The sequence below is a fragment of the Halalkalibacter okhensis genome, from assembly GCF_000787375.1.
Lineage (GTDB): Bacteria > Bacillota > Bacilli > Bacillales > Bacillaceae_D > Halalkalibacter > Halalkalibacter okhensis.
Map to the genome: position 1 here is coordinate 115,344 of NZ_JRJU01000005.1, position 50,771 is coordinate 166,114.

47 protein-coding genes and 2 other annotated features (1 of these 49 only partly in view) are annotated in these 50,771 nt (G+C 39.5%); of the genes, 5 read left to right on the plus strand and 42 right to left on the minus strand.

The window, feature by feature from the left end; translation table 11 throughout:
* From LQ50_RS05980 to LQ50_RS06010, 7 genes are all read right to left on the minus strand, one after another.
* On the minus strand, window positions 1–714 hold the start of the coding sequence (locus tag LQ50_RS05980; protein ID WP_034627077.1) for an endonuclease MutS2. It extends 1,647 nt beyond the left edge of the window; the window shows 714 of its 2,361 coding nt (coding positions 1–714); the start codon lies at window positions 712–714; its stop codon lies beyond the left edge, outside the window.
* Between the two features lie 95 nt (window positions 715–809).
* The gene (gene polX, locus LQ50_RS05985) at window positions 810–2,525 is read right to left on the minus strand and encodes a DNA polymerase/3'-5' exonuclease PolX (protein WP_034627078.1); all 1,716 of its coding nucleotides are present in this window, start codon (window positions 2,523–2,525) and stop codon (window positions 810–812) included.
* A 400-nt stretch (window positions 2,526–2,925) separates the two neighbouring features.
* Window positions 2,926–3,465: a CvpA family protein gene (locus tag LQ50_RS05990; protein WP_034627079.1), complete on the minus strand. Its 540-nt coding sequence runs from the start codon at window positions 3,463–3,465 to the stop codon at window positions 2,926–2,928.
* Between the two features lies 1 nt (window position 3,466).
* The gene (gene zapA / locus LQ50_RS05995) at window positions 3,467–3,742 is read right to left on the minus strand and encodes a cell division protein ZapA (RefSeq protein ID WP_034627082.1); all 276 of its coding nucleotides are present in this window, start codon (window positions 3,740–3,742) and stop codon (window positions 3,467–3,469) included.
* 239 nt (window positions 3,743–3,981) lie between these two features.
* A complete protein-coding gene (gene pheT / locus LQ50_RS06000; protein ID WP_034627084.1) occupies window positions 3,982–6,408 on the minus strand; it encodes a phenylalanine--tRNA ligase subunit beta in 2,427 nt (808 codons plus the stop codon).
* Window positions 6,409–6,420: 12 nt separating this feature from the next.
* Window positions 6,421–7,455, minus strand: coding sequence for a phenylalanine--tRNA ligase subunit alpha (pheS, locus tag LQ50_RS06005; RefSeq protein WP_034627086.1), 1,035 nt, complete (start codon window positions 7,453–7,455; stop codon window positions 6,421–6,423).
* Between the two features lie 87 nt (window positions 7,456–7,542).
* Window positions 7,543–7,773 (minus strand) — a binding site (T-box leader).
* 62 nt (window positions 7,774–7,835) lie between these two features.
* The gene (locus tag LQ50_RS06010; protein WP_034627089.1) at window positions 7,836–8,591 is read right to left on the minus strand and encodes a TrmH family RNA methyltransferase; all 756 of its coding nucleotides are present in this window, start codon (window positions 8,589–8,591) and stop codon (window positions 7,836–7,838) included.
* 127 nt (window positions 8,592–8,718) lie between these two features.
* Here LQ50_RS06010 and sspI point away from each other — a divergent pair, with 127 nt between their 5' ends.
* The gene (sspI, locus tag LQ50_RS06015; RefSeq protein ID WP_034627091.1) at window positions 8,719–8,925 is read left to right on the plus strand and encodes a small acid-soluble spore protein SspI; all 207 of its coding nucleotides are present in this window, start codon (window positions 8,719–8,721) and stop codon (window positions 8,923–8,925) included.
* Window positions 8,926–8,988: 63 nt separating this feature from the next.
* Here sspI and LQ50_RS06020 read toward each other — a convergent pair whose 3' ends face one another.
* Together LQ50_RS06020 and LQ50_RS06025 are read right to left on the minus strand one after the other, a co-directional pair.
* Window positions 8,989–10,074 carry a M42 family metallopeptidase gene (locus LQ50_RS06020; RefSeq protein ID WP_034627094.1) on the minus strand — a complete coding sequence of 362 codons (1,086 nt, stop codon included), beginning with the start codon at window positions 10,072–10,074 and terminating at the stop codon, window positions 8,989–8,991.
* A 103-nt stretch (window positions 10,075–10,177) separates the two neighbouring features.
* A complete protein-coding gene (locus LQ50_RS06025) occupies window positions 10,178–10,666 on the minus strand; it encodes a dUTP diphosphatase (protein ID WP_034627097.1) in 489 nt (162 codons plus the stop codon).
* Window positions 10,667–10,829: 163 nt separating this feature from the next.
* Here LQ50_RS06025 and LQ50_RS06030 point away from each other — a divergent pair, with 163 nt between their 5' ends.
* The gene (locus LQ50_RS06030; RefSeq protein WP_034627098.1) at window positions 10,830–11,210 is read left to right on the plus strand and encodes a hypothetical protein; all 381 of its coding nucleotides are present in this window, start codon (window positions 10,830–10,832) and stop codon (window positions 11,208–11,210) included.
* Window positions 11,211–11,635: 425 nt separating this feature from the next.
* Here the strand turns inward: LQ50_RS06030 and LQ50_RS06035 are convergent, their stop codons facing one another.
* The 33 genes from LQ50_RS06035 to dnaE all read right to left on the minus strand — a co-directional run bounded on the left by LQ50_RS06035 (window position 11,636) and on the right by dnaE (window position 49,197).
* Window positions 11,636–12,211 (minus strand): TVP38/TMEM64 family protein, encoded by a 576-nt coding sequence (locus LQ50_RS06035; protein ID WP_034627101.1) that lies wholly within the window; start codon window positions 12,209–12,211, stop codon window positions 11,636–11,638.
* Window positions 12,212–12,233: 22 nt separating this feature from the next.
* On the minus strand, window positions 12,234–12,503 hold the full coding sequence (locus tag LQ50_RS06040; protein ID WP_034627104.1) for a DUF1294 domain-containing protein: 270 nt from the start codon (window positions 12,501–12,503) through the stop codon (window positions 12,234–12,236).
* A 123-nt stretch (window positions 12,504–12,626) separates the two neighbouring features.
* A complete protein-coding gene (gene rplT, locus LQ50_RS06045; RefSeq protein WP_034627110.1) occupies window positions 12,627–12,986 on the minus strand; it encodes a 50S ribosomal protein L20 in 360 nt (119 codons plus the stop codon).
* Between the two features lie 35 nt (window positions 12,987–13,021).
* Window positions 13,022–13,222 carry a 50S ribosomal protein L35 gene (gene rpmI / locus LQ50_RS06050; RefSeq protein ID WP_034627113.1) on the minus strand — a complete coding sequence of 67 codons (201 nt, stop codon included), beginning with the start codon at window positions 13,220–13,222 and terminating at the stop codon, window positions 13,022–13,024.
* Window positions 13,223–13,258: 36 nt separating this feature from the next.
* Window positions 13,259–13,762, minus strand: a complete 504-nt coding sequence (infC, locus tag LQ50_RS06055) for a translation initiation factor IF-3 (RefSeq protein WP_034627116.1) — start codon at window positions 13,760–13,762, stop codon at window positions 13,259–13,261.
* Between the two features lie 90 nt (window positions 13,763–13,852).
* Window positions 13,853–13,975 (minus strand) — a sequence feature (ribosomal protein L20 leader region).
* 292 nt (window positions 13,976–14,267) lie between these two features.
* Window positions 14,268–16,199, minus strand: coding sequence for a threonine--tRNA ligase (thrS, locus tag LQ50_RS06060; RefSeq protein WP_034627121.1), 1,932 nt, complete (start codon window positions 16,197–16,199; stop codon window positions 14,268–14,270).
* A gap of 393 nt (window positions 16,200–16,592) precedes the next feature.
* Window positions 16,593–17,453: a putative sporulation protein YtxC gene (gene ytxC / locus LQ50_RS06065; protein ID WP_034627124.1), complete on the minus strand. Its 861-nt coding sequence runs from the start codon at window positions 17,451–17,453 to the stop codon at window positions 16,593–16,595.
* Between the two features lie 239 nt (window positions 17,454–17,692).
* Entirely contained in the window at window positions 17,693–18,805 is a 1,113-nt protein-coding gene (gene mqnC, locus LQ50_RS06070) for a cyclic dehypoxanthinyl futalosine synthase (RefSeq protein WP_034627125.1), read from the minus strand.
* Window positions 18,806–18,906: 101 nt separating this feature from the next.
* Window positions 18,907–19,833 carry a primosomal protein DnaI gene (dnaI, locus tag LQ50_RS06075; RefSeq protein ID WP_034627126.1) on the minus strand — a complete coding sequence of 309 codons (927 nt, stop codon included), beginning with the start codon at window positions 19,831–19,833 and terminating at the stop codon, window positions 18,907–18,909.
* Window positions 19,834–19,836: 3 nt separating this feature from the next.
* Window positions 19,837–21,297, minus strand: coding sequence for a replication initiation and membrane attachment family protein (locus LQ50_RS06080; protein WP_034627127.1), 1,461 nt, complete (start codon window positions 21,295–21,297; stop codon window positions 19,837–19,839).
* 73 nt (window positions 21,298–21,370) lie between these two features.
* Window positions 21,371–21,829: a transcriptional regulator NrdR gene (gene nrdR, locus LQ50_RS06085; protein ID WP_034627128.1), complete on the minus strand. Its 459-nt coding sequence runs from the start codon at window positions 21,827–21,829 to the stop codon at window positions 21,371–21,373.
* Between the two features lie 244 nt (window positions 21,830–22,073).
* Window positions 22,074–22,454 carry an adenosylmethionine decarboxylase gene (gene speD / locus LQ50_RS06090; protein ID WP_034627132.1) on the minus strand — a complete coding sequence of 127 codons (381 nt, stop codon included), beginning with the start codon at window positions 22,452–22,454 and terminating at the stop codon, window positions 22,074–22,076.
* A 216-nt stretch (window positions 22,455–22,670) separates the two neighbouring features.
* A complete protein-coding gene (locus LQ50_RS06095) occupies window positions 22,671–23,705 on the minus strand; it encodes a glyceraldehyde-3-phosphate dehydrogenase (RefSeq protein ID WP_034627133.1) in 1,035 nt (344 codons plus the stop codon).
* 149 nt (window positions 23,706–23,854) lie between these two features.
* Entirely contained in the window at window positions 23,855–24,451 is a 597-nt protein-coding gene (coaE, locus tag LQ50_RS06100; RefSeq protein ID WP_034627134.1) for a dephospho-CoA kinase, read from the minus strand.
* A 78-nt stretch (window positions 24,452–24,529) separates the two neighbouring features.
* On the minus strand, window positions 24,530–25,165 hold the full coding sequence (ytaF, locus tag LQ50_RS06105) for a sporulation membrane protein YtaF (RefSeq protein WP_034627135.1): 636 nt from the start codon (window positions 25,163–25,165) through the stop codon (window positions 24,530–24,532).
* Window positions 25,166–25,229: 64 nt separating this feature from the next.
* Window positions 25,230–26,054 carry a DNA-formamidopyrimidine glycosylase gene (gene mutM, locus LQ50_RS06110; protein WP_034627136.1) on the minus strand — a complete coding sequence of 275 codons (825 nt, stop codon included), beginning with the start codon at window positions 26,052–26,054 and terminating at the stop codon, window positions 25,230–25,232.
* 14 nt (window positions 26,055–26,068) lie between these two features.
* Window positions 26,069–28,693, minus strand: a complete 2,625-nt coding sequence (polA, locus tag LQ50_RS06115) for a DNA polymerase I (protein ID WP_034627137.1) — start codon at window positions 28,691–28,693, stop codon at window positions 26,069–26,071.
* A 108-nt stretch (window positions 28,694–28,801) separates the two neighbouring features.
* Complete coding sequence (gene hflC / locus LQ50_RS06120; protein WP_034627141.1) at window positions 28,802–29,737, minus strand: protease modulator HflC; 936 nt, start codon at window positions 29,735–29,737, stop codon at window positions 28,802–28,804.
* On the minus strand, window positions 29,737–30,687 hold the full coding sequence (gene hflK / locus LQ50_RS06125) for an FtsH protease activity modulator HflK (RefSeq protein WP_034627142.1): 951 nt from the start codon (window positions 30,685–30,687) through the stop codon (window positions 29,737–29,739). Before hflK ends, hflC begins: the two co-directional genes overlap by 1 nt.
* Before the next feature lie 447 nt (window positions 30,688–31,134).
* On the minus strand, window positions 31,135–32,904 hold the full coding sequence (gene pnpS, locus LQ50_RS06130; RefSeq protein ID WP_034627144.1) for a two-component system histidine kinase PnpS: 1,770 nt from the start codon (window positions 32,902–32,904) through the stop codon (window positions 31,135–31,137).
* Window positions 32,897–33,619: a response regulator transcription factor gene (locus tag LQ50_RS06135; protein WP_034627146.1), complete on the minus strand. Its 723-nt coding sequence runs from the start codon at window positions 33,617–33,619 to the stop codon at window positions 32,897–32,899. The genes pnpS and LQ50_RS06135 overlap by 8 nt, the downstream gene beginning before the upstream one ends.
* A 193-nt stretch (window positions 33,620–33,812) precedes the next feature.
* Window positions 33,813–34,757: a malate dehydrogenase gene (gene mdh / locus LQ50_RS06140; protein ID WP_034627148.1), complete on the minus strand. Its 945-nt coding sequence runs from the start codon at window positions 34,755–34,757 to the stop codon at window positions 33,813–33,815.
* A 240-nt stretch (window positions 34,758–34,997) separates the two neighbouring features.
* Window positions 34,998–36,266, minus strand: a complete 1,269-nt coding sequence (gene icd, locus LQ50_RS06145; RefSeq protein WP_034627151.1) for an NADP-dependent isocitrate dehydrogenase — start codon at window positions 36,264–36,266, stop codon at window positions 34,998–35,000.
* Between the two features lie 116 nt (window positions 36,267–36,382).
* Window positions 36,383–37,498: a citrate synthase gene (gene citZ, locus LQ50_RS06150; protein WP_034627153.1), complete on the minus strand. Its 1,116-nt coding sequence runs from the start codon at window positions 37,496–37,498 to the stop codon at window positions 36,383–36,385.
* 217 nt (window positions 37,499–37,715) lie between these two features.
* Window positions 37,716–38,189 (minus strand): DUF441 domain-containing protein, encoded by a 474-nt coding sequence (locus tag LQ50_RS06155; protein WP_034627156.1) that lies wholly within the window; start codon window positions 38,187–38,189, stop codon window positions 37,716–37,718.
* A 127-nt stretch (window positions 38,190–38,316) separates the two neighbouring features.
* Complete coding sequence (locus LQ50_RS06160; RefSeq protein WP_034627157.1) at window positions 38,317–38,712, minus strand: FxsA family protein; 396 nt, start codon at window positions 38,710–38,712, stop codon at window positions 38,317–38,319.
* A gap of 79 nt (window positions 38,713–38,791) precedes the next feature.
* Entirely contained in the window at window positions 38,792–40,546 is a 1,755-nt protein-coding gene (gene pyk, locus LQ50_RS06165) for a pyruvate kinase (RefSeq protein WP_034627159.1), read from the minus strand.
* Window positions 40,547–40,671: 125 nt separating this feature from the next.
* A complete protein-coding gene (pfkA, locus tag LQ50_RS06170; RefSeq protein ID WP_034627162.1) occupies window positions 40,672–41,631 on the minus strand; it encodes a 6-phosphofructokinase in 960 nt (319 codons plus the stop codon).
* 237 nt (window positions 41,632–41,868) lie between these two features.
* Window positions 41,869–42,852, minus strand: coding sequence for an acetyl-CoA carboxylase carboxyl transferase subunit alpha (gene accA / locus LQ50_RS06175; protein WP_034627170.1), 984 nt, complete (start codon window positions 42,850–42,852; stop codon window positions 41,869–41,871).
* A 15-nt stretch (window positions 42,853–42,867) separates the two neighbouring features.
* Window positions 42,868–43,713 carry an acetyl-CoA carboxylase, carboxyltransferase subunit beta gene (accD, locus tag LQ50_RS06180; protein WP_034627172.1) on the minus strand — a complete coding sequence of 282 codons (846 nt, stop codon included), beginning with the start codon at window positions 43,711–43,713 and terminating at the stop codon, window positions 42,868–42,870.
* A gap of 69 nt (window positions 43,714–43,782) precedes the next feature.
* Entirely contained in the window at window positions 43,783–44,448 is a 666-nt protein-coding gene (locus LQ50_RS06185) for a FadR/GntR family transcriptional regulator (protein WP_034627174.1), read from the minus strand.
* Between the two features lie 33 nt (window positions 44,449–44,481).
* Window positions 44,482–45,693 (minus strand): NADP-dependent malic enzyme, encoded by a 1,212-nt coding sequence (ystJ, locus tag LQ50_RS06190; RefSeq protein WP_152608170.1) that lies wholly within the window; start codon window positions 45,691–45,693, stop codon window positions 44,482–44,484.
* Between the two features lie 153 nt (window positions 45,694–45,846).
* On the minus strand, window positions 45,847–49,197 hold the full coding sequence (gene dnaE / locus LQ50_RS06195) for a DNA polymerase III subunit alpha (RefSeq protein WP_034627178.1): 3,351 nt from the start codon (window positions 49,195–49,197) through the stop codon (window positions 45,847–45,849).
* Window positions 49,198–49,377: 180 nt separating this feature from the next.
* On the opposite strand from dnaE, the gene ytrH reads away from it, so the two are divergent.
* From ytrH to LQ50_RS06210, 3 genes are all read left to right on the plus strand, one after another.
* Window positions 49,378–49,716: a sporulation membrane protein YtrH gene (gene ytrH, locus LQ50_RS06200; protein ID WP_052144608.1), complete on the plus strand. Its 339-nt coding sequence runs from the start codon at window positions 49,378–49,380 to the stop codon at window positions 49,714–49,716.
* Complete coding sequence (gene ytrI, locus LQ50_RS06205) at window positions 49,713–50,219, plus strand: sporulation membrane protein YtrI (RefSeq protein ID WP_034627180.1); 507 nt, start codon at window positions 49,713–49,715, stop codon at window positions 50,217–50,219. The genes ytrH and ytrI overlap by 4 nt, the downstream gene beginning before the upstream one ends.
* 105 nt (window positions 50,220–50,324) lie before the next feature.
* Window positions 50,325–50,531 carry a YtzJ family protein gene (locus tag LQ50_RS06210; protein WP_052144609.1) on the plus strand — a complete coding sequence of 69 codons (207 nt, stop codon included), beginning with the start codon at window positions 50,325–50,327 and terminating at the stop codon, window positions 50,529–50,531.
* Window positions 50,532–50,771: the final 240 nt, after the last annotated feature.

The window sequence follows — 50,771 nt, forward strand, 5'->3', positions numbered from 1 at the left end:
TCGCAATTGATTATTTAACGTAACGATCGCTTGCGGTTCTATAAATAACGTCGCTCCAGATCCTGATTGATCGTGAACGATTCCTCCAAACGAACTTCTGTATTCCTGTTTCACAGGAATGACAAATCGATCATTTCGAATCGTAACAATAGCATCTGATAACATCTTTTGTGTACTAGAAGACCTTGTAATGCTTTCTAGTTTGGAGCGAACAGCTGATTCATAGCTGCGCACTTGCTGCCTAATCGTTCTTAGTTCATGACTTGCTGAATCAAGAACATTGCCATTATCATCAATACATTGCTTAATTTCACGTTCAACATCAGTTAATGGTTCAATTTGTAATGCGTATTCATACAACAATGGTAGCTCAATTTCCTCTTCTTCCACCATTGTTGTAATAAACTTTTTGAGCCTCCGCCCTCCGTAGATCGTACTAGCAATAGCTATTAATTCATGAGCTGCTAGAGACCCTCCGATTTTTGCTCGTTTCGCGTTTGCAGCAACATCGGTAATTCCACCTAATGGAGCTTGTCCCTTTAACCTTAGAACTTTTGCTCCTTCTGCTGTTTCATGCTGCCACACTCGGACTTCTTCCATTTCCGTTGATGGCTCTAGTTGCTCAATTTTTTGTCTTCCTAACGAAGACGAGACATGATCAAGCAACTGCCTCTTCATTTTTTCAAACTCTAATACCCGTAACACTCGTTCCATTGACGTAACTCCTTCTTAGTCATCAGGATGGTTATTCCATCCTATTTACTTTAATTTAAGAGTCCCTTTTTACAAGAGTCAGGAAGTTGTACTTTTTACCTGTTAAGAAAACCTTGCAGTTTGTTTAATGACCATGTATTGATAACAGATTCTGGCTTTAGCATGGCTTTTCTTGCCACTGCCGTACCGTAAGACATCAGATCAAGCGATTCTTTATTATGAGCATCTGTATTAATAGCTATCGTGACCCCTGCTTCTTCTGCCTTCTTTAACCACTGAGCTGATAAATCTAGTCTATGTGGATTCGCATTTAACTCTAGAGCTGTGTTCGTTTCTTTTGCTAGTTGTATGAGCATTTCGACATCAACATCATAGCCATCACGTCTACCGAGTAAGCGCCCTGTTGGGTGGGCAATTAAATCAACATGCTTACTCTCAAGTGCTGTCTTTAAACGCTTCATAATCAGCTCTCTGTCCTGCTGGAATGATGAATGAATGGCAGCAATAACAAAATCAACTTCAGTTAAGATCTCATCTTCATAATCAAGTGTCCCATCAGGTAAAATATCCATTTCAATTCCTGTTAAAATTGTAAAATCATCGTACTCTTCATTTAATTTTTTAATTTTTGCATGTTGTTCTTTTAATCGTTCGACCGAAAGTCCATTCGCAACACGTAAGTATTTAGAGTGGTCAGTTATCGCAATATAGTCATATCCTTTTGCTCTAGCCACCCTCACCATATCTTCAATTGAGTGAGCACCATCACTCCATGTCGTATGCATATGCAGATCACTTTTTATTTGATCATCAGTAATATAGGGAGCGTCTGCCCTTTCAAGCTCTGCTTTTTCTACTTCACCGTGGTCTTCCCTTGCTTCAGGTGGGATAAATTCAAGTTGAAAATGGTTGAAAAACTCTTCCTCTGTGTCAAATGTTTGAATTTCTCCAGTCTCAAGGTTTTCGACCCCGTATTCACTAATTCTCTCTCCACGTTGCTTAGCAAGTTGACGCATCTTCACATTATGATTTTTGGATCCTGTAAAATGATGAAGAGTCGTAGCAAACTCCTCTGGCAAAACCAATCTAAAATCAATGGAGATTGGAAATTCATCTGTAATTTCAACGGATACCTTCGTATCACCACTTGCAATCGTCTTACTAATTCCATCAAGACTTAAGAGACTTGCCTTTACTTTCTCTGGTTCCGTAGTCGCGATAATGAAATCAAGGTCCTTCACCGTCTCACTTAGCCTGCGTAAACTTCCAGCACGAGAGAAGCGTAACACCCCATCCATTTTTGCTAGAGCTCGTTCAACTGCTTGTGCAATCGGTAATACTATAGGAAGTGCCAAACGTTCCGGACGGGTACTTGCCTCTTCAATAGCAAGTAAAATCTTTTCTTCTGTTTTCTTTCCAAATCCAGCAAGCTGTTGAACTTTTTTCTCTTCACATACTTGCTTCAATGTATCAATACAAACAACATTGAGTTCCTTGTACAATTTTCCGACCTTTTTTCCGCCTAACCCAGGAAGCTTCAGTAGTGGCAACAAACCAGAAGGAACCTCTTCTTGTAATTGTTTTAGCAAGGAACATTCCCCTGTGTTTTTTAATTCAGTAATCACTTCAGCTGTCCCTTTTCCAATGCCATTAAGAGAGGCTGGATTGTCTATTTCATCTAACGTGCGCTCATCCGATTCTAAGGCAAGCGCCGCTTTTTTGTAAGCTGATATTTTAAAGGGGTTATCTCCTTTAATTTCTAAATAAGTCGCAATGGTCTCTAAGTAGCCAATGACATCTTTTTTGTTCATCTACATCTACCCTTTCTTCTATCCTCCATCATACCGATAATGAGCATAGAAAATCAACGCATGTACTCAAGAAAAGGACACTTACGCGGCTTTCGTCTGTTATCTTTTAAAAAAGGCTGTTACCGTAAAGGTTGTTGCCGTAAAGATAAATTTTTCTCTTAGTAAATTGGAGCGGAAGTCACTCGACACCTGCGGGATGTAGAGTAAGGGAGAGACCCCACAGCCGAGGAGGCTCGGCACCGCCTTGATAGAGCTCAGATGGAACGAACATGTGAGGAACACTTCACCCATAAAAACAACACAGTATGCGAAAACAGCCTTTAAAAAAGAGGACACTAGCAAGGGCTGTTTCACCTTTTTTAGTGTCCTCTAACAACGATTTTTTGCAAAATCCCTATCCTTATAGTTGATTATTAATCCAAAGTTCTTTTAACCAATCTGAAAGAAAAGGAGTATGATTAAGCATAAGTTGAACAACAATAGAACGTTGTATGATGTCCTGAACCACTTCAATTGGTAATAATGCGACAACAAATAAAACAACAAACAAAATAAGATACGTCTCTATGAAACAAAGGATTCCTCCCAATAACTGATTAATAGAACGTAAAATCGGTAAATGCGCAAGAAAATCTAACATCGATCCTAACAAATGCAGGACAATCTTTGTACCAAAGAATAAAATGGCAAAAGCAATCCCCGAATAATAAACACTCTCCGCATCAAACGTATTAATAATCATTCCTACAGTACTATCAGATGAAAACTGTGGATATGGAACCCATAACCGAATGTACGTCGCAAACTCTCCAAAATATGTATAGGCGACAACAATAGCTACGACAAAGCTAATTAAATGTATGATTTGGAGAATGAAACCTCTTCTTCTACCAATAAAGAAACTACAAAATAAGATAAATAGAATGAGAAAGCTAATCATGTTAATCGTCTCCTGTCGATCTTTCTTCGTTGACTTTTTCGTTTAACATTTCATTTTCCTTTTTTAATTTCATGTAATCATCAACAATATTTACAGCTGTTAATACTGCTAAACGAGTTGTATCAAGATATGGATTACGTTTTTTTATTTCTCTCATTTTCTGATCCACTATATGGGCGACATCTTTTACATATGTCGGAGGCTCTTCACCGACGACTGTGTACTGTTGACCATATATTGAAACAGTTATCCGTTGCTTTTTCTTTTGCTCTGCCACGGAAAAGCCTCCTATCTATCAGTAAAATGCAATGTTGAAATTTAGCCATAAAAATACCATCTTCTATCATAACATGAAGGTCCTTTTAAGGAAATACAGTGTTGCAAAAAATATGATGATTTTAGTCATTTTTCGCTCTATTATCCTAAAAGTATACATATTACAAACAGAACTAAGTTATTCCTTCCATTACGTATATGAAAAGGCTGTTGAGCATCATATACTCAACAGCCTCAATTTTAAGCCCGTAATGTAGCTCCTACATGTTCTTCAAGCATTTTTAATACTTCTGTATGAGCTTTCGTTACTTCTTCATCTGTTAATGTTCTCTCAGGGTCAAGATATGTTAATGAGAAAGCTAGTGACTTTTTCCCTTCTTCCATATGCTCACCTTCATATAAATCAAAGAGTCGAACATCATGTAACAACTCTGTGCCAGCCCAACGAATGACCGCTTCTACTTCTCCAGCTGAACGATGCGTATCTACCACAAGGGCGATATCACGCACCATTGCTGGGAAACGCGGCAATGATTTGTAAACAACTGACGATGTTTGAGTCATTAGCAACGCTTCAAGTTCAAGTTCATAGACATACGTTTCTTTTAACCCTAATTCCTTTTGCAAGGCTGGATGTACTTGGCCTACAAAACCAATCTGTTTTCCGTTCAATTTAACAATCGCCGTACGCCCTGGATGCAAGTCAGAAAGTTTTGCTTGTTCAAAGACAACTTCCTCTGAAACACCTAACTGGTCAAACATACTTTCCAGAATGCCTTTTACGACAAAGAAATCTACTGCTTTCTTTTCGCCTTGCCAGCTATGTTCATGCCAAAGTCCCGTTAACGCACCTGCTACCATTTCACGTTCAGTTGGTTGTTTCGTTAACACCTCTTCATTCGTTAAAAAGATTGAACCAATTTCAAAGACATGGACATCGTGATTCTTCCGGTTTACGTTATAACTTAGAACATCAAATAAGTGTGGAATCAGACTCGTACGCATTGTACTACGATCCTCACTCATCGGCATGGCTAATCGTACTGGAGATGTTTGAGTCGTTTCAAAAGCAAACCCTTTTGCCTTTTCAGGACTGGTTAATGAATACGTTATTACTTGAGATAATCCCGAACGCTCTAGTACGCGACGAACATGGCGTCTCTTCTTCTGATAGTCTGTAAGAGCTCCTTGAGTGGTCGCACCAATTGGAAGTGTTGTCGGGATATGATCATATCCATATAACCTTGCAACTTCCTCCATTAAGTCTTCTTCAATTTGAATATCAGCACGACGCGAAGGAATCGTCACATGTAAGACGTTGCCATCTTGTTCGTACGTAAATCCTAATCGAGTCATAAACGAAGCAGCTTCCTCTATCGTAACATTCATTCCTAAACGATTGTTCACTCTCTCTAGGTCTAATCGAACTGTTGCCATATCATATGAAAGAAGGTCTTTTTCAACGACACCTGATACAATTGTTCCTCCCGTTAGCTCTGCAATAAGAGATGCTGCTCTTCTGCCGGCTGCGAGGACTCGGTCTTGATCCACACCCTTTTCATACCTTGTACTTGCATCACTTCTTAAGCCTAAATCTCTTGATGCTTTACGGATGGTTGCACCTTTAAAATAAGCAGCCTCTAACAGAACGGTGGTCGTACCCTCATGAACCTCAGAGGTTGCCCCGCCCATCACACCAGCAATCGCAACAGGCTCCTTGCCATTTGTGATAACAAGATGATCGCTTGTCAGCGTCCTTTCTTGATCATCTAATGTGACGATTTTTTCTCCATCATGTGCCAGACGAACTAGGACTTCTTTGGACCCAAAGCGGTCATAGTCAAATGCATGCAATGGTTGACCGTATTCAAGCAACACATAGTTCGTTACATCAACAACATTACTAATCGGGCGAATCCCAGCTGCCATTAGACGATTTTGCAGCCAAAGTGGAGAAGTTCCGACTTTTACATCTTTAATCAATATTGCTCCGTAATATGGGTTATCTTCTGTAGCTTCAACTTTTACATCAATATAATCAGTAGCCGATTCGTCATTTGTGACCACGTCAATCGTTGGAAGCGTTACTTCACGCTCGTATAGTGCTCCAACTTCATAAGCAACGCCTAGCATATTTAAGCAATCTGAACGATTTGGAGTTAAATCTAATTCTAATACTGTATCGTCCAAATTAAGGGCAGCAAGAGCATCACTACCAACTTCAACTTGATCTTGGAAAACATAGATTCCTTCAGAGTATTCCTTTTGAACAAGCTTCCCATCGATGCCTAGCTCTTGCAAGGAACAAATCATTCCTTGTGATACTTCTCCACGTAGTTTTGCTTTTTTAATTTTAAAATTACCTGGAAGAACCGCTCCTACCTTTGCAACAGCAACATGCTGACCAGCTCCGACATTTTTTGCGCCACATACAATTTGGACAAGCTCCTCTTCCCCAATGTCAACTTGACAAACATTCAATTTATCAGCGTTTGGATGTTGTTCACATTCCTTTACATAGCCAACCACTACACCCGAAATCCCTTTATTTAACTCGTGAACGAAATCAATTTCAATTCCACCACGCGTCATTTTTTCTGCAATCTCATTCGCCGAAAGATCTTTCACATCTATATAATCTTGTAACCATTTATAAGAGACTAACATATTTTTTCCTCCTTACACCCGTTTGAACTGCGCTAGAAAACGTATATCGTTCGTATAAAAATGACGAATGTCATCAATGTCATATTTAAGCATGGCTAAGCGTTCAACACCCATTCCAAAGGCAAATCCGCTATATTTGGTTGAGTCAAATCCACTCATTTCTAACACGCGTGGATGAACCATTCCCGCTCCTAGTACTTCAATCCAACCAGATTGCTTACAAACACGGCAACCTTTTCCGCCGCACATTCCACAAGAAACATCTACTTCTACAGAAGGCTCTGTGAATGGGAAGAAACTTGGACGTAAACGGATTTGTCGATCTTCTCCAAAGAAAGATTTGGCAAATTGTTCTAATACCCCTTTTAAATCACTCATGCGTACATTTTCATCAACAAACAATCCTTCAATTTGCATAAATTGATGTGAATGAGTCGCATCATCATCATCGCGGCGGAATACTTTTCCTGGACAGATGACTTTTACAGGGCCTTTTCCTTTATGTAATTCCATTGTTCTCGCTTGTACAGGAGACGTATGTGTTCTCAGCAACAACTCTTCAGTAAAATAAAAGGAGTCTTGCATATCTCGTGCTGGATGGTCTTTTGGTAAGTTTAATGCTTCGAAATTATAGTAATCGACTTCGACTTCTGGACCTTCTGCAACTGAGAAGCCAAGCCCTAAAAACGCCTCTTCTACTTCCTCAACGACTTGAGTTAATGGATGCGTAGAACCACCTTGAACTGGACGTCCAGGTAACGTCACATCAATACTCTCGTTCGCAAGTTGTTTTTCAATAGCAGCTGCTTCTAGTTCCTTTTCTTTCAGCTCCACTTGCACTTTAATCGCATCTCGTACATCATTAGCCATTTGACCAATAACCGGACGCTCTTCGGCAGAAAGTTTGCCCATTCCACGTAAAACCTCAGTAATTGGACCTTTTTTCCCTAAATAAGCCACTCTCACATCTTGCAATGCTTTTACATCCTTGGCAACAGCGACCTTTGCCAACGCCTCATCACGCAAGGCTTCTAAACGTTCACGCATAATTTTTCCTCCTTAAGATAGCCATATAACGTATGGGGCAACCTCCATTACGAAATATTGCCCAAAATAAAAAGCCTTCGCTCCCGCAAAAGGGACGAAGACTCGTGGTACCACCCTTATTAATGAAGGGATTTCTCCCTCCATTATCTTCATTGCTCTAACGGTCGAAACCGGGATCACCTTCACAAGAAAGACTTGTGGTCCAGTGCCTGCTCCAGAGCGAATTCGGCTTTTCCTTCCATAAAGATGCTTTCAGTCTAAGGCACCTTCTCCCTGAATGGTGGTTAAAAACGTACTACTCTCTTTCTTAGCATTTCAAAAAATATTATTGATTTATTTATTATAGTGAATATAGTTTCTTCATGCAACCATCTTTGCCATTATCCCCTTAAATAATACAGCAAGATTCCTGCTGCCACAGAGACATTTAGTGATTCGGCTTGTCCATGAATCGGAATGTAAATGTTCTGATCGGCTTTTTCTAATAATGCTTGCGATACACCTTCTCCTTCATTTCCCATGATAAGAGCAAAGTGAGATTGTGGTTCAATAGCCGAATAGGAGCTTGCATCACTTAAGGATGTTCCAAAAACGGGGATAGAAGAATCTTTAAGCGCGTCAACCCATGTTTCTAAATTCCCTTTAATAACTGGAAGGTGAAAGATCGATCCTTGGGTTGCACGGATCACTTTGCTGTTAAAAACATCCACACTTCCCTCGCCAAGAATTACTCCCGTCAACCCCGCAGCATCCGCCGTTCGAATCATGGTTCCAAGATTACCCGGGTCTTGTATACGATCTAATAATAAATATTGCCCCGATAACTTGTCCACCTTAGGTTCAGTTGGAATCACACAAACAGCGGCAATCCCTTGTGGCGTTTCTGTTTCTGATAGTTCTTTCATTACAGGATCACTTACAATGATGACATCCTGGTCCTGCATGGATAACGATGAAGGTAAAACGGCATCCTCTGTCATTAAAATGTATTCTACAGCCATTTCAGCTTTTACCGCTTCCCAGACAAGATGGTATCCTTCTACGAGAAAACGACCGGCTGTCTCTCTTCCTTTTTTTGTATGTAGTTTCTTCCAACGTTTTACATGGTCATTTTTTACTGAATCAATTCGCTTCATGCTCTACTCCTTTAAAACTTCTTTCTCATTTCATCCATCATACCCATTTTTTTCGTTATAATCCAGTCCATGCTGATACATACTACAAATAGATTTAACCATACTTACTAAAAAAGGAGTGCTAAAGATGAGCTTTAACTTACGTGGTGCTATCATGGCAAACATTCAAGGAAATTCACAAGATGAGGTAGAAGCAGTCATTGTCGACGCTGTTCAACGCGGCGAAGAAAAAATGCTTCCAGGTTTAGGTGTAATGATGGAAGTATTTTGGAAAAACGCAAGCGAGCAACAAAAAGACGACGTATGTCAACAAATTAGCCAAGGATTACAATAGAGATAAAGAGGTTGCTCATGCTTTTAGCTTGAGCAACCTCTTTTCAATTACTGTAACGATTGTTTAAGAAAACGTAATTTTGTCAACCGTGTCTTTATCAAGCTTTTTAATCACTTCAACAATAAGTTTCACTGCATTCTCATAATCATCACGATGGAGGATAGCAGCATGGGTATGAATATAACGTGTCGCTACTGTAATGGACAAAGCAGGAACTCCGTTTGCCGTTAAGTGAATCGCACCTGAATCGGTTCCACCGCCAGCCATTGCATCAAATTGATAAGGAATGTTGTGTTCATCCGCTGTATCTGTCACAAAGTCACGTAAGCCTTTGTGAGAAATCATTGATGCATCGTACAAGACGATTTGAGGGCCTTCACCCATCTTGGCTAGTGCTTCTTTCTCTGTTACACCCGGTGTATCTCCAGCTATCCCTACATCGACACCAAAGCCGATATCAGGCTGGATTAAATGAGCGGATGTACGAGCACCACGAAGACCAACTTCTTCTTGCACGGTCCCTACTCCATAAACGACATTCGGGTGGTTTTCCCCTTGTAAACCGCGAAGTACATCAATTGCAATCGCACAACCAATTCGGTTATCCCACGCTTTAGCCATTAAAAGCTTTTCATTTTTCATGACCGTAAATTCACAAACAGGAACGACTGAATCGCCTGGGCGCACACCAAATTCCATTGCTTCTTCTTTGCTTGTTGCACCAATATCAATAAACATGTCTTTTTTATCAACTGGTTTCTTTCTTGCTTCAGGAGCAAGAATGTGTGGAGGTTTTGAACCGATTACGCCTGGAACATTGCCTTTGTTTGTCATAACTGTAACACGTTGAGCTAGCATCACTTGTTCCCACCAGCCTCCAACTGTTTGAAAACGAAGAAAGCCCTTCTCATCAATGCTCGTTACCATAAAGCCAATTTCATCAAGATGCCCGGCAACCATAATTTTCGGTCCTTCGGCATTTCCTGTTTTCTTAGCAACAAGACTTCCAAGTTTATCTGTTGTTACTTCATCAGCAAATGGACTGATGTACTTTTTCATCATTTCACGCGCTTCTCGCTCATTGCCCGGAACTCCATTTGCATCCGTTAAATCTTTTAACATTTGTAATCGTTCATCAAGATTTGTCATTATGTATAACCTCCTCATATCATTACATTCAGTATACAGAAAACAATTTCGCTACTCAAATGAAATCAATAACTACGAAATATTAAGAGCTAATAGCGACAATCTAATACCCATTATCTTGCCTTTGGTGATTTACTTTGTTTTTTTCTAAATAAGCTTTCTCTATTTCTTCCATTGAAAACCCAAGCTGTTGACCTAGTGTAAAAAATTCATCTACTAATAGTTGAAACGCTTCTTGTGAGGGAGCCGTATCTAACTCTAGAGCTTGTTTTATAATAAGTAGAAACTGTTCAGTAGTATGTCTGACTTGTGGGTATTCTTCTTTCACTGTAATCGACGTAAAATTTAATGATAAACCTAGTGTTAACACAAAATGTAATCCGTCTACATATTCTTCCAAAATGACCGCACGTTTTGAAGCTGCCTTTTTGCTCCAATATTTAAAGCATCTCGTTTCATTGGCTAGTTCGCCAATTTCTACGGTGAAAGCTAGCAGTTGATCTTTAAACAAATGATAGTCAAACAAATCATGTTCTTGAATAATGCGATCGTTTAATTCTTTTTGAATGGCAAATAAATTATGAATTTCCATGACAATCCTCCAATCCAATTAATTATAACAATTTTTTAAAAAACACGTAACCAAAGTCCAAGTGATTCGTATTACACAATAGAAGCTTTACTTTCTTGATAAACCTATGTCAAAATCAAAATACATTCCTATGATTTGCACCTCATAAGGAGGAGACGATTTTATGGTAATTTTATTCCGTTTGTTGTTAATAATTGCATTGTTTGTACTTGCGTATAGCGCATTTAAGTACTTATTTCACCCACGCAGAAAACTAGAACAAGCACATGAGCGTAAACAATATTTCTTTTATGATGACAACAAAGATGTCCGCAAAAATTTTCTTATCACATACAAAGGCGTCATGTTTGAAGGGGAAAAATATCTTGGAACAACAGAGCAGTCTTTTGAAATTATCTCTATTTATGTATGGGCAAAACAACCGGACCAGCTTACAGGACTGAACAAAGAAGACTTCCAGTTTATTTCTGACGATATTCATTTACGTTATCCAAATGCAAAAGTGGAATGGAAGAGCCCGATTAAAGAGCTTTTACGGAAATAAAAGAACAACCGGTTCCCAAACCCAAGTGGATCTACTTTTCTCACGCACAGAGCTTCAATTTCTTGCTTTGAAACCCATGGAGGGCTGTTTCTCCCACGTACGGGCTTCAACCTCTTGCTTTGAAACCCGTGTCAGGCTGTTTCTCTCGCGTACGGCTTCAATCTCTTGCTTTGAAACCCGTGTCAGGCTGTTTCTCTCGCGTACGGGCTTCAATCTCTTGCTTTGAAACCCGTGGCGGGCTGTTTCTCTCGCGTACGGGCTTCAACAAACATGAAGCGTTAGCCTTACTTCCCTACAAAACAAAAATTGCTTAAGGCACAGAAAAAGAAGAACCTTCTTTTTCTGTGCCTCTTTTTAATAGACCCTTTTCTTCTTTAATTAATCACGCATCTACCTTACCTGTTGACCAACTCCACTTTTTTGTGTTATTGCTTAGACGTTGAAAAGAAGTCGTCCCATTTAATATTCGTTCGTTTTTTACGGAAAAATAAAAACAAAACCGCTAAAAATGAAGCAAAGATCAATGTGCCAGCTAAAGGGAGTTCATGGATCATATCTCCAAAGGCCGTATAGACAACAGCTGGTGGGATACTTACGAAAAAAGAGTATTTCGTGTATTCTTTTAGATTTTTGGTTGATTCAATCAAATATAATGAGACTAAATGAAAGTGAATAAATGGCATCAACCTCATAATCATCATTTGGACAATCGTTAACTGATGCTTCTCTTTCAAAAATCTTTTTTTCAACTTCGTCAGTTTCTCTCTCATGCTTGGAAAAATATGAATAAGACCATAGAAAACAACACTAACAGCCGTCAGCCCAAGTATAGAATAAATAGACCCATAAACGGTCCCAAACAAATAACCACCAAGCAGACACACAAGTAAGACAGGAATAAAAAAGACTTGTCTAAACACATGGAGTAAGACGAAAAATAGCGGAGCAAACCAACCACTTTGTTCTATAAATTGAAATGAACGTTCTAAAAACTCCTCCATCATTAGTCCCCCTCTCTCTAATCTATGCTGAGACCTTAAATAAGATGAAAACTAGTACAGAAATTTGGGTCAGGATGATGATGGGAATTCCATAGACAAAGTTTTTATGCCTCGTTTTATGACGAAATCTCTTCATTCCTGCATAAATGCCAACACTTCCGCCAATAAACGCTAAGCAAAACAATGTTTTCTCAGGCACTCTTCTTTGACGGTTTTTAGCTTTGGCCTTGTCCATGCCCATTATAACAAATGCGAGGAAATTAACGAAAAGGAAATAAATCGTTATGATCATGTTCGGTCGGCCCCCTATCTTTAAAACCTATTTGAGCCTAACATACTTTCTAGTTCTACGCCCCTAAAACTAGAAATTTAGACAAATAAAAAACGCGACTATTCAGCCGCGTTTTTTCTAATCTTATGCATTAAGGCTTGCTTTTGCCTTTTCAGCAAGTTGTGCAAATGACTTTTCGTCAGTAACAGCAAGTTCAGCAAGCATTTTACGATTAACATTGATATCAGCAAGCTTTAAACCGTGCATGAAACGGCTATAAGAAAGACCGTTCATACGAGCAGCTGCATTGATACGAGTAATCCATAGCTTACGGAAGTCGCGTTTCTTGTTGCGACGATCGCGGTAAGCATAAAGTAAAGACTTCATTACCTGTCCTTGCGCTGATTTAAATAATGTATGTTTAGAACCGTAATATCCTTTAGCTAACTTTAATACCTTTTTACGACGACGACGAGCGACATAACCGCCTTTTACTCTTGGCATCGAAGTTCCCTCCTTTTTCTAAAAAACGAAATCAATTATTTTTTGTACGTTAACATTTCACGAATACGTTTGAAGTCACCAGAATGTACCATTCCAGCTTTGCGTAATTTACGCTTTTGCTTTTGTGACTTGTTACCGAATAAGTGACTAGTGAATGCGTGTGAACGCTTAAGCTTCCCAGATCCAGTCTTTTTGAAACGCTTAGCTGCTCCACGGTGAGTTTTCATTTTTGGCATAACTCAGGTCCTCCCTTAATCTTGTTCAGCAAAGAATTACTTTTCAGTTTTAGGGGCCATGATTAAGAACATACTGCGTCCTTCCATCTTAGGCATTGATTCAACTGTTGCAATATCTTCACATTCTTTTGCAAGACGCTCTAATACTTTCCGTCCAATTTGAGAATGAGTAATGGCACGTCCACGGAAGCGGATCGCTGCTTTTACTTTATCTCCTTTTTCAAGGAATTTTCGAGCATTACGAAGCTTCGTATTAAAGTCGTTATCTTCAATCGTCGGGCTCAATCGAACCTCTTTCACGTTGATAACCTTTTGTTTCTTACGAGCTTCCTTATCTTTCTTTTGTTGCTCATAACGGAATTTTCCGTAGTCCATGATTCGACATACAGGTGGTTTCGCATTCGGAGCTACACAAACTAAATCAAGATTGACATTTTGAGCCATGTCTAGTGCTTCTTGTTTTGACTTTACACCGACTTGATCACCGTTTGCTCCAATAAGACGTACTTCACGTGCACGAATCCCTTCATTGACCAACATGTCTTTACTAATAATGAGCCACCTCCAAAGGATTTTAACGAATCAAAGCAAGGGTTGCATGGATCTTGTGGTCCAATGCACCTTCATTCAAGTACAAAAAAAGTGTAGGCGCACTACGCCCACACTTCGTCCATTCATAGAAATGAAACTGTTCATACCTGTAAACTGCTTACGCGTCAATCAGGTGAGAAGCGGGCGCTTCTGCTTGCTTTGTTTCCAATGTTAAATTGTTTACTCAATGACTATAACATACCCATCGAATCACGTCAACTCTTTGGCGGCCGACTTAATTATTCTACCTCCTGAAATAGAAGAATGCAAGAGAATATTGCAAAAGGGTGATTTTCCCTTTTGCAATATTCTCGATGCGATAAGCGCAGCCGCCGTTATCTTTTAAGCCTTTTAGGAGCGGTTTTCTCCTAAAAGGCGCACGGCGCGCGGAGCCATCGCAAACTTGGGCGCTCTCTTTATGTATAAGCGCACTTTTCCTTTGCAATATTCTCTTCTACTTCCTAGCCTCTACCTTCATCTGCTCTACAAACTCCTCCAAAGAAGTCGATGCAGAATCTTGCTCTCCATACTTACGAATGTTCACCGCTTTTGCTTCCATTTCCTTATCACCTAAAACAAGCATATAAGGAATTTTTTGCATTTGTGCTTCACGGATCTTGTATCCTAACTTTTCATCACGCTCATCAATTTCTACTCGAACTCCAACCGCTTGAAGCTCTTCTTGTACCTTCTTCGCATAATCAAGATGAACATCATTAGATACAGGAATGATTTGTGTTTGAACGGGAGCTAACCAAGTCGGGAATGCCCCTTTGTACTCTTCAAGTAAGAACGCAACAAAACGCTCCATTGTTGATACAACCCCACGGTGAACAACAACTGGACGATGTTGCTGTCCATCTTCTCCAACATAAGTTAAATCAAAACGCTCCGGTAATAAGAAGTCTAACTGAACCGTTGACAATGTTTCTTCTTTTCCAAGTGCTGTTTTCACTTGAACATCAAGCTTCGGACCATAGAATGCCGCTTCTCCTTCTGCTTCGAAGTACTCAATTCCTTCAAGCTCATTCATCGCATCTTTTAGCATGCTTTGTGCTTTGTTCCACATCTCATCATCATCAAAATATTTTTCCGTATCTTCTGGGTCACGATACGAAAGACGGAATTTATATTTATCAATACCGAAGTCTTTGTAAACTTCTTGAATAAGGCGTACAACACGTAAAAACTCTTCTTTAATTTGATCCGGACGACAGAAGATGTGTGCATCATTTAACGTCATTCCACGGACACGCTGAAGTCCGGAAACAGCACCAGACATTTCATAACGATGCATCATCCCTAGTTCAGCAATACGAAGGGGCAGTTGGCGGTAACTTCTCATCTCCTGCTTGTACACCATCATATGATGAGGGCAGTTCATCGGACGCAAGACAAACTCTTCATTATCGCGTTCCATAACTGGGAACATATCATCTTTATAATGATCCCAGTGTCCAGAAGTTTTATAAAGCTCAGAGCTTCCTAAAATCGGTGTGTAGACGTGCTGATAACCAAGTCGTTCTTCTTTATCCACGATGTAACGTTCAATGATGCGACGAACCGTTGCCCCTTTAGGTAACCATAGTGGCAAACCTTGTCCTACTTTTTGTGATAATGCAAAGATTCCAAGCTCTTTTCCTAGTTTACGGTGATCGCGTTCTTTCGCTTCTTCAAGCAAGCGAAGGTGTTCTTTCAAGTCCTCTTTGTTAAAGAACGCTGTTCCGTAAATCCGCTGAAGCATTTTGTTTTTGCTATCGCCACGCCAATAAGCACCCGCTAAGCTTAAAAGCTTAAATTCTTTAATTTTATTTGTTGATGGGATGTGTATTCCGCGACAAAGATCAAAGAATTCACCTTGCTCATAAATCGTTAGCATTTCCCCTTCAGGAATCGCTTCAATGAGCTCTAACTTGTACTCATCACCGATTTCTTTGTATTTTTGAATGGCTTCTTCTCGTGTTACTTCAATCCGTTTCACTTCAAGATTTTCTGAGATAATACGCTTCATTTCCTTTTCAATCTTTGGAAGATCTTCAGGTGTTAGTGATTCCTCTGAATCAATATCATAATAGAACCCGCCTTCAATGACAGGGCCAACACCTAATTTCACGTCTTTGTATAGACGTTTGATTGCTTGAGCCATAACATGAGCTGTACTATGACGAACGATTTCTAATGCCTCATCAGAATCAGGTGTCACAATAGCGATCTCACCATCCTCTGTAATAGGCGTACGTAAATCAATCAAAGTATCATTTAATTTTCCAGCAAGTGCCTTCTTTTTTAAGCCAGGACTAATCGATGCTGCAATATCTTCTGTTGTCGTTCCACTTGGAAACTCCTTGATGGCACCATCTGGAAACGTAATTTTAACTTCAGCCATACTTGTCCACTCCTTCTAATCTGAATAAAATAAAAAAACACCCATCCCTCCATACAGAAGGGACGAGTGTAGTTCGTGGTTCCACCCTTGTTTAAGATCGCCTCGTTTCACAAAGAAACAAAACCATTCTCCTCAAGATACAAAATAACGGTTGTTACCGGCTCCAGATAATCCACTTGTGTGTTTCCCTGTCGCAGTTCAGAGGTGGTAAGAACGTTATTCTAGTTAGGAAGCTCTCAGCAAATGCTTCCCTCTCTGAAAACCGATACAACGTCTCATGTCCTCATCAAGACTCTTACTTGTTAGACTATGATATGTAGTATTATAGGGAGCCTTAATTAGAAAATCAAGTAGCATTTAAAAATCGATCCAACAACCGTTCTTTTTTTGAAGTTAGCTCCATTCTTTATCGTAGGCTTTTAACGGATACAGCTTCATTCTCTCTTGGAAAATTGCTTGAATGGATAAAATCACCCCATGATCAGGATCGTCTGAGAAAACATGAACAAGCCGTGGCACCATACTTACTAAAGGACTAATAACCATATCCTCTATATCGACTTCTTGTTCAAAAACAAGGTCATCCTGAAGATGAAACAACAATTCTTCTCTTGTCATTCTCCGAAAATGTTCATCATAGAACGTAAAAGTTTCATCGTGGACAATGTAAACCATTTCTAGCTTCGGACGCTTAAATTGCACAAATTGGCGAAAGTCTTCAATCATATTTTGATACTCTTGCTCAAGCATATACTCATCAATGGCCATTTCCACACAATCAATTAAGACTTCCCCATAATCTCGTAATCGGAATGTGAGAAACGGTTCATAATAAAAGGTCGTATCTTCTTCCAAATGATTCGAGAATGCCTGATAAATAAATTCTCTTCGATTGAAGAACGATTTCATTTGAGGTAGATCGTTACGATCACCTTCTAATATAGACCTAGCAATGGTGAGAATCTGTTCTTGCTCTTCCTCATCTTGAAAATAAAACATGGTTTCAATAATATCTAACAACCACTCATCTTCTTTTGTACTAATAACATAATCGGTTAACACAGAAGCAAGCAAAGGATGAAACGAATCATAAAAGTCAATATGTTTGTGTTCATAGTTGAGAATAATCGTATCTTCCCCTTCTGCTCTCACGGCTCCACCTAAGCCGTACTCAGCGTACTTCTGGATATACGCTGTCAGCTGATGATACAGCTGCTTGCAATCATAGCTTTCTTCAAAATGGATTGCTATCAACGCTTACTCCCCCTTACATATAACGAACACCTCTATGTGAACATCATCTTTTTCGTCATTTCAGACAGGCTCTACTTCATCCTATGTTCAGATTAGAAAAACATGATTAGAAAATTCATAATGAAGAACCGTTTTCTCCCCTCACACCGTAAATATAATGGTACTCTTTTATGCTACCTTCTAAAAACGCAAAAAAAGAACCTGACACAAACGGTCAGATTCTTTTTTAGTAAAACTCTTTAGTTTTGCATAATAAAGTCTTTTGCTGCTGTTTCCTTCTCATCAAACACACGCAAAATATTGTATTTTGTATCACGTTGCGCTGGAATTTTCCCTGCTTCGCGAATTAAACGTAGTATTTCATTTGTGTTTACTTTATGTGTAGTACCTGCAGCCGAAACAACATTTTCTTCCATCATCGTACTACCAAAATCATTGCAACCATACTGAAGTGATAACTTCCCTACCTCTGGGCCCATCGTTACCCAAGATGACTGGAAATTTGGAATGTTATCAAGAAACAGCCTTGAGATAGCAACATTTTTCAAATAGTCGCGAGATGTGAGTTTTTTCGTTTTATACATTCCTGTGTTCTCCGGTTGGAAAAGCCACGAAATGAAGGCCGTGAAGCATTCCGTTTCATCTTGTGCATCCCGAATGCGTTGAAGGTGCAATGCACGCTCTTCAAATGATTCACCAAACCCAATAACCATCGTAGCGGACCCATGCATGCCAACACGTTTGGAAGCTTTCATCGCCTCAATCCATTGCTCCCACGTAATCTTCAAACGACTAACACGAAGGCGGGTTTCCTCTGTTAAGATTTCTGCTCCACCGCCAGGCATGCTATCAAGACCTGCTTCGTGTAATTGTCGTAAGACTTCTTCAACAGAAAGATCAGATACTTCAGCAATTTTCCATATCTCTGCAGGAGAAAATGAATGCATCCAAATATCAGGAAAACGTCGTTTAATGTCACGTAATAAATCGGTATAATAACTAAGTGGCAAATTAGGATTCGTTCCACCTTGCATAAGAATTTCTGTCCCATCCACATCTAGCGTTTCTTGTATTTTCTTGAAAATTTCCTCATCTTCAAGAACATATCCTTCCTTATGCCCTGGAGCACGATAAAAAGCACAAAAACGACAATACGTATCGCAGAAATTTGTATAGTTAACATTACGTCCAATTACAAAAGTAGTTACAGGTTCTGGGTGCCATTTCAACATAATTTGATTGGCTGCTTCCCCCATTTTTTCAACCTCGTCACTCTCATATAGAGCAACTACATCGTCCATCGACAATCGTTCACCATTCACGGCACGTTCTAATATAGCATCAATGCTCATGTTGTACCTCCGAATCTCTCAATATAGGATACTGTTATCCTACCATAGTTAAGCTCAGGCGCAAAGTAAGGACTCTCCTATTGGAAGAAACTTCAACTATTTTATCTAGCTCGCCGATTCGCTCCTTCAACTCGGACAAAAGATGTAAAATGCTTAATACGTTCCATAATTCGCTTTGCTTTTAATTCTTCAATTCCGCCGCGCTCTGAATAAGCCAGATGCTCTTCAAGTTCATCATAGTCATAATTGGATGTGAACAATGTAGGTAAATTCTCAAGCATTCGATGCTGCAAAATCGCCCCTAACACATCGTCTCTAATCCATGCAGAAATTGATTCAGCTCCAATATCATCAAGAATAAGAACTTGAGCTCGTTTCACCATATCTAGCTTCTCTTGAAATGTACCGTCCCCAATCGATTGCTTCATCTCCCGAAAGAAATCAGGCGTATAAACAATAAAGGATTCTATTTCTCTCTCTCTAAGTTCATTTGCTATTGCACCCATTAAATGTGTCTTCCCTACCCCAAATCGTCCGTAAAAGTACAACCCTTGGCCATCTTCACCCGGTCTAGCATTTACTGCAAATGCTAATGCTTTCCGGCTCGCCTCTTCACGCTCTCGATCAAGGTCAAGTTCATCAAATGTTGCGGTTAGAATATCCTTTGGAACGTAAAGTGATTTCATTAGTTGACGTTGTTTCTTCGCACTTTCCGCTTGTTTCTTTAAAGAGCAAGAATGATATTCTAAATCAATCGCCTGACGAGCAAAAATGAGTTCAGGCTTATACCCTTGCATCATATTTGGACAGGCTGCTAAGCCAGGACAACTTTCACAGTTATTTCGTTCATTTTTGAACTCATAAAGCTTAATCAATCCTTGATCGATCGTTTCATCGGTAACGGGCATGTTTTCTATTGCGCTTTTTACAAGTGGATCAGCAAGCAAAGATTTTCTCGCATTCGCTAGTCGTTGCTCGATATTTTTGTCTTTCGACCATTGTTTTAAAGCTGACTGAATGGACTCCATACCTTAGATCCCTCCTTTCTGAGTTTTGTTCTTCCTTAGATTCTCTAGCATTTCTTCAAAGCTCTGTTCATCATTTTTACGGTCTGCATTCACGTTTTCTTTCGATGGATTTGTCGATTGCTCGACTTGTTCTTGTTTTACTTTATCATCAACCAACCATTTAGGCAGTTTATCTCGCTTTTGCATCTGCCTTTTTTGACTAGGTCGTTTCTTTGCTTGTGACTGAGTTCGTTTCTGATTAGAAGCCTCAGTCGTTTTACGTCGTTCTAGCAAGGCAAGCTGCATAGCTTCTTTCACATTTTTCACTTTCTTTCTTGACCAATGACCCGCAACTTTATCAACCAGCGCTTTAGACAATTTCATGTCTTGGCTATATAACATAAAATCCAATAAGACATTCGTCACTCCGGGAAGCAACTGGTGATCAATAATTAATGATTCAATAATTTTCACATCAGCCGCCGCTACTTTACCACCGTTGGAACGAATCTCAAGTAACTCCAATGGGGAGATGGTCTCATAAAATTTAATCGTTCGTTCTTCTTCAGTTTGTGGTTCTTTCCCGGCCATTGTCTGTTGATTAAGTGGCTGCTTTTGCATCCCTATTCCTGGCGGTTCATTGCCGTGCTCCACCTTGTACCATTCTTGTGCCTTTTTCCTTAGTTCAAGTAAATCTAATTTTTCATCGTGCAGTAGCGCTTGTTGTACGATGCTGCTCATTTCAAGAGGTTCAATTTTATAAACAAACGCTAGCCTACTGATTGTTTTTCTTACATCACTCGTTAAGATCTCTTCTGGCACAATAAAAGTCGATAAACTTTTCTCAAGTAGATCAAAGTCGAATTGATTAAAGATCATTTCATTTTGATCATTTATAGAAAGAAGCTCTTTTTCTTTATTCATTTTTAACGCATTACTCGTTTCAGACTGAAGATTGGTAACCATTTCGGAGTGATGCAAAGAGACATAAACTTCATCAAATGCATACGTCATTTCCGTATATTGGTCATGGTCGATCTTATCTATGGTAAAACGATCGCGAAGTACCCGGTAATGAGACTTACCAAGCCGATTAAAGAGATACACACTTAACACATCGTTCTCAAAAAATTGTTTTGGCGTCATCGGAGGTTGCAACTCATATAAATACGTTGCCCCTCCCTCCTCATCCTTACGCTTATAGGTTTTCAAAAGGCCAATTCCTTCAAGCTTCTTCCGTTCCTCGTAAATAACTTCGAGTGAGACACCTAATAACAGCATCAATTGTCTGTGGGTCAATTCATCGCTCCAATACTGATCCTTCTCAAGCTGAGAAAGCAACGTTACGTATACGCTATGAGCTAAAGCGCCAGTCAGTGGTTGATAAAGCAATGCTAGTGTCTGTCTATCCATCTCTGTTATATAATTGCTTGTCCGCACAGAAAAACGATCAACTGGCAAAAGTTCTTTCCAATGCCATGTCATGTCCTCACCCCCAAAATACATCCAAAATGTTCCTCACGTAAAAAGAGCTTGTAGCGGTTACGCTTAAGCTCTCTTATTCATTCTTATTCATTAGCTCCGTTAGTTCTTTTATAAATACATTTATATCCTTGAATTGACGGTACACTGAAGCAAATCGAACATAAGCAACATCATCAATATCTGCTAACCTCTCCATGAGTAGCTCCCCTACGTCATGGCTATTCACTTCATTTTTCCCAAAGCCTCTAAGTTCTCTTTCTACACCATTAACAATTTTTTCAAGTGTATCCAACGAAACAGGTCGCTTCTCACAGGCCCGTATTAATCCCCTTAAAATCTTCTCTCTTGAAAACTCTTGCCTCGTTCCATCTTTTTTCACGACAATTAGAGGAATTTCTTCGACCATTTCAAACGTCGTAAATCGATGACTGCATTCTTCACATTCTCTCCGACGACGAATAGAACGCCCTTCATGACTTGGCCTTGAATCAAGCACTCGAGTTCCATTGTGATGACAAGCAGGACATAGCATTTGATCATCTCCACTTTCCGTATCGTACTAATTCGTTCAATTAAGTATCTTATTTTTATGATATAGAAAAAGTAGAAGTCTGACAAGAACTCTTATTTCAAGAGTTTATCATAACATAAAGATCCTTACGAAAGTGAATGATCCAAAAAGAGGTTGACGTTAGTTTAACATCTATACTTAGTTAACACGAACTACTGTAGAATCTAGGGATAAGAAAGCTAAATATGACAACCTATTATTTCAACTATGGTATTTTTAGTTTTGTTTTCTCAACTTTTATTGGCCCCATCCCTCTTGGCACTTCTATTACTTCACTTGATGTCGCATTGAATGATTCTGCGATGTAAGTAACAGCCACAGTAGGATCAAGATCTCCACAAGTGTATACATCAATACTTGCATATCCATGCTCTGGAAAACTGTGAATCGTCAGATGGGATTGAGAAATAATAACAACCCCACTCACTCCTTGAGGCGCAAATTTATGAAAGGCTACCTCTCTTACTTCCGCTCCCGTTTTTAACGCTGCATCAACAAAAACCTGTTCAATCAAGCTCCTATTATTTAACTTGTTTGCGTTACATCCCCATAATTCTGCGATTACGTGGCGTCCCATTGTTTCCAAAATTTAATTCCCCCTTTATAGAAAATTCACACTTTCTATTGCCTGTAGAAATGTTCGCTCGCACTGGGGACTGTTAGTTAATAACAATCATTACTTTTATGGTACACAAAAAAGTAGACGCTATTCTTTTGTACTAATTACGCTGTAGAAACGCATAAAAAAAGGTACCTTCATGAGGAAAAAACGGCCTCAATAAGGTACCCTAATCAAAATCAATTATGAAGCTGAATGAATTTGATTTGTTTCGTTTAATTGTTTGGCAACAAGATTCATCAAATCTACCACCCTACATGAATACCCCCACTCATTATCATACCAAGCAAGGACTTTAATTTGTCTGTCATTCATCACCATCGTTGATAAGCCATCAATAATAGACGATTGTTCATCCCCATTAAAATCGACTGATACAAGCGGATCCTTAGTAAATCCTAAAATCCCTCTTAACGAATTTTTCGAAGCCTTTTCAAGTACTTCATTTACTTCTTCTACCGATGCATCTTTCTTTACATTTACGACTAAATCAACTAAAGATACATTTGGCGTTGGGACTCGTAACGCCATACCATTTAATTTCCCTTCTAATTGTGGAAGGACTTTAGCAATGGCTTTTGCTGCCCCAGTCGATGTTGGGATGATTGATTGACCGCACGCTCTCGCTCTCCGTAAATCTTTATGAGGGTTATCGATGTTCTTCTGATCATTCGTATAGGCATGCACTGTTGTCATAAGTCCGCTCTCAATACCGAACGCTTCATCTAGAACTTTCGCCACTGGAGCCAAACAATTCGTCGTACACGATGCATTGGAAATAATATGATGTTCCGTGTTGATGTAATCTCTTTCATTCACACCCATTACAATCGTGATATCTTCATCCTTTCCTGGAGCTGTAATCAACACTTTTTTTGCTCCTGCTTCCAAATGATAACCAGCCGTCTCTTGCGTTTTGAATTTCCCTGTTGCCTCAATAACAATGTCGACGCCAAGCTCTGTCCACGGAAGGTCTCTTGGATCACGAGATTGCAGAAGCTTAATTTCTTTTCCGTCCACTAGCAAAGCATCATTTTTGGCCTCTACTGACAAATTATACTTCCCATGAATTGTGTCATACTTTATTAAATGAGCTAACGTCTCAGCTGGGTAACTAGCATTTATCGCTACAATTTCTACTTTTTTATCATTCATTGCTTTTCTAAATACCATTCTCCCTATACGTCCAAAGCCATTTATAGCAACTCTCTTTTTCATTAGAATAACTCCTCCTCATAATAACGTTATACTCTCGTCTGTTTATCTCACAAATAGTATAACACATTAAAACTTAAAGGACATTATTAAAATCATAAAAAATAAAAAAAGGCTGTCACAAAGATCCGTTCTATGACCTTTGTGACAGCCTAATGTGTCATTGTCCATTCTTTCAATATATTCTCTAATTGCCTTTTCGTCTCTTCTACTGTTGAGGAATTATCAATGATCGCATCCGCTCGAGCTCGCTTCTTTTTTAATGGCATTTGTGAAGCAATCCTAAGTTTAGCATCCTTTTCTCCCGCCTTATCTCGTTCCATCAGCCTCTTTAACTGGGTCCATTCATCAACATAGACCAGCAATACTTTATCCACTAAATGAAACAAATCACTCTCAAATAGGAGTGGAATATCAAAGACAATGGTTTTTTCGCCAGCTTCAACATATTTCTCCTTTAATTCATTCATTCGATCGCGGACAGCAGGGTGAACAATTTGATTCAAGACTTCACGTTCTTTAGGATGTTCAAAAATAATCTCCCCTAGCTTCTTCCTTGCAAGCGTTCCATCTTCATTGATGACACTTTGTCCGAAGTGCTCACTAATTAATTGTAGAGCCTTCGTTCCAGGCTCTACAACTTCACGAGAAATTTGATCTGCGTCAATGACAGGGATACCTTTTCCCTTTATAAGTAAACTGACAGTTGACTTGCCGCTTGCAATTCCCCCGGTTAATCCAATTAACATTGATAAACTCTCCTTCACCCATATCCGCTCAAAAGAAAAGTCACTTAAGAGCGAACGTTACACAGTTGATAATAAACTTTATAGGCTAAAAACACCAATTAAAATAAGTAAAAGACCAGGGATAAATGAGAATTTCTTCATCCAGGCGGAGTCAGAAAAACGGTTCCCACTTTTCATACCTAATGTTACAAATAACGCACTCATCGTCGCTACAGAAACAGCCATCCAAACTGGTGAAAAACCAATTAACGCAGCTCCAATTCCGGCACCAAACGCATCAAGAGAAAGAGCAATTCCAAGCAATAATGCCTCTCTTCCAGTAATGGTTCCTGAATCATCAAAGTCAGCTACCATTGGTTTGCGCAAAATTCGAATGACCACACCTAATACTTTTATTTCAAAATTAAGTATGACCTCGTCACCCTTTGTTTTCACTGTATTTGTAGCTGGCCTGTATACTTGATACAGTGCCCAAGCACCAATCAAAATAAGAATAGCTCCACCAATTGATTCTGCAATACGTGGAGATAAATACGTCTGGATAACAGTTCCAAAATACATAGCAATCAAAATTGAGGTTGCTGAACATCCCGCGATAAAAAGGAGTGACTTCCAAGGCAACTTCATTTTTCGGAGTCCATACGTTAGTCCAACCCCGAAGCTGTCAAGACTTACAGCCAGAGCAATGGCTAATAAGGAGAGAATCTCAACCATATTGATAAGCCCCTTCCATTTCAAACATACGATAGTATATGGCATGAGCCTATCCAATGGTACTTTATTTTTGACAGTTTATGCAGAAGTGCGTCCCTCTACCACCAACAACTTTTTTTGTAATCTCTTCACCGCAATTCACACAGGGTTCTCCTTTTCGACCATAGACCGTAAGCTGTTGTTGGAACATCCCCATTTCGCCTTGACCATTAACATACGATTTAATTGAGCTGCCTCCTAAGTCTACGGCCTGTTGCAATGTCGTAATAATGGCATCATGCAACCGTGTTAATTCACCTGCTGACAAAGAAGAAGCCATACGCTCAGGATGAATGCCTGCTTTAAAGAGTGCTTCATCGACATAAATGTTTCCAAGACCAACAACTGTTTTTTGATCTAATAACACGACTTTTATTGTTCTTGTCGTATTCCCAAAGGAGCGTTCCATTAATTCTACAGTAAACTCTGGAGAAAAAGGTTCAACTCCTAATTGAGATAGTGGCATGGTATGTTCTTCCGTTCCTTTTTTAAAAATATGCATCGTACCAAATTTGCGAACATCTTGATAACGCAGTTGTGTTCCATCTGTAAATGAGAAGATGACATGGGTATGCGGCGCTAGCTCTTCTCCGTTTTGAAAAAGACCATAACGTCCCTCCATCCGTAAATGAGAAACCATTGTTATATCATCTAGCACGAACAATAGGAACTTCCCGCGCCGATTGACTTCATGAATCGTTTGCCCTATTAAGTGAAGCTGAAATTGTTCGACATCATCAGGCTTTTTTATGATATTAGCCCATAATACATCAACAGCGGCAATGGTCTTTCCAATCACCAATTGGCGTAGCGTTCGACTTACCGTTTCGACCTCTGGTAATTCAGGCATTTCTCGTTCTCCCCTTATTTCGCATCATACCAGGTTTCACCATAAGAAACATCTGCTTTTAGAGGAACGTCAAGGCTAACTGTTTGCTCCATCACTTCTGGTACGAGCTTCATCATGATTTCCATTTCATTTTCAGGCACTTCAAAAATCAGTTCATCGTGAACTTGCAATAGCATCCTACTTTGCAGATTCTCTTGTACAAGGCGCTCCGCCATATCAACCATCGCCCTTTTAATAATATCAGCTGCTGATCCTTGAATTGGCGTATTCATTGCCGTTCGTTCAGCAAAGCTCCTTTTGTTAAAGTTGCGACTTGTAATGTCAGCTAAGTAGCGTCTACGCTGCAACAATGTAGTAACATAGCCTTTTTCACGTGCTTCTTCAATTGTATGATCCATATATTCTTTTACTTTTGGATAACTAGCTAAATAGCGATCGATAAATTGACCTGCTTCTTTCCTTGTAATCCCAAGACTTTGCGATAAACCAAAATCACTTATGCCATAAACAATCCCGAAGTTGACAGCTTTTGCACTTCTACGCATATTCGAAGTAACTTCCTCTTCACTTACATGGAAAACATCCATCGCCGTCTTCGTATGGATATCCATATCAGACTGAAATGCCTCTATTAGCTTTTCATCACCAGAAATATGAGCCAATACTCGTAATTCAATTTGCGAATAATCAGCCGCTACGATTTTCCAGCCTGACTCTGACGGAATAAATGCTTTTCGAATTTTACGACCTTCTTCCAATCGAATCGGGATATTTTGTAAGTTTGGATCTGTAGAGCTTAAGCGCCCTGTCTGAGTTAAGGCTTGATTATAGCGAGTGTGAATTTTATTCGTTTCATCCTTAGTTACTTTTAATAATCCCTCGATATAGGTTGAGTTCAATTTTCCTAATTGCCTGTAATGCAAAATATACTGAACGATCTCATGATCCTCTGCCAGTTTCTCAAGCACATCCGCAGAGGTTGAGTAACCTGTTTTTGTTTTTTTGATAGGCGGAAGACCAAGCTTTTCAAACAGCACTTCCCCTAATTGTTTCGGAGAATTAATATTGAACGCTCCACCAGCAAGCTCATGAATCGTCTGCTCTAATTCCTGAAGACGCTCATTTAAATTTTCTCCCATATGTTCAAGCTGTTGCTTGTCTACTTTCACACCCGTTGTTTCCATACGACCTAAAATAATCGAAAGAGGCATTTCAAGTTCTCGGAACAGCTTTTCCTGCTCATTTTCAATTAACTCTTGTTCTAAAATTGGTTGGAGTTGATAGAGGGCATCAGCTTTTCGAACTAAGTGCTCAGCAAGCTGTGCTTGTTGGGGTACCTTTTGTTTCGCCCCTTTTCCATAAACAACTTCATCTTCTTGCACTTGTCCTTTCGCTTTACGCTTAGCAACATCACTAATTTCATGCGACGATAAGGAAGGGTCTAGTAAATATGAAGCCATTTGTACATCAAACGTCACCCCGTTTAGCAGGACTCCTTTCCACCCTAGAGCAACAACTGCTCGCTTGGCATCAAATACGGTAATCTTTGTCGTATCATCTTTTAACCATTCAACCAACGCTCGAGACTTTAAAGCCTGCTGTGTCTCTATAAAGAAACGACCTTTTTCATTCACCAGGGCTAATCCTTCTATATTCGCTTGGTGATAGTTTTCACTTAACACTTCAACGATTAGGGAAGCTTCCTTTGTTAGATGTTCCTCAGTAACCTCATCTAACACGTCATATGTAATCTCTTCTAGCTCCTCTAACGTAGCACCTTCTGTATCAAATTTGGGTACAAGTGACGTAAACTCAAGTTCCTTCATTAATTTGACAACATCTTGCTTATCATACTCCCCAAAACTGAGGTCATCTAATGGCGTTTCAAAAGGAACATCTACAAAAATAGTCGCAAGCTCTTTACTCATTAGTGCCTGCTCACGATTCTCTTCTAGTTTCTCTTTCATTTTTTTGCCTGAGATTTGGTCAATGGAATCAAGTACTTTTTCGACTGACCCGAATTCTTTTAAAAGCTTCAGCGCTGTCTTTTCACCAACACCTGGAACACCAGGGATATTATCTGAGCTGTCTCCCATCAGACCTTTCATATCAATAATTTGCTTCGGACTAATTCCATATTTTTCTGCTATGAGCGCTTCATCATATGCTTCAACGTTAGTAATCCCCTTCTTCGTTAACACAACCGTCACTTTATCAGAGACGAGCTGAAGCAAATCCTTATCTCCAGAAAAGACCTTCACTTCAAAGTCTTTGCTTGATGCATCTTTAGCAAGCGTACCGATGATATCATCAGCTTCATAATTTTCCACTTCATACCGAGATATATTAAAGGCATCAAGCATTTCCCTCACAAGAGGAAACTGTTCTGATAACTCTGGCGGCGTTTTTTGACGCCCACCCTTGTATTCATCAAACGTTTTATGACGAAAAGTGGTTTTCCCTGCATCAAACGCCACTAACATATGCGTTGGCTTTTCTTCTTCAATAATCTTTAATAACATCGTTGTAAAACCATACACTGCATTTGTATAAACACCTTTATCATTATTCAACAATGGCAGTGCAAAAAAAGCACGATAGGCAATGCTATTTCCATCTATTAATACGAGCTTTTTCAACTAAATGCCCCTCTCTTAAACCAATATTTTCTTATCATTATTGTAGCACAAGGAAAAAGGTAGTACCAAAAAGTCCGGGTTTGACTTTTTGGTACTACCTTGAAGCAATTAGTCAGTATAGCCCATTAAGATACGAGCGTATGGAGAGTTAGACGGTAAGACGATGACCGTTTCTTCACCAATGGTCTGCTCATATGATTCGAGTGTACGATAAAGTTGATAAAACTCTGCATCACGTCCAAACGATTCGTTATAGATCCGAGCTGCTTCCGCTTCCCCTTCCCCGACAATTTCATTTGCATCAGCATTCGCTGTTGCAAGGATTTCCGTTACTTCCCGGTCTGTATTTGATTGAATTCGGTTTGCTTCTGCATCCCCTTGAGATAAATACTCTTGCGCCGTCGCATGACGTTCAGAAATCATTCGACTATAGACCGCTTCTTCATTTTCTTCCGGTAAATCGGTGCGCTTCATCCGCACATCTGTTAATGCAATTCCATATTGATTTCGTTCAAGCGCCTCGTTAACACGATCACGTACAAGCTCATTGAAACTTCCACGGGACGATGTTTCTTCTTCATTAATAATCTCATCAAACTCTAATTGCCCTAATTCTGCACGAATCGCTGAGAAAATTAACTCTCCCATAATTGCTTCTGCACGTTCTTGTGTGGCTGTATTCGAAATCATTAGTTGTGGATCTTCAATTCTCCATACTGCATAATGATCAGCTAACACTCGCTTTTGATCTCTCGTATTAATTTCAGCTGGTGGAATATCATAAATTAATTGATATTTTGGTAGGGTTGAAACAGATTGAATAAAGGGAATCTTATAGCTTAACCCTGGTTCATCTTCAATTCTAACCACTTCACCAAACTGACGAACAACTTTATATTCACCTTGTTCTACAATAAACAGATTACTAATGATTGTTGCTAAAAGCGCAATTAAAATAATAACGATCGCACCAAGCTTTACAAACTTTCTCCACTCATCACTTGGACGTCGTTCATTTAAATCAACGATGTTCTCATCACTCATTAGTTGCTCCCTCCTTCAGCAGAACTTTGTCCACGCTCTAGTGGTCTAATTGGTAAATAACTAACCGTATCATTGTTGCTATCCATAATGTAAATCTCTGTATCTGGTAATACATTTTCAAGGGTTTCTAGTACAAGACGCTGTCTAGTTACATCCGGGTTATCAAGATACTCATTATAAAGAGCATCAAATCTTGCCACGTCCCCACGTGCTCGTTCAATCCGCTCAGCTCTTGTTCCCTCTGCACGAGAGATAATCGCATCTTTTTCCCCTTCTACTTCATTGATTTGTTGATTGCGGTATCTGGTTGCTTCATTAATTTTGGTCAAACGTTCCTCACGAGCATCTGTCACTTCAATAAATGCACGACGCACTTCATCTGTTGGAAGTTCTACATCTTGAAGTTTAACATCTTGTATACTTACACCAATTTCGTAGATTTCTAATAGTTCAATTAAATTTTCAAATACACGTGCCTCTACTTCAGGTCGTTGATCTGTTAGCACCTCATCAATTGTTGTACTCCCAATAACGGAACGAAGGGCTGATGATGTAGCATTATATAACACCTCTCTAGCATCAACTGAATTATACAAATATTGCTCAGGGTCTGTAATTCGCCATTGAACAGCTAAATCAGCAAATAAAATATTCTCATCACCTGTAATCATCTTCGCTTCTCGAGTGAACTCAACAACTTCTCCATCTTCTTCCATATACCCTACTTGCAGGTTATAAGTTCCTCTTGATAAGATTTCAACTCTTTGTATTGGCCATGGCATTTTAAACTTCAAACCTGGCTCTGTTATCGTGTCCTCTACCTTACCGAATGTAATTAACGCTGCTTGTTCTGATTCGTCGACTATGTACCAGCCAGTAGCAAGAAATAAGGCTAAAATAGCGATACCTATGCAGGAGACAAAGCCAACTAATAATTGCTTCACCGTCATCTTATCATTCCTTTCTCGATGTTGTTGTTTTCTAGTTCTATCTACGATTCTTTACATAAATCGGTTTCATTTAATTTTAAAGAATCTCATTCTTTTTCATTATAGTACAAATTTTAAGGTGTTTGGGTCTTTTCATTGGAAATCCTTTAACAATCTTTAGTGGGAGTTTTGCATATTTATCTCTTAGGGAGGTGCTGTATTCATTATAATTAATACAAAAAAAAGACACGAGCACAAAGGGGGGCGCTCATGTCTATCAAAGGGTTGACTTTAGCAAGGGTATGACACGCTTGCTAAGCAGTGATGAAAACCGTTCCCCTTCATTATAATTTCCATAAATTAAGGTTGTTTTAATACTATGTAAATTTATTGTAAAAGGTGGTGTCCTATAAGGTCTGTTTTGACCTTCTGGGACACCACCTCTGTTACAGAGCTACTTTTTGCACATTATTCCGCTCGATACCGATTAAATGTAATGGTAAAAGAGGTTCCTTGCCCAACAACACTATTCACTACTATTTTTCCTTGATGGGCTTCTACTAAGTGTTTGACAATAGCAAGTCCTAAACCGGTACCTCCAGAATTTCGGCTTCTTGCTCGATCTACCCGATAAAAGCGTTCAAATATTCTAGGAAGATCTTTTTCGCTTATTCCAACACCTGTATCTACTATCTCTAATGTTATCGTCTCCTCATGTCCTCTTACGAAAATGTCAATCGATCCAGAAACGGGAGTGTACATAATGCTATTATTAACTAAATTGATAACAATTTGTTTTATTCGTTCCGTATCACCTTCACAAGTTAGATCCCCTTCTGCGAACATCTGTAAATCAATTTGTTTTTCTTGTGCTTTATCTTTTAGTAACTCAATCACTTCACTAACAATATGTTGGATGTTCGTTCGTTTCCAATTTAGCTGGAAGTAAGCTTGCTCGATCCTTGAAAGGTCCAGCAAATCCTGAATCAAGCTTTGCAATCGCTCACTTTCATTTGCAATAATCGTTAAGAACTTCTCTCGAAGGGGTTCCGTATTCATTGCCCCATCAAGAAGGGTCTCTGTAAATCCTTTGATTGACGTAACTGGTGTCTTAAGTTCATGTGATACATTTGCAACAAAGTCTGTACGAACTTGTTCTAATTTCTTTAATTCAGTGATGTCATGAAGCACAAGAACAATCCCCTTTAACTTATCCTTATTACTCATGACAGGTGCTGCATACACTTCAAAATGACGTACCTCTAAATGTACCGGGAAGTGAATTTGCATTCTTTGTTTTTTTTCAGTCAGAAAGATCGTCTGTACAATTTTAATAAGTTCTTTATGTTTTATTACATCATGGTACAGTTGATGTTTCCAAAGGCCTGTATTTTCTTCAAAGATCTCTTGACATGCCCGATTAATGAGGGAAATGTCTCCCTTAGTATTAATTAATATTAAGCCGCTCCCCATATTGTCGATCAACGTTTCCATCCGTTCCTTTTGAGCCTGATCCCTTTTAGTTAGTTGCTCTAAATTATAAGCGAGAATGTTAATAGACCTTGATAGTTGCCCAATTTCATCTCTTTTTCCTTCTGATGTTCTTGCTTTATAATTTCCTTCTGCTAACTCATTGGCCACAACGGTCGCACTTTCGATTGGACCTATCATTTCATTTGTTACTCGGTACGTGATCGATACAATGATGACAAAAGCTACGGCGAAACTTATTCCTAATATTAACCAAATCATTTCTGTCATATCAGCTAATGTTCGTGTTGAAAGCCCTAAACGCATGAATCCAAGTTTACTATTGTTCCCATCTATAATTGGAACAGCGTAATAAAGAAGCTCCTCCTGTACCGTATTGCTATAACGAATGTAGGAGACACTTTCGTCATTTTCAATCGCTTCAATTTCAGGCCTCAGCAAATGATTGTCCATTGTGTTAGGGTCAGTTGCTGATTCACCAATGACTGTTCCATCTAATAGAATGATCGTTACTCTTGAATCAAGCATTTCTGCTATTTCCATTGCTCGCTTTTGCGCATTTTCTTTATCAAGACCATATTCTGCAAGCATGTATGCAGCTAAGTTGGCTTCTTTTTCTACACGATCACTCAAATTATTAATGTAAAAATCTTCATATAGCTTTCCTATCACAAACCCAATGCCAATTAAAACCAGCAACGTAATGGATAGAACAGCCAACATGATTTTGAACCTAAGTTTATACATGTACAGGGGGCTCCTCCAATTTATAGCCAAGTCCCCTAATAGTCTTGATATATGCTGGCTTTTTTGTATTCACTTCAATCTTTTCACGAAGATGACTTATGTGAACATCAACAATCCTTGTATCACCGACAAATTCGTAATTCCAAACCGCGTTTAACAATTGATCTCTCGTTAACACACGACCTTTATGGTTTGCTAAATAGAGCAATAACTCAAATTCTTTTGGCGTTAATTCAAGTGCATCATTTTTGAAAAACACTTCATAATTATCTGGGTGGATTTCCACCTCTCCAAACCTTATGACATTCTCAGTATGCGCTAGATTCGTGTTTGTTTCAGAATGTATTGGTTGTGACCTACGGAGAATAGCTCGAACTCTTGCAACGACTTCACGCGGGCTAAACGGCTTTGTCATATAATCATCTGCCCCAAGTTCTAGTCCTAACACCTTATCGAATTCATCATCCTTCGCTGTAAGCATTAAGATAGGCGTTGTTACCTTATTTTGCCTCAGCTGCTTACACACATCTAAGCCATCCATTTCCGGCAACATTAAATCAAGAACGAGTAAATCAAATGGTTCATTTGTAGCCAATTCCAAAGCCTTGGCCCCATCCATTGCTGTCGTGACATCAAAACCGGCTTGCTCTAAGTTAAACTGCAATAACATAACAATGGATTCTTCATCATCGACAATTAACAAACGCTGTGACATATTGATCCTCCCAAACTCGTTTCAAAGAAACGGGTAAATGTAACGGTCCATCCTGCTAAATGCCCTAAAAAGGGTTCTTTCTATTTCTATTAATAGTATAGCAAAGTATAGGATAATTGCTATCTAGAAAAACGAAAAAGGGATTATCACTAAAAGGCCTCATTTAACCTTTTAGGATAATCCCTTTAAATCATTAAGTTGTCGGCAAAGCAGCCATAACACTACGAACCGATTCTACAGATTTAGCTAATGCTGTTTTTTCATCGTCTGTCAAATCTAGTTCGATGATTTTTTCGATTCCATCTCCGCCTAAGATCGTCGGAACACCTACATATAGGTCCTCATAACCATACTCACCTTCTAAGTAAGCAATTGTAGGAATTACGCGTTTCTTATCTTTAATAATCGCCTCAACCATCTGAGTTAGAGATGCAGCGGGAGCATAGTATGCACTTCCATTTCCAAGAAGACCTACGATTTCACCGCCACCTTTACGAGTACGCTCAACAATCGCATCTATGCGATCTTTTGGGATAAGCTTCTCAAGCGGAACACCACCTGCTGCCGAGTAACGAATAAGAGGCACCATATCATCACCGTGCCCCCCAAGAACAAACCCGGTAATATCTTCAACAGAAAGGTTAAGCTCCTGAGCAACAAACGTCCGGAAACGTGCTGTATCAAGTACACCAGATTGACCAATAACACGGTTTTTAGGGAATCCAGATTCCTTAAATACTGTATATGTCATTGCATCCGCTGGGTTCGTTAAGACAATAATGTAGCAGTTAGGTGAATATTTCACGACCTCTTTCGTTACTGCTTTCATAATACCTGCATTGGTGCTAACTAAATCATCACGGCTCATGCCTGGCTTACGCGCAATCCCTGCAGTTATAACAACCACATCTGAATCTTTCGTATCTTCGTAGTTAGACGTTCCAATGATATTAGAATCAATTCCTGCTACTGGTGTTGATTCAAGCATATCTAATGCTTTCCCTTTTGTCGGGCCTTCCATCTGAGGAATATCTAAAAGAACAACATCGCCTAGCTCTTTTTGTGCAACCATCAAAGCCGTTGTAGCTCCAGTGAAACCTCCACCGATCACGGAAATCTTTCTACGTTTAATTGCCATATTTATGCACACCCCGTTATTTTTAGTTTTTTACCCTACTCCATGAAACCACTTGATTTCGAATGAACACCAAATGGGAAACGCGCCCTTCCAGCCGTAACAGTGCGATCATTTGCAATGGCTTCTCTCGCCGTGCGCCTTTTCGAGAAGATCACTCGAAAGGCTTAAAACATTACGGCGGCTCCGCTCATTGCTTCGAATGAACCCCAAAAGGAAAAGCGCCTTTTGGGGTTCATTCTCTTATAGGTTTTTAATTAATTCGTCTGCAAATCCAGAGCAAGATACTTCTGTTGCTCCGTCCATAAGACGTGCGAAGTCGTATGTTACTACTTTGCTCGCAATAGTTTTATCCATAGATCCCATAATAAGATCTGCTGCTTCAAACCAACCAAGGTGACGAAGCAGTAGCTCACCTGAAAGAAGAACAGATGATGGGTTCACTTTATCAAGACCAGCATATTTAGGTGCAGTTCCGTGAGTTGCTTCAAAAATAGCGTGTCCGGAATCGTAGTTAATATTTGCTCCTGGAGCAATACCAATACCACCAACTTGTGCTGCAAGCGCATCAGAAATGTAGTCACCATTTAAGTTCATTGTTGCTACAACATCGAACTCTTTTGGACGAGTTAAAATTTGTTGTAAGAAGATATCAGCAATTGAATCTTTTACAATGATTTTGCCAGCAGCTTCTGCTTCTTCTTGAGCTTTGTTTGCAGCTTCTTTTCCTTCTGTTTCTACAATTTTATCATATTGAGCCCATGTAAATACTTTGTCTCCGAATTCACGCTCAGCTACTTCATAACCCCAGTTTTTGAATGCACCCTCAGTAAACTTCATGATATTTCCTTTGTGTACTAGAGTTACACTCTTACGGCCTTCATCAAGCGCATATTGAATTGCCGCACGAACTAGTCGGTCTGTTCCTTCTTGGGAAACAGGCTTAATACCAATACCAGAAGTTTCTGGGAAGCGGATTTTTGTAGCTCCCATTTCATTTTGTAAGAAATCAATAAGCTTTTTAACTTCATCAGAACCTTCTTTATACTCAATTCCAGCATAAATATCTTCTGAATTTTCACGGAAGATAACCATATCTGTATCTTCAGGACGTTTCACAGGTGAAGGAACACCTTGGAAGTAACGAACTGGACGAAGACAAACATATAGATCAAGCTCTTGACGAAGGGCAACGTTTAAAGAACGGATACCTCCACCGATAGGAGTTGTTAAAGGTCCTTTAATCGCAATCATGTACTCACGAACTGCATCTAAAGTTGCTTCTGGAAGCCATTCCCCAGTTTGATTATAAGCTTTCTCACCAGCAAGAATTTCTTTCCACTCAATCTTTTTCTCACCATTGTATGCTTTTTCAACAGCAGCATCTAATACACGAGAAGCAGCAGCCCAAATATCAGGTCCAATTCCATCTCCTTCAATGTAAGGTACGATTGGGTTATTTGGTACATCTAATACTCCATTGTTTACTTTAATTACTTGACCGTTTGACATGCTACACTACCTCCTAATTATTCAAAAAAAGTATAAAGTACATCACTATTATGTTGCTATTCTTTCTAGCAAATGTCAATCTATGTACAGGGAGGAACTACCTCCCAGGTACTCTATTAACGCTGTTCTACTGGAATATAGGTTTGTTTATTCGGTCCGATATATTCAGCACGCGGACGAATTAGTCTGTTATTGCTATACTGCTCTAGTATATGAGCTAACCATCCAGAAGCACGGCTTACCGCAAAAATCGGTGTAAATAAATCATGCTTAATTCCTAAGCTATGATAGACACTAGCAGAATAGAAATCTACATTTGGAAGTAACCCTTTTTCACTGGTTACCATCTCATTAATCTTCGTAGACATTTCATACCACTTAGTTTCACCTGTTATTTCTGTCAATCTTTTAGACATTTCACGTAAATGTTTTGCACGTGGATCTCCATCTTTGTAAACACGGTGTCCAAATCCCATAATTTTTTCTTTGTTATCTAATGCCTTGCGGATGTATGGTTCAACGTTTTCTACACTACCAATTTCAGATAACATGTTCATTACCGCTTCATTCGCACCACCGTGTAGAGGCCCTTTTAACGCTCCAATTGCCGCCGTAATACCAGAGTATACATCAGAAAGTGTCGCTACACAGACTCGTGCAGTAAACGTTGAAGCATTTAACTCATGGTCAGCATGCAGCACTAGCGCTTTATTAAATGCATTCACTGCAATTTCATCTGGATCTTTACCAGTTAACATGTAAAGAAAGTTTGCAGCAAAGCCTAAATCTTTACGAGGAGCAACTGGCTCTAATCCCTCGCGCACTCTTGAAAACGCTGTCACTATTGTTGGAATTTGTGCTTGAATCTTGATTGCCTTATGACGGTTTGCAGCCTCATCCATAACATCTGCTTCTTCATCAAATAATGCCAGACTTGAAATTGCTGTACGAAGGGCTGCCATTGGATGGACTTTGTCAATTGGGTATGCCTTCATTTGATCAATTATCTCTTTTGGTATTTCAGCATTGTTGGCAAGTTCCTGAGTAAATTGACTAAGTTCATCTGCTTTTGGTAATGACCCATTCCAAAGGAGGTATATAACCTCTTCAAAACTCGCATTATCTGCTAAATCATCAATATCATATCCCTGGTAAGTAAGGACACTTTCAATGATGGAACTAACACTTGATTGCGTTGCTACAATACCTTCTAGACCACGAGTTGTACTCACGTTAACCTCTCCTTTTCTCTAATACTTAAAGTTCCTCAAACTAGTAAGTGCTTACACTCCATTTGGAGAAAGAAAGCCACGCTATGTAAGAAGGATGTTCACAAGTTCCATTATAACGATTTATTAAGCTTTTGTGAACGTTTTCGCGGAAAGTTATTAATAAATTCTAAAACTTAAACATGTTGTATTATTCTGATTATTCATTTTAAACGTCCACTCATCCGCCAAGATGAGTGAAAAACTGAACGATTCTCATTGTAAGATAAGCAATCCCCGCGCCAATAAGCGGACCAACTGCCACCCCATTAAAAAGAGCAACCGATAAAATCGTACCTAATACTAATGCAGTTGTAATATGCGGATCTGACTTTAATAAATCAATTCCACTTGCTGCGATGATAGCCACTAGGATACCTGAGGCTAATGCAATCCACGCATAAGACGATTTTACAGCTTCTCCTAATTGCTTAAACCCTATTTCACCTGTGACAATGGGGGTTAACACCGCGATCGTAATAACGGTGACGCCGATATTTATCCCTTTTTGTTGAAACAGGGGAAATAATTTATCACCCAGTCCAACCCATTTAATAACGAGCAAGAATAGAACTGCTACGATCAGAGATTGATTTTTGGCAACCACAGCCACAAGCAATAAAATTAACATAAAAACGGATGCTTGTGAGAACAAGTAACGACCCTTCTTCCTCACTTACAAAATTTTTGTAAGTGCACTTCATAGCCCTTTAATTTTAACATATTATCATTTATTCATCTACATATCTGACTTTGTTATCTTGAATGGATCCATAATGTCGTTATTTTCTAGTCATAATAACAAAGTTTCCATTTTTAATCATTTGATTAAACAATTTTAATAAAAAGCCTTTTGCAATCGTTCGAGTTGCAGGAACCAACAAGAAAAAACCAATGGCATCAGTAATAAACCCTGGGGTAAGTAACACGACCCCACCTACTAAAATACAAATTCCATCAAGGATCACTCCACTAGGCAATTGTCCTTGCTGAGTTTGAAGCTGAGCAAGCCTTAATGCTTGTAACCCTTCTTTTTTGGCTAACCAAGCACCTAGAACTCCTGTTGCAATAATAAGCAAGATCGTCGGCCAAACTCCTAGGACATTTCCAGATAAAATTAATACGGCAATTTCAAGGGCAGGCACAATTATAATTAACAACAACAATAAACGAAACATTTGCTGCTCCTTTCTTAAAAGGAATTATCTACTTCTATACGGAAAGAGGAGAAGGGAACTCCCTTCTCCTCGCCTTTAATTATAGTACACTTGTGTGACCTCTGTAAATGTCACCACGAGCACTATCTACCGTAATTTCTTCTCCATCTGTAAATAACTCTAATGCACCATTAACACCCACGATTACTGGAGTGCTTAGGTTTAAGCCTACTACAGCTGCATGAGACGTTAAGCCACCTTCTTCTGTAATCACTGCTGCTGCTTTTTCAAAAGCAGGAATCATATCTTTATCCGTGCTGTACGTAATAAGAATAGACCCTTCTTTTGTCTTTTCAAGCGCTTCTTCAGCCGAGCGAGCAATGACTACACGGCCAGCTGCTGAACGACGTCCAATTCCTTGACCTTTTGCAATCACTTCACCGATAACATGAACTTTCATAATATTTGTTGTGCCTGACTCACCTACAGGTACACCGGCTGTTATCACAACAAGATCACCTTGTTTAATTGAACCTGTTTCTAATGCCGTACCAATCGTCGCTTCAAACATCTCATCAGTTGATGAGGCTTCCTTACCTAGAATTGGTGTAACGCCCCAAACTAAGTTTAATTTACGAATAACCTTTGGATTGCTCGCAACGGCTACAATTGGTGATTTAGGACGATATTTAGATACAATACGTGCTGTATGTCCACTCTCTGTAGCAGAAAGGATAACGGATGCAGATAAGTTAAACGCTGTATGAGCAACAGATTGTCCAATTGCACTCGTAATTGTCGTTGTTTCCTCTTTTGTTTTCTTGCGAAGCATTGAAGCATAATTTAATGCTTCTTCCGTACGAGTTGCAATGTTATGCATCGTCTGAACAGACTCAACAGGGTAGTCACCAGCAGCCGTTTCACCAGAAAGCATAATTGCATCCGTTCCATCAAAAATGGCGTTTGCAACGTCACTTGCTTCTGCTCTCGTTGGTCTTGGGTTACGTTGCATAGAATCAAGCATTTGTGTTGCTGTAATAACTGGCTTTGCAACCGCATTGCACTTTTTGATTAGAACTTTTTGAACGAGCGGTACTTCTTCTGCTGGAATTTCTACACCAAGGTCCCCACGAGCAACCATTAATCCATCAGACACTTCTAAAATCTCATCGATATTATCAACGCCTTCTTGGTTTTCAATCTTAGGGATAATGTGAATTTCTTCTCCTCCATTCGTATCAAGAAGCTCACGAATTTCAAGCACATCCGTTGCTCTACGAACAAATGAAGCAGCAATAAAGTCCACACCTTGCTCAATACCAAATTTTATATCAGCTGCATCTTTTTCCGTTATTCCCGGGAGATTAACGCTTACATTTGGTACATTTACCCCTTTTTTGTTTTTCAACGTTCCGCTGTTTAGAACTTTTGTAATAAGCTCGCCATCACCGACTGCCGTTACTTCAAGCCCAATTAACCCATCGTCTAATAAAATTTTTGATCCAGGATGAACATCGTTCGTTAGACCAGGATATGTAACGGAAATTTTCTTGTTGTTTCCAACAACTTCTGTCATTGAAACAATCAATTCATCCCCAGCAACTAATTCAGCTACGCCACCTTCTAATGTTTGCGTACGAATTTCAGGGCCTTTTGTATCAAGTAAAATTGCAACGGTTTTCCCTGTCTTCTCTGCCGCTTCACGTATGTTACGAATTCTTGCACCATGTTCTTCAAAATCACCATGTGAGAAGTTTAATCGTGCTACATTCATCCCTGCTTCAATTAAAGCTTCTAGTTTTTCAATAGATTCACTTGCCGGACCAATTGTACATACAATTTTTGTTTTACGCATAATATCCTCCTGCTTGCTCGTATATTTTTGTATTCTCATATGAATATTCAGTACTTACCACCCATATAAGGCTTTTGCTTATACAGGTGAAAGGTACCAGTATGGCTATATTTAGTTATATTTAGTTAAATCGATAACTGTTGAGAAAGCTTGTACATTTCCATATCGATCGTATGCTTACGGGATAATGCCTCATTAATATCATGATAAACAAGCTCGTTTTTCTCTATACCTACCGTTACACCAGCCTTCCCTTCTAAAAGAAGATCAACAGCCTTTGCTCCTAATCGGCTTGCTAGCACACGGTCAAATCCTGATGGTGAACCACCGCGTTGGATGTGGCCTAATACGGTAACTCTTGTTTCTAAATTCATTTCTTCTTTAATGCGATTACCAAAGTCAAAGCCGCTGCCCACACCTTCTGCAACAATAATGATACTATGTTTTTTTCCACGTTCTTGGCCACGCTTTAAACGTGAGATAATATCAGACATCTCATAATCTGCTTCTGGAACGATAATTGTTTCTGCACCATCTGCAAGACCTGACCATAGTGCTAGGTCTCCTGCATGACGTCCCATCACTTCAATGACATATGTACGTTCATGTGATGTTGCTGTATCACGAATTTTATCAATGGCATCAATAACGGTATTTAATGCCGTATCAAAACCAATTGTAAAATCCGTTCCTGGAATGTCGTTGTCAATTGTTCCTGGCACACCAATTGTAGGGAACCCATGCTCAGCTAGTTTTTGAGCACCTTGGTACGAGCCGTCTCCACCAATAACAACAAGCCCTTCAATTCCAAACTTCTTCAACTGCTCAATCCCTTTTTTCTGGCCTTCTAGTGTCTTAAATTCTTCACAGCGAGCCGTATATAATACTGTTCCCCCGCGATGGATAATATCGCCTACAGATCCTAATTCCATTTTTTTAATATCGCCATTAATTAGACCAGCGTATCCGTAAGAAATACCGTAAACTTCTAAGCCATGGAAAATGGCCTTACGCACAACTGCACGGATAGCAGCGTTCATTCCCGGAGAATCTCCACCGCTTGTTAATACTCCTATTCTTTTCATTTCGTCTCCTCCTCAAACTCAACTAGTTATAAAATATATTAAAAAGTTCAATGCTAGAAGTGAGGTGATTAAAAAGTCAATATTGCTTTTTTGATAACCTTCTTAGCATGTGTACTTTTAGACTCAATATGATTATGTAATTAAGCAATTCCCATTTTTAAAAATACCACTTTAACGAAGTGAACACAATACAGTTAATTCCAGCATAAAAAGTGCTTTCTAAAAAGCAGAAAGCACTTATCCTTTATTTACAGCATTGGTATCGTTTACATGCGTAAATTGTCCGATTTTTTTATATTTTTCATAGCGTTGTTCAACAAGCTCCTCTTCCGTTAACTTAGAAAGTTGCGTAATCGATTCCTGCAAAACTGCATCAATAAATTCGCTTTGTTGGGTCAGGTCTCTGTGCGCTCCGCCCTTTACTTCACGAACAATTTCTTCAATGATTCCAAGTTCTTTTAAATCTGGAGCTGTAATTTTCATCGATTCGGCCGCTTTTTTCGCAAGAGAGGCATCTTTCCATAATAACGCGGCTGCTCCCTCGGGCGAAATAACGGAGTAGGTTGAATTTTCTAGCATGTGAAGATGGTTACCAACACCAAGGGCAAGAGCCCCCCCACTACCGCCTTCACCAATTACGATGCAAACAACGGGAACTGTAAGACCAGCCATTTCTAAAAGGTTTCTAGCAATGGCTTCACTTTGTCCTCTTTCTTCAGCCGCTTTTCCTGGATAAGCACCTTTTGTATCAATGAAACATATAATAGGCCTCTTAAACTTTTCTGCTTGCTTCATCAAACGAAGGGCCTTGCGATACCCTTCTGGGTGAGGCATTCCGAAATTACGGTGAATGTTTTCTTTTGTATCTTTCCCGCGTTGGTGACCAATAACAGTTACCGGACGCCCTTTATATTTGGCAATTCCACCTACAATAGCAGCATCATCGCCATACAGACGATCACCATGCATTTCTAAAAAGTCAGTAAATAACTCTCCAATGTAATCTAGGGTTGTAGGGCGTTCACCATGTCTTGCAATCTGAACACGTTCCCACGGCTGTAAATTTCCATAAATATCACGTTCAAGCTGTTGTAAGCGTTTTTCAAGCTTCGTTATTTCATCCGTTAGGTCAATTTCCTTTTCTTCGGTAAACGTTCGAAGTTCGGAGATTTTATTTTTTAATTCCACGATTGGTTTTTCAAATCCTAATTCACTTACCATGCTAAGGCACCTCCTTTATATAGAATGAATCTCTAATATAGTTGTCAATAACTCTTTCATTTCTAGACGGGAAACCACTCGATCTAATTGACCGTGCTTCAAAAGAAATTCAGCCGTCTGAAAATCATCTGGAAGCTCTTGTCGAATTGTTTGTTCAATAATTCTACGACCAGCAAAACCGATCAATGCTTTTGGTTCAGCAAAATTATAATCCCCTAAAGAAGCAAAACTGGCAGAGACCCCTCCTGTTGTTGGATGAGTCATAACGGAAATAAACAATCCACCTTGACGGCTCAGCTTTTCTAGCGCAGCACTTGTTTTTGCCATTTGCATTAAGCTTAAGACGCCTTCTTGCATTCTTGCCCCACCTGAGGCCGAAAAGAGAATAAATGGAACACCCATTTCAATCGATTGCTCTACGGCTCTTGTAATCTTTTCACCAACAACAGAGCCCATACTCCCCATCCTGAACCGAGAGTCCATTACAGCCATTACTGCTCCATATCCATTAATCGTACCTTTTCCTGTAACAATGGCTTCATTTAAGTCAGTTTTCTTACGATCTGCTTCTAACTTTTCCTCATACGTAGGAAAATCTAGAGGGTTCTCCCCGATCATATTTTTATCAAATTCAACAAATGTTCCTTCATCAAACAAACTATCAAATCGCTCGTAGGCTGTCATTCGATGATGATGTCCACACGAGTCACACACATATAAATTCTTCTTTAATTCTTTCGTATACATAATTGTTCTACAAGACGGACACTTTGTCATAAGTCCTTCTGGAACTTCTTGTTTCGCCCGTTCGGAAGGAATGGTTGCGTATCTTTTCTTTTTCTTTAAAAAATCCTTAAGCATTTTTCCACCTCATTCGCCTAAGCTAACTATTAATTCAGGATATGGCATACACTCCATAAATAGTACAAGCTAAAAACGACTATTTTCTAAATGGCGTCTCATCGCCTCTGTAGCTCTTTGTTGATTGCGACTTTTTAGAGCATAATAGATTTCCTCGTGCTCATTTAAAGATACGGGCATCCGCCCTTCTCTTTTTAATGAGCGCTCAATCGCCACTTTATTATATTGAACAAGTGACACCCACAGATTAAGGAGTAACCGATTATGACTAGCCTCGACGATAGTTTTATGAAATAAATAGTCTACTTCTACTGGTAAGTCTCCATGTGACCATTCTTCTTTCGCCTGGTTAACCAGCAAATGCAATTGCTCTATAGCTTCATCAGTAATTCGCTCACAAGCTAATTTAAGTGCTTCAAGCTCTACTATTCGTCTTGTTTCCGTCAAATCCTTCCTCGCATTATCATCTTTAAGAAGAAATGATAAGAGAATTTCGACAAGCCTATAACTTCCAAAAGCTTTTATGTAGGTTCCTTCCCCACGTCTTGTTTCAATTAAATCTAATAATTCGAGCGCTCGCAGCGCCTCACGAACAGAGGAGCGACCGACATCAAGACGGTCGCTCAATTCTCTTTCGGATGGTAACTTATCTCCACTTGCCAACTGGTCTTCATTTATAATGTTATTAATTTGCTTAATGACTTCTAAATAGACTTTTGGTTGTTCCGATGACATTTGCCACCCTCACCTCAGTTATAAACATATTCTTTATTTTTCATCCCCAATTATGGCAAGTTTTCTTGTTTTTTCTGCTACTTTCTCTGGATCAACTTGTTTTCTAGCCACTCCTGTTTCCATCGCCGTTTTAGCAACCGCTGCGGCAACTGCTGGTGCAACACGTGGGTCAAACGGTGCTGGGATTACATAGTCAGGAGATAAGTCTGCTTCAGCGACTAAGTCAGCAATCGCATAAACGGCCGCAACCTTCATCTCTTCGTTAATATGCGTAGCTCTAACATCAAGTGCCCCTCGGAAAATACCTGGGAATGCTAATACGTTATTTACTTGGTTTGGAAAATCTGAACGACCCGTTCCTATCACACTTGCTCCAGCTGCTTTTGCTTCTTCTGGCATAATCTCAGGTACTGGGTTTGCCATGGCAAAAATGATCGGATTATCATTCATACTCTCAATCATTTCTTTTGTTAATGCGCCAGCAACAGACACGCCGATAAATACATCCGTACCTTTAATAACGTTAGCTAAATCACCCTCAAGTCTGTCACGGTTTGTATTTTTTGCAACCTCAGCCTTCATATCATTCATTCCATACGCCCGGCCTTCGAAGATAGCACCCTTTGAGTCGCACAAAATAATATCGCGAACCCCCATGCGTTGCATAAGTTTAATAATAGCAATTCCAGCAGAACCAGCACCGTTGGCGACAACTTTCACCTCAGATAGCTTTTTCCCAGAGATTTTTAATGCATTAATAAGTCCAGCTAACGTTACGATCGCTGTCCCATGTTGATCATCATGAAACACAGGGATGTTTGTTTCTTTCTTTAATCTTTCTTCAATTTCAAAACACTCTGGTGCTGCAATATCTTCTAAATTCACCCCACCAAAAGTAGGTTCCATTAATTTAACAGTCTCAACAATTTTGTCTACTTCATTTGTTCGTAAGCAGATTGGAAATGCATCTACTCCAGCAAATGACTTAAATAAAACAGCTTTCCCTTCCATAACAGGTAAAGATGCTTCAGGACCAATATTTCCAAGGCCTAGTACAGCTGTTCCGTTACTAACAACAGCTACCATATTGCCTTTCATCGTATATTCATAAACGGTTTCAACGTCTTCGAAGATCTCCTTACAAGGTTCCGCTACTCCCGGAGAATACGCCAAGCTTAAATCTTTCGCATTTCTAACAGCGACTTTTGTTTTTGATTCCAGTTTTCCTTGGTTAACACGGTGCATATGTAAGGCTTCTTCTCTTGTGGTTGCCACAACGACACTCTCCTTCTTCTTTCTCGATATTTAGTAAGATTCCTGACTGGTCAGACCACTTAAAAACAATCTTAATTATATAGAAGAATTGTCCATTCGCCAAGTACAAAAGCTTAATTTCCCTCATTCTTTTAAGATAACATTGTTATCCCCTAATATTTTTTTCAAAGTATCAAGAAACCATTCATCGGCTTCGACACGATACTCATCACTTAAATGTAAGGTTTGTTTCGTTTGTTCATAATATAGAATGACAGGCACAGACCCTTGCTTAGCTAATAGATTGGATTTCACCTCTTCTAGTACATCCGGCGTTTCATGATCGGGGCTAACTCGTAAGTATAGAACTCGCAAATTCGCTCTTTGTTCTTCAGGAAGTGTTTGAACTAACCCTATCTTCCCAACAATAAATTGTGAGCGTCCCTTCGAGTCATCAATTCGCCCTTCTGCAATGACTAACTCTCCTTCAATAACGGCTTGCTCAGAGCTTTTCCATATGCGCGGAAAAATAACAAGCTCTCCACTCCCTGACTCATCTGTCAGTTCGGCAAACGCCATTGCATCTCCTTTTTTTGTTTTTATTCTTCTGACTTGCGTCAGAAGCCCCGCTACTCGGATCGTATCTTTTCGTTTTGATGCCTCTTGCAACGTGCGCCTCCCTAAATGTGAGAGTTTACTTTTATATTGTTCAATCGGGTGACCAGATAAATAGAAGCCTAATGCCTCTTTTTCATAATCTAATTTCTCTTGTATGACGAGCGGTTCCATTTCGTTATAATCGGGCGCTTGAATATCAAGTGTAAACAAGCCTTCCGTTTCATCTTGAAACGAATTAACCTCATCGGCAAACTTCCATGCATCTTCTACAGAAAATAACAATGTGGCACGGTTAGAGTCGAAATCATCCATTGCCCCTGCCTTAATTAAATTTTCTACAGCTTTTTTATTCACAATCTTATGATCCATTTGCACAGCAAAATGAAAAAGATCTTTAAACGGTTCTTTTTTTCTGGCGTCTACAATCCATTTGGCCGCAGGGAACCCAACGTGCGCAACGGGTAATAAACCAAAACGTATGCCCTCTCCTTCAATTGTAAACAATACATGGCTTTTGCAAACGGATGGTGGATATACTTCATATCCTGCTTCTTTGCATTCGCGGATGTGATGAGATAATTTATCTGCATTATTCCATACTCCAGATAAAAGGGATGTATAAAAAGCTAATGGAAAGTTCGCTTTTAAATAAGCCAACAAATAACTAATCATACTATAAGCAACAGCATGACTCCTATTAAATCCATAATCAGCAAATCGTTCAATTAATTCATATACTTTTGTTGCGACCTGTTCTGTATAGCCCTTACCTCTCGCTCCTTTAAGAAAAGCCTCACGCTGCTTCATGAGCTCGTCCTTTTTCTTCTTACTAATGGCTCTTCTAAGGTTGTCTGCTTGCGCTAGCGAAAACCCGGCCATTTTTGAAGCGACTTCCATGATTTGTTCTTGATAGACGATAACTCCATACGTCCTTTTTAAAATCGGTTCAAGATCTGCGTGAGCATAGGAAACCTCTTTCTTTCCATGCTTTCCACTAATGTAAGAAGGAATATATTCCATCGGACCTGGCCGGTACAGTGCATTAACCGCCACAATATCTTCAAATTCCGTCGGCTGCAACGTCTTCAACACTTGCCTCATCCCATCTGATTCAAGTTGAAAAATTCCTGTCGTTTCACCACTTCCTAACAACTGAAATGCCTTTTGATCATCGAGTGGGATTCGAGAAAAGTCAACCTTCGTTCCGTAATGATATTCAATGAGACGAGCAATGTTTTCTAAAAGAGTTAAGTTACGTAAACCAAGGAAATCAAATTTAAGCAGCCCTACTTTTTCTACGACATCCATCGGCGCTTGTGTAAGGGAAATGGACGTTTGCCCTGCTTGGAGTGCTATTACATCTGTTAATGGCTCTGCACTGATCACTACTCCTGCAGCATGTGTAGATGCATGCCTTGGCAATCCTTCTAATTGTTTAGCAATTTTCCATAACGCAGCTAATTCTTCAGAGTCATTGATTAGTGATTGAATACGTGGATTCGTTCTTATTGCTTTTTCCAACGTTGTCCCAGGAGCTGAAGGAATTTCCTTAGCTAATTGACCGATCACATAACTATCAACTCCAAGCACTTTGCCCACATCACGAACGACGGCTCTTGCGGCTAATGTTCCAAACGTAATGATTTGCGCTACATGCTCTTTTCCGTATTTTTTTTGAACATACTCGATAACCTCATCACGTCTGTGATCTGGAAAGTCAATATCAATATCAGGCATCGATACACGTTCATGATTTAGAAAACGCTCAAACAGCAAATCATATTGCAATGGATCGACATCTGTAATATTTAGAACGTACGCAACAAGTGACCCAGCTGCTGAGCCTCTTCCTGGTCCCGTTAAAATCCCTTGCTCTTTTGCATACTTCATAAAATCCCATACGATTAAAAAGTAATCATCAAAACCCATTTGATGAATAACGGCAAGCTCTTTATCTAGCCTAGCCTTCGCACTATCCGTTATAGTTGAGTACCGTTTTTTTAAGCCTTCCTCACATAAAGACCGCAACACTTCACTAGCAGGTGCCTGTTCTAAAGGGAATTGCGGTAGCTTTTGCTTCCCTAGTTCAATTTGAACGGAGCATAGAGAGGAAAAGTAGCCTGTATTCACTACTGATTGCTTATCAGCAGAAAAGCGCTCCAGCATTTCATTTGGACTTTGTAAATAAAAGGAGCGTTCCTCTTGTTCAAGAGGATAATCTTCCGCCTTGACTCCCTCTTTAATGGCTCGTATCACTTGATAGGAGGCAGCCCCTTCCTTCTCTAAGAAACGTGTTGGATGCGAGGCCAAAAGTCTAATACTGCTTTTTTCGGCAAACCGTTTCACCGATTCGTACTTATCACTCTGTTGTCCCTCTATTTTCTGAAGTTCCAAAAACCAATCAGCTCGGCTAGTTCCTCCCTTCCACGACTCACACCAAGAAAAAGCCTGCTCAAATTGACCTTTTTTTATAAACGCTTCTAATGGTCCATTATTAAATGGTACAACAACAAGTACACCATGTAAGTGTGGGACCACCTCTTGTTTGGTTAGACTCGGATATTTTGACTGCTGATGACCAATTTTTGTAGCGAGCTTAAGGAGGTTTGCATACCCTGATTCATTTTTCGCATAGACACGAATATGACCTAACTCCCCCTCTTTGTATTCTATTGTTAACTCTAGGCCAAATATTGGTTTGATCTGATATTGCAAGCAAGCTTGATAAAAAGGCACTGCACCATACATGACATGGTGATCACATAACGCAAGCGTCTGATAACCAAGCTCCTTCGCCTTTTTGACAAGTTCCTCTATTCGATTCGTTGATGATAGAAGACTGTATTCACTGTACACATGCGTCTGAACAATCTCCATACAACTCTCCTCACCTTTCATTCTTTGTTTCTCTAGTATAGTACAAATTTAGCGTAAATGTTTACGCGAGCAACTTATGAGTTTGGAATTACTAGTCATAATTTAAACGTATTCCACTTATAAATGATATGGATAAGCTCTTTTATCTAGATCTGAAATAATGAAAGTGGGTGGAACCACATGCTAAGTCGAGAACTTCTCGCAACGTTAATTATTGATTTCTTTGTCGCATTCGGCGTTATTATTGGTGGGGCCATCATTGGTGGAATTGGTGCGTTTTTAATCGGAAAACCACCTTTATCAGTCATGCATGATTTAGCCGGCAGTTTAAAGATTTGGGCTATCGTTGCCGCCATCGGTGGAACTTTTGATGCTATTACAAGTATTGAGCGGGGCCTTTTTTACGGAACGCATGATGATATTTTCAAAACCGCATTTATGATCTTCGCTGCTTTATGTGGGGCACAATCTGGAACGGCTCTGATTCAATGGATTGTTGGGGAGTCTTTATCACCATGAGGGTTCCTCCTTTTTATGAACGCCCGACCGTCAAACGTTTTTTTGCAGGGATCATTATAGGAATTATTATTGGCTGGTTCTTCTTCATCTATCAATATGGACAAGTGTATGAAGGATTAGTATTTCGAATCTCTGAACAAGAAGCGATCATCAATGAGCTTGAAGACGATATCGATCTATTACGAAGCGAACAAAGTAGACTGAATGAAGAAAACCAACAAAAGTTGACCGTGCAAGAGATCGACATCCAGTTTAGTAACGACCGCAAACTACGACTTAACCAGCTAACATTGCTAGACTTAAAGCAACAAGCCTTAAACGAGTTGCAATATATTAAACGAAAAGACATAGAAACGGTCTCAAATATGCATGAACTCTTAGTCAGCAATCTGGAAAATAAAGTATTTCGAGCCGGAGACAAACGCTACCAACTAGAAGTCGAGCACGTGTTTCTTTATACAACCGTTCGAGTTATCGTCAGAATTGTCCCATCCAACAGCTGAAGGTAATTATCACATTTTTTCGAACGTTCCTTCACTTCCCCGTTCTGCTCCCCCATTTAATGTATAATATAAGTAGCATCTCATTAGATTATGGGAGGGATAGACATGGACATTACCGGAAAAGAAATGGTGATCAATCGAAAAGACATGGCAAGAAAAAAGGTCGAAAAAATAAAAAATGGCTTTTCCGCCTTTGCTGAATCAAAAGAAGTAACAGAATTGATTCGAAACGAACTTAACAAACAAAAAATCGACGTACATGAGGACGTCACAGAGGTTGGCTGTTGGTTTACGCCAGTAGATAAAGTATAGAGTTTTATCTTTGGAATAGGAAGGAAACGGAGTAAAGAGCATAGGGGAGGTCCCTATGCTCTTTTGCCGTTTCGTTTTATGGGAGAGTCGGGTTGACGACTGGAGTCTGACTTCTGGCGCTTATTTAAGGGGACGATTCATCCTTTGGCTACCGTATGCTCCTTCTTGCGCTCTTTTCGGTAGTCAATCTTCCTCTTTGGCTACCGTAATCCTCTTCAGGCTCTAACTTCGGTAGTCAAT

What these genes read in the sequence shown, in the direction of transcription:
- polX (WP_034627078.1), bottom strand. Translation starts at nt 2,525, where the DNA reads ATGAACAAAAAAGATGTCATTGGCTACTTAGAGACCATTGCGACTTAT.
- LQ50_RS05990 (WP_034627079.1), bottom strand. Translation starts at nt 3,465, where the DNA reads ATGATTAGCTTTCTCATTCTATTTATCTTATTTTGTAGTTTCTTTATT.
- pheT (WP_034627084.1), bottom strand. Translation starts at nt 6,408, where the DNA reads ATGTTAGTCTCTTATAAATGGTTACAAGATTATATAGATGTGAAAGAT.
- pheS (WP_034627086.1), bottom strand. Translation starts at nt 7,455, where the DNA reads ATGCGTGAACGTTTAGAAGCCTTGCGTGATGAGGCGTTGGCAAAGGTC.
- LQ50_RS06010 (WP_034627089.1), bottom strand. Translation starts at nt 8,591, where the DNA reads ATGAAGCGAATTGATTCAGTAAAAAATGACCATGTAAAACGTTGGAAG.
- sspI (WP_034627091.1), top strand. Translation starts at nt 8,719, where the DNA reads ATGAGCTTTAACTTACGTGGTGCTATCATGGCAAACATTCAAGGAAAT.
- LQ50_RS06020 (WP_034627094.1), bottom strand. Translation starts at nt 10,074, where the DNA reads ATGACAAATCTTGATGAACGATTACAAATGTTAAAAGATTTAACGGAT.
- LQ50_RS06025 (WP_034627097.1), bottom strand. Translation starts at nt 10,666, where the DNA reads ATGGAAATTCATAATTTATTTGCCATTCAAAAAGAATTAAACGATCGC.
- LQ50_RS06030 (WP_034627098.1), top strand. Translation starts at nt 10,830, where the DNA reads ATGGTAATTTTATTCCGTTTGTTGTTAATAATTGCATTGTTTGTACTT.
- LQ50_RS06035 (WP_034627101.1), bottom strand. Translation starts at nt 12,211, where the DNA reads ATGGAGGAGTTTTTAGAACGTTCATTTCAATTTATAGAACAAAGTGGT.
- LQ50_RS06040 (WP_034627104.1), bottom strand. Translation starts at nt 12,503, where the DNA reads ATGATCATAACGATTTATTTCCTTTTCGTTAATTTCCTCGCATTTGTT.
- rplT (WP_034627110.1), bottom strand. Translation starts at nt 12,986, where the DNA reads ATGCCAAGAGTAAAAGGCGGTTATGTCGCTCGTCGTCGTCGTAAAAAG.
- rpmI (WP_034627113.1), bottom strand. Translation starts at nt 13,222, where the DNA reads ATGCCAAAAATGAAAACTCACCGTGGAGCAGCTAAGCGTTTCAAAAAG.
- infC (WP_034627116.1), bottom strand. Translation starts at nt 13,762, where the DNA reads ATGTTGGTCAATGAAGGGATTCGTGCACGTGAAGTACGTCTTATTGGA.
- thrS (WP_034627121.1), bottom strand. Translation starts at nt 16,199, where the DNA reads ATGGCTGAAGTTAAAATTACGTTTCCAGATGGTGCCATCAAGGAGTTT.
- mqnC (WP_034627125.1), bottom strand. Translation starts at nt 18,805, where the DNA reads ATGAGCATTGATGCTATATTAGAACGTGCCGTGAATGGTGAACGATTG.
- dnaI (WP_034627126.1), bottom strand. Translation starts at nt 19,833, where the DNA reads ATGGAGTCCATTCAGTCAGCTTTAAAACAATGGTCGAAAGACAAAAAT.
- LQ50_RS06080 (WP_034627127.1), bottom strand. Translation starts at nt 21,297, where the DNA reads ATGACATGGCATTGGAAAGAACTTTTGCCAGTTGATCGTTTTTCTGTG.
- nrdR (WP_034627128.1), bottom strand. Translation starts at nt 21,829, where the DNA reads ATGCTATGTCCTGCTTGTCATCACAATGGAACTCGAGTGCTTGATTCA.
- LQ50_RS06095 (WP_034627133.1), bottom strand. Translation starts at nt 23,705, where the DNA reads ATGAAAAAGAGAGTTGCTATAAATGGCTTTGGACGTATAGGGAGAATG.
- coaE (WP_034627134.1), bottom strand. Translation starts at nt 24,451, where the DNA reads ATGTTAATTGGATTAACCGGGGGAATTGCAAGCGGCAAGTCAACTGTC.
- ytaF (WP_034627135.1), bottom strand. Translation starts at nt 25,165, where the DNA reads ATGGTTGAGATTCTCTCCTTATTAGCCATTGCTCTGGCTGTAAGTCTT.
- mutM (WP_034627136.1), bottom strand. Translation starts at nt 26,054, where the DNA reads ATGCCTGAATTACCAGAGGTCGAAACGGTAAGTCGAACGCTACGCCAA.
- hflC (WP_034627141.1), bottom strand. Translation starts at nt 29,737, where the DNA reads ATGAGTGATGAGAACATCGTTGATTTAAATGAACGACGTCCAAGTGAT.
- hflK (WP_034627142.1), bottom strand. Translation starts at nt 30,687, where the DNA reads ATGACGGTGAAGCAATTATTAGTTGGCTTTGTCTCCTGCATAGGTATC.
- pnpS (WP_034627144.1), bottom strand. Translation starts at nt 32,904, where the DNA reads ATGTATAAACTTAGGTTCAAAATCATGTTGGCTGTTCTATCCATTACG.
- LQ50_RS06135 (WP_034627146.1), bottom strand. Translation starts at nt 33,619, where the DNA reads ATGTCACAGCGTTTGTTAATTGTCGATGATGAAGAATCCATTGTTATG.
- mdh (WP_034627148.1), bottom strand. Translation starts at nt 34,757, where the DNA reads ATGGCAATTAAACGTAGAAAGATTTCCGTGATCGGTGGAGGTTTCACT.
- icd (WP_034627151.1), bottom strand. Translation starts at nt 36,266, where the DNA reads ATGTCAAACGGTCAAGTAATTAAAGTAAACAATGGAGTATTAGATGTA.
- LQ50_RS06160 (WP_034627157.1), bottom strand. Translation starts at nt 38,712, where the DNA reads ATGTTTCGTTTATTGTTGTTGTTAATTATAATTGTGCCTGCCCTTGAA.
- pyk (WP_034627159.1), bottom strand. Translation starts at nt 40,546, where the DNA reads ATGCGTAAAACAAAAATTGTATGTACAATTGGTCCGGCAAGTGAATCT.
- pfkA (WP_034627162.1), bottom strand. Translation starts at nt 41,631, where the DNA reads ATGAAAAGAATAGGAGTATTAACAAGCGGTGGAGATTCTCCGGGAATG.
- accA (WP_034627170.1), bottom strand. Translation starts at nt 42,852, where the DNA reads ATGGTAAGTGAATTAGGATTTGAAAAACCAATCGTGGAATTAAAAAAT.
- accD (WP_034627172.1), bottom strand. Translation starts at nt 43,713, where the DNA reads ATGCTTAAGGATTTTTTAAAGAAAAAGAAAAGATACGCAACCATTCCT.
- LQ50_RS06185 (WP_034627174.1), bottom strand. Translation starts at nt 44,448, where the DNA reads ATGTCATCGGAACAACCAAAAGTCTATTTAGAAGTCATTAAGCAAATT.
- ystJ (WP_152608170.1), bottom strand. Translation starts at nt 45,693, where the DNA reads ATGCACCGTGTTAACCAAGGAAAACTGGAATCAAAAACAAAAGTCGCT.
- dnaE (WP_034627178.1), bottom strand. Translation starts at nt 49,197, where the DNA reads ATGGAGATTGTTCAGACGCATGTGTACAGTGAATACAGTCTTCTATCA.
- ytrH (WP_052144608.1), top strand. Translation starts at nt 49,378, where the DNA reads ATGCTAAGTCGAGAACTTCTCGCAACGTTAATTATTGATTTCTTTGTC.
- ytrI (WP_034627180.1), top strand. Translation starts at nt 49,713, where the DNA reads ATGAGGGTTCCTCCTTTTTATGAACGCCCGACCGTCAAACGTTTTTTT.
- LQ50_RS06210 (WP_052144609.1), top strand. Translation starts at nt 50,325, where the DNA reads ATGGACATTACCGGAAAAGAAATGGTGATCAATCGAAAAGACATGGCA.